General features: G+C 59.8%; 45 protein-coding genes. 22 read left to right on the top strand and 23 right to left on the bottom strand.

The genetic code is table 11. The features are described from left to right. Positions 1–257: 257 nt before the first annotated feature. The gene (locus IEV54_RS07670) at positions 258–932 is read right to left on the bottom strand and encodes an SGNH/GDSL hydrolase family protein (RefSeq protein ID WP_150279366.1); all 675 of its coding nucleotides are present in this window, start codon (positions 930–932) and stop codon (positions 258–260) included. Between the two features lie 447 nt (positions 933–1,379). Continuing rightward, positions 1,380–2,732, bottom strand: a complete 1,353-nt coding sequence (locus tag IEV54_RS07665) for a class II 3-deoxy-7-phosphoheptulonate synthase (protein WP_150279367.1) — start codon at positions 2,730–2,732, stop codon at positions 1,380–1,382. A 58-nt stretch (positions 2,733–2,790) separates the two neighbouring features. Here IEV54_RS07665 and IEV54_RS07660 point away from each other — a divergent pair, with 58 nt between their 5' ends. After that, entirely contained in the window at positions 2,791–3,675 is an 885-nt protein-coding gene (locus IEV54_RS07660; protein ID WP_150279368.1) for a spermidine synthase, read from the top strand. Between the two features lie 12 nt (positions 3,676–3,687). Here the strand turns inward: IEV54_RS07660 and IEV54_RS07655 are convergent, their stop codons facing one another. Next, positions 3,688–4,530 carry a sulfurtransferase gene (locus IEV54_RS07655; RefSeq protein WP_150279369.1) on the bottom strand — a complete coding sequence of 281 codons (843 nt, stop codon included), beginning with the start codon at positions 4,528–4,530 and terminating at the stop codon, positions 3,688–3,690. Positions 4,531–4,628: 98 nt separating this feature from the next. On the opposite strand from IEV54_RS07655, the gene IEV54_RS07650 reads away from it, so the two are divergent. Together IEV54_RS07650 and IEV54_RS07645 are read left to right on the top strand one after the other, a co-directional pair. Continuing rightward, positions 4,629–5,813 carry a CaiB/BaiF CoA transferase family protein gene (locus IEV54_RS07650; protein ID WP_150279370.1) on the top strand — a complete coding sequence of 395 codons (1,185 nt, stop codon included), beginning with the start codon at positions 4,629–4,631 and terminating at the stop codon, positions 5,811–5,813. Positions 5,814–5,879: 66 nt separating this feature from the next. Continuing rightward, on the top strand, positions 5,880–7,034 hold the full coding sequence (locus IEV54_RS07645) for a DUF5610 domain-containing protein (RefSeq protein WP_150279371.1): 1,155 nt from the start codon (positions 5,880–5,882) through the stop codon (positions 7,032–7,034). Positions 7,035–7,048: 14 nt separating this feature from the next. Here the strand turns inward: IEV54_RS07645 and IEV54_RS07640 are convergent, their stop codons facing one another. Continuing rightward, positions 7,049–7,537 (bottom strand): SprT family zinc-dependent metalloprotease, encoded by a 489-nt coding sequence (locus IEV54_RS07640; RefSeq protein ID WP_150279372.1) that lies wholly within the window; start codon positions 7,535–7,537, stop codon positions 7,049–7,051. 122 nt (positions 7,538–7,659) lie between these two features. Between IEV54_RS07640 and IEV54_RS07635 the strand changes: the two genes are divergently transcribed. After that, positions 7,660–8,958 carry an MgtC/SapB family protein gene (locus IEV54_RS07635; RefSeq protein ID WP_150279373.1) on the top strand — a complete coding sequence of 433 codons (1,299 nt, stop codon included), beginning with the start codon at positions 7,660–7,662 and terminating at the stop codon, positions 8,956–8,958. Here IEV54_RS07635 and IEV54_RS07630 read toward each other — a convergent pair whose 3' ends face one another. From IEV54_RS07630 to IEV54_RS07620, 3 genes are all read right to left on the bottom strand, one after another. Further along, the gene (locus tag IEV54_RS07630; protein ID WP_150279374.1) at positions 8,959–9,426 is read right to left on the bottom strand and encodes a flavodoxin family protein; all 468 of its coding nucleotides are present in this window, start codon (positions 9,424–9,426) and stop codon (positions 8,959–8,961) included. It lies immediately after the preceding gene. Between the two features lie 40 nt (positions 9,427–9,466). Continuing rightward, entirely contained in the window at positions 9,467–9,754 is a 288-nt protein-coding gene (locus IEV54_RS07625) for a hypothetical protein (RefSeq protein ID WP_150279375.1), read from the bottom strand. Positions 9,755–9,906: 152 nt separating this feature from the next. Next, positions 9,907–10,932, bottom strand: coding sequence for a hemolysin family protein (locus IEV54_RS07620; RefSeq protein ID WP_150279376.1), 1,026 nt, complete (start codon positions 10,930–10,932; stop codon positions 9,907–9,909). A gap of 285 nt (positions 10,933–11,217) precedes the next feature. On the opposite strand from IEV54_RS07620, the gene IEV54_RS07615 reads away from it, so the two are divergent. Both IEV54_RS07615 and ggpS read left to right on the top strand, forming a co-directional pair. Beyond that, a complete protein-coding gene (locus IEV54_RS07615; RefSeq protein ID WP_150279377.1) occupies positions 11,218–12,552 on the top strand; it encodes an MFS transporter in 1,335 nt (444 codons plus the stop codon). Continuing rightward, positions 12,536–14,800: a glucosylglycerol-phosphate synthase gene (gene ggpS, locus IEV54_RS07610; protein ID WP_150279378.1), complete on the top strand. Its 2,265-nt coding sequence runs from the start codon at positions 12,536–12,538 to the stop codon at positions 14,798–14,800. The genes IEV54_RS07615 and ggpS overlap by 17 nt, the downstream gene beginning before the upstream one ends. 446 nt (positions 14,801–15,246) lie before the next feature. Here ggpS and IEV54_RS07605 read toward each other — a convergent pair whose 3' ends face one another. Further along, a complete protein-coding gene (locus IEV54_RS07605; protein ID WP_150279379.1) occupies positions 15,247–17,112 on the bottom strand; it encodes a choice-of-anchor I family protein in 1,866 nt (621 codons plus the stop codon). Positions 17,113–17,206: 94 nt separating this feature from the next. Between IEV54_RS07605 and IEV54_RS07600 the strand changes: the two genes are divergently transcribed. From IEV54_RS07600 to IEV54_RS07580, 5 genes are all read left to right on the top strand, one after another. Further along, positions 17,207–17,827, top strand: coding sequence for a DNA-J related domain-containing protein (locus IEV54_RS07600; RefSeq protein ID WP_150279380.1), 621 nt, complete (start codon positions 17,207–17,209; stop codon positions 17,825–17,827). 154 nt (positions 17,828–17,981) lie between these two features. Further along, the gene (locus IEV54_RS07595; protein ID WP_150279409.1) at positions 17,982–18,581 is read left to right on the top strand and encodes a Yip1 family protein; all 600 of its coding nucleotides are present in this window, start codon (positions 17,982–17,984) and stop codon (positions 18,579–18,581) included. A gap of 149 nt (positions 18,582–18,730) precedes the next feature. Further along, on the top strand, positions 18,731–19,552 hold the full coding sequence (gene ttcA, locus IEV54_RS07590) for a tRNA 2-thiocytidine(32) synthetase TtcA (protein ID WP_150279381.1): 822 nt from the start codon (positions 18,731–18,733) through the stop codon (positions 19,550–19,552). Positions 19,553–19,581: 29 nt separating this feature from the next. Further along, positions 19,582–20,253 carry a DNA-3-methyladenine glycosylase I gene (locus IEV54_RS07585; RefSeq protein WP_150279382.1) on the top strand — a complete coding sequence of 224 codons (672 nt, stop codon included), beginning with the start codon at positions 19,582–19,584 and terminating at the stop codon, positions 20,251–20,253. Between the two features lie 85 nt (positions 20,254–20,338). After that, positions 20,339–20,863, top strand: coding sequence for a C40 family peptidase (locus IEV54_RS07580; RefSeq protein ID WP_223825561.1), 525 nt, complete (start codon positions 20,339–20,341; stop codon positions 20,861–20,863). On the opposite strand, the gene IEV54_RS07575 is transcribed toward IEV54_RS07580, so the two are convergent. Further along, positions 20,864–21,607 (bottom strand): CPBP family intramembrane glutamic endopeptidase, encoded by a 744-nt coding sequence (locus IEV54_RS07575; RefSeq protein WP_150279383.1) that lies wholly within the window; start codon positions 21,605–21,607, stop codon positions 20,864–20,866. Between the two features lie 15 nt (positions 21,608–21,622). Beyond that, entirely contained in the window at positions 21,623–22,702 is a 1,080-nt protein-coding gene (locus IEV54_RS07570) for a patatin-like phospholipase family protein (RefSeq protein WP_150279384.1), read from the bottom strand. Positions 22,703–22,811: 109 nt separating this feature from the next. Between IEV54_RS07570 and IEV54_RS07565 the strand changes: the two genes are divergently transcribed. Genes IEV54_RS07565 through IEV54_RS07550 form a run of 4 tightly spaced genes read left to right on the top strand, consistent with a single transcriptional unit; the run spans position 22,812 to position 25,477 of the window. Then, positions 22,812–23,117, top strand: coding sequence for a PepSY domain-containing protein (locus IEV54_RS07565; RefSeq protein ID WP_150279385.1), 306 nt, complete (start codon positions 22,812–22,814; stop codon positions 23,115–23,117). Next, complete coding sequence (locus IEV54_RS07560) at positions 23,110–23,454, top strand: PepSY domain-containing protein (RefSeq protein ID WP_150279386.1); 345 nt, start codon at positions 23,110–23,112, stop codon at positions 23,452–23,454. Before IEV54_RS07565 ends, IEV54_RS07560 begins: the two co-directional genes overlap by 8 nt. After that, positions 23,454–24,143 (top strand): response regulator transcription factor, encoded by a 690-nt coding sequence (locus IEV54_RS07555; RefSeq protein ID WP_150279387.1) that lies wholly within the window; start codon positions 23,454–23,456, stop codon positions 24,141–24,143. Before IEV54_RS07560 ends, IEV54_RS07555 begins: the two co-directional genes overlap by 1 nt. Then, entirely contained in the window at positions 24,140–25,477 is a 1,338-nt protein-coding gene (locus tag IEV54_RS07550) for an ATP-binding protein (protein ID WP_150279388.1), read from the top strand. Before IEV54_RS07555 ends, IEV54_RS07550 begins: the two co-directional genes overlap by 4 nt. Here IEV54_RS07550 and IEV54_RS07545 read toward each other — a convergent pair. After that, the gene (locus IEV54_RS07545) at positions 25,466–26,629 is read right to left on the bottom strand and encodes an EAL domain-containing protein (protein ID WP_223825562.1); all 1,164 of its coding nucleotides are present in this window, start codon (positions 26,627–26,629) and stop codon (positions 25,466–25,468) included. The genes IEV54_RS07550 and IEV54_RS07545 overlap by 12 nt on opposite strands. Positions 26,630–27,022: 393 nt before the next feature. Here IEV54_RS07545 and IEV54_RS07540 point away from each other — a divergent pair, with 393 nt between their 5' ends. Continuing rightward, complete coding sequence (locus IEV54_RS07540) at positions 27,023–28,231, top strand: ammonium transporter (RefSeq protein ID WP_150279390.1); 1,209 nt, start codon at positions 27,023–27,025, stop codon at positions 28,229–28,231. 473 nt (positions 28,232–28,704) lie between these two features. Here IEV54_RS07540 and IEV54_RS07535 read toward each other — a convergent pair whose 3' ends face one another. Both IEV54_RS07535 and IEV54_RS07530 read right to left on the bottom strand, forming a co-directional pair. Further along, the gene (locus IEV54_RS07535; RefSeq protein ID WP_150279391.1) at positions 28,705–29,946 is read right to left on the bottom strand and encodes an OprD family porin; all 1,242 of its coding nucleotides are present in this window, start codon (positions 29,944–29,946) and stop codon (positions 28,705–28,707) included. A 269-nt stretch (positions 29,947–30,215) separates the two neighbouring features. Beyond that, positions 30,216–30,812 carry an NADPH-dependent FMN reductase gene (locus tag IEV54_RS07530; RefSeq protein WP_150279392.1) on the bottom strand — a complete coding sequence of 199 codons (597 nt, stop codon included), beginning with the start codon at positions 30,810–30,812 and terminating at the stop codon, positions 30,216–30,218. A 349-nt stretch (positions 30,813–31,161) separates the two neighbouring features. On the opposite strand from IEV54_RS07530, the gene IEV54_RS07525 reads away from it, so the two are divergent. Beyond that, entirely contained in the window at positions 31,162–32,481 is a 1,320-nt protein-coding gene (locus tag IEV54_RS07525; RefSeq protein WP_150279393.1) for a Na+/H+ antiporter family protein, read from the top strand. A gap of 198 nt (positions 32,482–32,679) precedes the next feature. On the opposite strand, the gene IEV54_RS07520 is transcribed toward IEV54_RS07525, so the two are convergent. The 7 genes from IEV54_RS07520 to IEV54_RS07490 form a co-directional block, all read right to left on the bottom strand. After that, positions 32,680–34,332, bottom strand: a complete 1,653-nt coding sequence (locus tag IEV54_RS07520; RefSeq protein ID WP_150279394.1) for a methyl-accepting chemotaxis protein — start codon at positions 34,330–34,332, stop codon at positions 32,680–32,682. 229 nt (positions 34,333–34,561) lie between these two features. Next, positions 34,562–36,538: an acetyl/propionyl/methylcrotonyl-CoA carboxylase subunit alpha gene (locus IEV54_RS07515; RefSeq protein WP_150279395.1), complete on the bottom strand. Its 1,977-nt coding sequence runs from the start codon at positions 36,536–36,538 to the stop codon at positions 34,562–34,564. A gap of 29 nt (positions 36,539–36,567) precedes the next feature. Then, entirely contained in the window at positions 36,568–37,362 is a 795-nt protein-coding gene (locus IEV54_RS07510) for an enoyl-CoA hydratase/isomerase family protein (RefSeq protein ID WP_150279396.1), read from the bottom strand. 3 nt (positions 37,363–37,365) lie between these two features. Beyond that, positions 37,366–38,526 (bottom strand): citronellyl-CoA dehydrogenase, encoded by a 1,161-nt coding sequence (atuD, locus tag IEV54_RS07505; protein ID WP_150279397.1) that lies wholly within the window; start codon positions 38,524–38,526, stop codon positions 37,366–37,368. Between the two features lie 14 nt (positions 38,527–38,540). After that, complete coding sequence (gene atuC / locus IEV54_RS07500) at positions 38,541–40,157, bottom strand: geranyl-CoA carboxylase subunit beta (protein ID WP_150279398.1); 1,617 nt, start codon at positions 40,155–40,157, stop codon at positions 38,541–38,543. A gap of 2 nt (positions 40,158–40,159) precedes the next feature. Next, a complete protein-coding gene (locus IEV54_RS07495; RefSeq protein WP_150279399.1) occupies positions 40,160–41,029 on the bottom strand; it encodes an SDR family oxidoreductase in 870 nt (289 codons plus the stop codon). Further along, on the bottom strand, positions 41,026–42,882 hold the full coding sequence (locus IEV54_RS07490; RefSeq protein ID WP_150279400.1) for an acyclic terpene utilization AtuA family protein: 1,857 nt from the start codon (positions 42,880–42,882) through the stop codon (positions 41,026–41,028). The genes IEV54_RS07495 and IEV54_RS07490 overlap by 4 nt, the downstream gene beginning before the upstream one ends. A 146-nt stretch (positions 42,883–43,028) precedes the next feature. On the opposite strand from IEV54_RS07490, the gene IEV54_RS07485 reads away from it, so the two are divergent. From IEV54_RS07485 to rloA3, 3 genes are all read left to right on the top strand, one after another. Then, positions 43,029–43,658, top strand: coding sequence for a TetR/AcrR family transcriptional regulator (locus IEV54_RS07485; RefSeq protein ID WP_150279401.1), 630 nt, complete (start codon positions 43,029–43,031; stop codon positions 43,656–43,658). A gap of 62 nt (positions 43,659–43,720) precedes the next feature. Next, entirely contained in the window at positions 43,721–44,527 is an 807-nt protein-coding gene (locus tag IEV54_RS07480; protein ID WP_188434360.1) for a substrate-binding periplasmic protein, read from the top strand. Between the two features lie 143 nt (positions 44,528–44,670). Beyond that, on the top strand, positions 44,671–45,342 hold the full coding sequence (rloA3, locus tag IEV54_RS07475; protein WP_150279403.1) for a retropepsin-like aspartic peptidase RloA3: 672 nt from the start codon (positions 44,671–44,673) through the stop codon (positions 45,340–45,342). Between the two features lie 25 nt (positions 45,343–45,367). Here rloA3 and IEV54_RS07470 read toward each other — a convergent pair whose 3' ends face one another. Both IEV54_RS07470 and IEV54_RS07465 read right to left on the bottom strand, forming a co-directional pair. Continuing rightward, positions 45,368–45,898: a DUF2058 domain-containing protein gene (locus IEV54_RS07470; RefSeq protein WP_150279404.1), complete on the bottom strand. Its 531-nt coding sequence runs from the start codon at positions 45,896–45,898 to the stop codon at positions 45,368–45,370. Positions 45,899–45,947: 49 nt separating this feature from the next. Then, a complete protein-coding gene (locus tag IEV54_RS07465) occupies positions 45,948–46,124 on the bottom strand; it encodes a DUF2897 family protein (protein ID WP_150279405.1) in 177 nt (58 codons plus the stop codon). 67 nt (positions 46,125–46,191) lie between these two features. Between IEV54_RS07465 and dsdA the strand changes: the two genes are divergently transcribed. Beyond that, complete coding sequence (gene dsdA, locus IEV54_RS07460; protein ID WP_150279406.1) at positions 46,192–47,448, top strand: D-serine ammonia-lyase; 1,257 nt, start codon at positions 46,192–46,194, stop codon at positions 47,446–47,448. A 15-nt stretch (positions 47,449–47,463) separates the two neighbouring features. Here dsdA and IEV54_RS07455 read toward each other — a convergent pair whose 3' ends face one another. After that, complete coding sequence (locus IEV54_RS07455; protein WP_150279407.1) at positions 47,464–49,161, bottom strand: L,D-transpeptidase family protein; 1,698 nt, start codon at positions 49,159–49,161, stop codon at positions 47,464–47,466. 171 nt (positions 49,162–49,332) lie between these two features. Here IEV54_RS07455 and IEV54_RS07450 point away from each other — a divergent pair, with 171 nt between their 5' ends. After that, positions 49,333–50,055: a murein L,D-transpeptidase catalytic domain family protein gene (locus IEV54_RS07450; protein ID WP_150279408.1), complete on the top strand. Its 723-nt coding sequence runs from the start codon at positions 49,333–49,335 to the stop codon at positions 50,053–50,055. Positions 50,056–50,263: the final 208 nt, after the last annotated feature.

Here is a 50,263-nt window from a genome sequence, read left to right as displayed (position 1 = left end):
CGGGGGGATTGGTCTCAGTCGGCGAGGATGACGTTTGCGGGGGGATTGGTCTCAGTCGGCGAGGATGACGTTTGCGGGGGGAGATTGGTGTTGGTTCGCGAGGATGACGTTTTTAGAGGAGTCGGTGTTGGTTTGCGAGGATGATGGTTTCGGGGAGATTGGTATCAGTCGGCGAGGATGACGTCATTCCCGCGCACGCCCCCTCGTCATTCTCGCGAACGCGGGAATCCATTTTGACCTTGTTGCAGATACCCTCCTTACAACGCCTGCTTGATCAGATCAGCCAGTACTCGCGAGCCTTCGGCGGTGGGGTGGATGCCGTCGTTTAGCAGGTAGCGGGCTTCGTTGCCGTTGAAGGCCTGGCGGACGTCGATGAAGGTGATGCCCAGGCCGGCGTAGGTGGCGGCTTTGCGGTTCATGCTGTAGTTGTTGATTTCGCGCAGTTCCGCGGCGTTGCCGGTGCCGTTGTAGTAGCCCAGGAAGATGATGTTCTCAATGCCGTCGGCGCGCATTTGCTGGGCGAGTTGGGCGATGCGGTCTTCCAGGTCGTTGAGCAGGGGCATGCAGCGGGTTAGGGAGGGGGCGCAGCTGTTGAGCTGGATGTCGTTGCCGCCGCCGTTGAAGATCACTGTCTTGATGCCGCTCTTGTTGGCATTGGCGTATTGGGCCGGGATGGCGTAGCGGCTGCGGCAGATGAAGTTGCCGCCGATCATCTGGCATCCGGAGCGGGCGCTGGTGTTGATGGTTTTGTCGAGGTCATCTTCCAGGTAGCGGTGAATGTCGCCTGACAGGGCGAATACCGAGTCGCCGACGATCAGGGTGTCTACTGGTGCAACCGGTGCGGGGTTGAAGGCCTGGGCGTTGCTGAGGCAGAGCAGTGAGACGAACAGGACGGTGAGGCTCTGGCGCGTCATGCGCAATAGCGTAGTCATTGGATATCCTTTTGTTGGTTTTGTCTGAGAGCCATACTGCTGAAATGGCTCGGAAAGGATACGACTATGGATTTTGGAGTAAAGCACCCAAACAGGTGATTCAGGCTTCGAGGTCGGTCAGGGGGCGGGGATGGCTGAGCGCTTCGCGGCGGGGACGTCGCTGCTGTCGGGGGTTGTAATGCTCAAACCCGCTTTTTTTACACCCCTAAAATGGATCCCCGCGTTCGCGAGGATGACGTTTGCGGGGAGATTGGTGTGGGTTTGGCTGTCATTCTCGCGCACGCGGGAATCCATTTTGATGTTGGGGCAGCATCGAACCCCGCTACATATTGCACAAACCCGCTTTTTTAAACCCTGAAAATGGATCCCCGCGTTCGCGAGGATGACGTTTGCGGGGGGATTGGTCTCAGTCGGCGAGGATGACTTGTGCGCGAGGCCCTCTGTTCTCTATCGCCGGGCTTTTTTCAGGGTTTCGGCGATCATGAACGCCAGTTCCAGGGACTGGTCGGCGTTGAGTCTGGGGTCGCAGTGGGTGTGGTAGCGGTCGGAGAGGCCGGCTTCGGTGACCGGGGTGGCGCCGCCTATGCATTCGGTGACGTTCTGGCCGGTCATTTCAATGTGAATACCACCGGCCCAGGTGCCTTCGGCCTTGTGGACGGCGAAGAACTGTTCGACTTCCGTGAGGATCGCGGCGAAATCGCGGGTCTTGTAGCCACTGGAGGCTTTTATGGTGTTGCCGTGCATGGGGTCGGAGCTCCATAGCACCTGCTTGCCTTCCCGCTCGATAGCGCGCACCAGGGCGGGCATGTGGGCTTCTACCTTGTCGGCTCCCATGCGTACGATGAGATTCAGGCGGCCGGGGTCATTCTCGGGATTCAATACGTCGATCAGGCGCAGTAGCTCGTCCGGGTCGGTGCTGGGGCCGGTCTTGACGCCGATCGGGTTGTTGATGCCGCGCATGAATTCCACGTGAGCGCCGTCGGGCTGGCGGGTGCGGTCGCCGATCCAGAGCATGTGGGCGGAGCAGTCGTACCAGTCGCCGGTGAGGCTGTCGCGGCGGGTGAAGGCCTGTTCGTAGTTCAGCAGCAGGGCTTCGTGGGCGGTGAAGAAGGATGTTTCGCGCAGTTGTGCGCTGCTGTCCAGGTTTACGCCGCAGGCGCGCATGAAACCGAGGCTTTCGTCGATGCGCTCTGCCATGTGTTCAAAGCGGGCGCTGTTGGCGGAGCTGGCGATGAAGTCCAGGTTCCACTGGTGCACCTTGTCCAGACTGGCGAAGCCGCCCTGGGCGAAGGCGCGCAGCAGGTTCAGGGTGGCGGTGGACTGGTGGTAGGCCATCAGCAGGCGCTGGGGATCGGGCGCGCGGCCGGCAGCTTCAAAGCCGATGCTGTTGATGATGTCGCCGCGGTAGGCGGGCAGGGTGATGTCGCCCTGGACTTCATCATTGGCCGAGCGCGGCTTGGCAAACTGCCCGGCCATGCGGCCTACCTTTACCACCGGACAACTGGCGGCAAAGGTCATGACCACGGCCATTTGCAGCAATACCTTGAAAGTGTCGCGGATCTTGGGTGCAGAGAATTCGGCAAAGCTTTCGGCGCAATCGCCGCCCTGCAGCAGAAAGGCGCGGCCCTGGGTGACTTCGGCAAACTGTTTGCGCAGCTCTCGCGCTTCTCCGGCAAACACCAGCGGTGGATAGCCTGCCAGCGTCTGTTCGACCTGGGCGAGTGCGTTGGCGTCGGGATATACCGGTTGCTGAATGATGGGTTTGCTGCGCCAGCTGTCGGGGGTCCAGTTTGCGGTCATGGGGTCTCTGCTGTGGGGTATCGGGTGTAAGTCTTGAGCCACGATGGTAACCTGAGACATGCCATTCAGACACCCTATACCTTTGATCGAGCGGCTTTATCGGCGGCTCGGCGCCTGGTTTGCCGCTGCCCGGGGAGGGCGCACCATGTCCCGCCTTGATGCTCTCGACGACAACCAGCCAGAACAGCTTCTGGCCGAGATCCGTGACGATTTCGGCTCCCTGCGGCTGACCGAGGCGGGCGCTTACCGCTTTCTGTATTTTGGTGAGCAGACCGAGCAGAGTTGCACCTTTACGGCCGATCCGGCGTGGCTGGAATACGATTACACCCGGGCAATGTTGCTGGCGCTGTTCTGGAAGACCCGGCCGCAGCGCGTCACGCTACTGGGGCTGGGCGGTGGTAGCCTGAACAATTGCGTGCTCAGACATTTTGAACCCGAGCAGGTCACGGCGGTTGAGTTGCGGCCTGCCGTGGTCGATGCCGGCTACCGCTGGCTGGGGCTGAGTCAGGATCCGCGCCTGAGGATCAAGATTGGTTGTGCGGAGCAGTACATCAGCGAGTCGCCGGCCAGTTGCGATCTGCTGTTTGTCGACCTGTATATGGAAGGCGGCATTTCCCGTCTGCAATTGCAGGCCGAGTTCTTTTCTCGCTGTCACAAGGCCCTCAGACCAGGCGGTTTGCTGGTCATCAATCAGTGGCAGTTGGGTAATACCGGCCAGCCTTATGCCGGCCGCATGCTGCAACAGCTGTTCGGCGACCACTATCTGCAGGTGCCGGTGGAGGAGGGGAATATCCTGTTGCTGGTGCCCGAATCCGGGGAGCTAGCCCTGGAAAAGTCGCTGATGGACGACTGGGCAGACGACCTGGAGCCGCAGCTGGGGTATTCACTGCGGCCCTACATCCAGGCCCTGCGCCGGGCGTCTGACGGCCCGGCATTCGACTAAGGCCGGCGCGGGTTACTCACCCGTGGCGACGGGTCTGCCCGGATCAGTTATCCAGTGGCTCCAGGAGCCGGCATAGAGCCTTGGCTCAGGTAGCCCTGCCTCGACTGCGGCCAGAATGGTATGGCAGGCGGTGACGCCGGAGCCGCAATAGGCGACCAGTTCAGCATCTCCCTTTGTCCAGGGTTCGAAGCGTTTACCCAGCTGCTCGTTGTCCAGCCAGTTTCCATTGTCATTCACATTGGCGGCGCAGGGCAGATTGGCGGCGCCGGGAATATGGCCGGCCACCGGGTCGATCGGCTCGGCCTCGCCGGTAAAGCGCGCAGGCCCGCGGGCATCCAGCAGTTGCAGCGATGGGTCGTCCAGGCGGCGGTGGATTTCGTCGGCATCTATCAGTTTTCCGTTATCCGCACGGGCGACAAAATTGCCCTCCGCCACGGGGCGCGGTGTTTCCTGGGTGACCGGCAGGCCTGCCTCTTGCCAGGCTTTGAAGCCACCGTCGAGGATTCCTACTCGCCCGTGATCCAGCCAGCGCAGCATCCACCAAAGCCGAGAGGCGAAGAGCCCGGGGCCGTCGTCATAGACGATCACCTGGGTGTGCTGATTGACTCCGGCGCGGCGCAGCAGGGCTTGCATTTGCTCGGGCTCAGGCAGCGGATGCCGACCGGTTTCACCGGGTATAACAGGTGCGGAGAGGTCTTCGTCCAGATGCAGGTAGCGGGCGCCGGGGATATGCGCCGCGGCAAACTCGCTACGGCCCTGGGCCGGTTGATCGAGGGAAAAACGCACGTCAAAAATACGCACGTCGGGTTCTTCCAGCCGCTGGGAGAGGCTGTGCACATCGATACGCTGGGTCATGGGGCGGCACTCCGAAAAAACACTGTCTACAAGCTACAAGCAGGACGGGGTAAGCTACAAGCGACAAATTGTCGCCAAAACAATAAACAGGAGCTGCCATGTCAGGCCCCCTCGCATCCCTGAAGATTCTCGATTTTTCCACCTTGTTGCCAGGCCCCTTTGCCTCCCTGTTATTGGCGGACATGGGCGCCCAGGTGCTGCGGGTAGAATCCCCCGACCGGGTGGATCTGACCCGCGCTCTGCCGCCCCACGTAGACGGCACCTCTGCCAGTCACGCCTATCTGAACCGCAACAAGGACTCCATCGGCCTCAATCTCAAGGCGCCGGAGGCCGTGGATGTGGTGCGCCGGCTGGTGATGGAATACGACGTGGTAATCGAGCAGTTTCGCCCCGGTGTCATGGACAAGCTGGGTGTGGGTTATGCGGCGCTGAAGGAGATCAACCCGCGGCTGATCTACGTGTCGGTGACCGGCTACGGCCAGACCGGGCCCTACCGCAATCGCGCCGGCCACGACATTAATTACCTGGCGCTCTCCGGCCTGGCCAGTTACACCGGCCGGCGCGATAGCGGGCCGGTGCCTCTGGGAATGCAGGTGGCGGATGTGGCCGGCGGCTCGATGCATGCGGTGACCGGTTTGCTGGCGGCGGTGATTCACCGGCAGCAGACCGGGGAAGGGCAGCATGTGGATATCAGCATGACCGATTGTGTGTTCAGCCTGAATGCGATGGCCGGTGCCGCCTGCCTGGCCGCCGATCAGGAGCCGGGGCTGGAATCAACTATGCTCAATGGTGGCAGTTTCTATGATTACTACCAGACCCGCGACGGTCGCTGGATGGCGGTGGGCAGCCTGGAGCCCCAGTTCATGCTGCAGTTGTGCGAGTTATTGGGCTGCCCCGAGCTGGTGGCGAAGGGGCTTTCGCCGTTGCCGCAGGACCGCGAACTGGTCAAGCAGACGCTGCAGGATGCCTTTGCCAGGGAAGATTTTGCCCATTGGCAGGCGCGTTTTGCCGAGATTGATGCCTGCGTGGAGCCGGTGCTGAGCCTGAGTGAGGCCGCCGAGCATCCGCAGCTGCAGGCTCGCGGGCTGGTGCAATCTGTGCCTTTGCCCGGCGGTGAGCGGACCCAGCGACAGATTGCCTGCCCTATCGTGTTTGGTAGTGGCCTGGATGCCCCGCGACATATCGGCAAACAGCTGGGTGAGGACAGCATGCGTGTGTTGCGCGGGCTGGGTCTTACGGTGGAGGAGATCGAAGGTCTGCGGGCTGCCGGAGCCCTGGGGTAAAACGACGGACGGTCATACAGTAAAAGGGCATCTGGCCGATACAGTGGTCAACTGGAGGTGTACCCAATGAGCCAATCCAATTCGATTACCCCAGGTGGCGTGCGGCAGACCGCGCCATCCCAAGCCAATGCCGCACGTCAGATTGACGGGCAGAAGACCCTGGCCAACCGGCTTGCCGAGCAGATGGGCCTCAAGCCAGGCAGTCTTGCCGGCAGCGCCGATAATTTCTCCCCCGGGAAGGTAGCGGAGCGTGTGCTCGGCTTTATCGGCGGGCGGCTGGAAAGCGCCAAGGCCGCCGGCGAAGACACCAGTAAGCTGCAGACCATGTATGACCAGGCTGCCAAGGGCGTGGAGAAGGGCTTCGAGGAGGCGCGCAAGATTCTGGATGGCATGGGTGTGCTCAAGGGCAAGGTGGCTGCGGACATCGACGACACCTGGCAGCGCATCCAGACCGGCATGGCCGAGATTGCCGAGCGGCTGCTGCCAAGTGCCGAGCAGAACGGCCGCGGTGAGGGTGTATCACTCTCTGCCAGTGCCAGCCGTTTCTCTGCACAGGCCCAGACATTTGACCTGGAAGTTACCACGCGTGAGGGCGACCGCCTGCGCATCAGCATCGCCCAGGCATCAGCCAGCCGTTCTGATAGCCAGGTGACCGCGAGTAGCGGACCGCAGGGTAGCCGGGTTGCGTTGAGTAGCCAGAGCAGCCAACTGCAGGTCGGCGCCTGGCAAGTGGAGGTGCAGGGCGACCTGAATGATGCCGAGCGCGAGTCGCTGCAGGATCTGCTGGGCCAGGTGCAGGATCTGGCTGGCGCTTTCTATGCCGGGGATCGCCAGGGTGCCTTTGACCGGGCCCTGGCGCTGGATTTGGATGGCAGCCAGTTGGCTTCCATGTCACTCAATCTGACCCAGACCAGCGTCCGCCAGGTGAGTGAAGCCTATGGCCGGGTATCGGGTCAGGGAGCGCCGGCCAGTGCGGCGAATAATGATCTGCGTGAATACGCCCAGGGGCTGGTCGATGCCTTGCGCACGGCCAGTGAGCTTTCCGAATCCGGCAACGAATTACTGCGTGGCTTGCTAGACGGCGGTTTTGCCATCGATGAACGCTTTGATCAGCCGCGCCTGGAAAAGGCCATGGATCTGAACCAGCGGTTGCTCGAGGGGTTGCAGGCCCTGCAGACAAATCCGCAGTCGCAAGCTGAACCTGAGCAGTCCGCAGAGTAATCGAGGTGTGCTGTTCAGGCTGCGCCCTGGCGACCGGTGAAGTGCAGCATGTCACCACACAGCCGGCATTGGTAACGCCGTCCACGTTTGACCAGCGCGTGACGCTGGGGCGTAAAAGGCACGTGGGCGGGGCAGCCGCAGCGGTATAGATATCGGGTCCCGCGCCGGCGCTGCACCGGGTAATCGTGGCAGCGGGTGGCCGGTAGCTTGAACAGGTCGGTCATCACCGCCTGCCATTCCCGGCCGTGGGGGCGGATGCGGGCCCCGAATACCTCATGGGCGATCAGATGGGCTACCTCATGGGGCACCGTCTGCAGCAGAAAATCCTCGCTGTGATCCCGGTACATCTGCGCGTTGAAGCGCAGCAGATTCCGTCCCAGATAGGCTACCCCGGCCTTTTGACCGCGCAGGTCCAGGTCTACCCGCGGGCGTTCGAACTTGCGCTCGAAACGCTCCTCCGCCAGCCGGTAACATTCTTCGAGACGTGCCATGAGCTTATCCATCCGGCCAGTATAATCGGCCAGCCTGTGATGCAGAAGCACGGAGAGGGCGTCTCTGCTATGTTCAGCAGATTATGTTCAGCAGATTATGCTCAGCACAATGTATAGGGAAGGAAAACACATAGATGATGGAATACGCAGGTGAGATCCCCGGTCTGCTGGTCGCTCTGGCGGTCGGTCTGATCATTGGTTTTGAGCGTGGCTGGCAAACGCAGAACGAGCATGGCGGAGCCGGGAGCCGGCGCGATGCGGATAATGACAACGACGACGCCATGGCCGCCATGGGGATTCGCACCTTTGCCCTGCTGGGTTTGCTGGGAGGCGTTGCCGCCAGGCTGACCGGTGCGACCTCGGTGTGGGTGTTGGCCGCGGTATTGCTAGGCGTAGCTGCGATGCTGGTGGTTGGCTACCTGCAAACGGTGCGAACAACCGGCGACATCGGCGCCACCACTGAGGTAGCAGCGCTGCTCACCTGCGCGCTGGGCGCAATGGCCGTGCTGGACATGCAACTGGAAGCGGTCATCGCCGCGGTGGGTGTGGCGGTATTGCTGGGTTTCAAGCGGGAGATCCACGGCGCGCTGCAGAGTCTGTCCAGACACGAGCTGACAGCCTCCCTGCAGTTGCTGGTGATCATGCTTGTGGTGCTGCCGCTGCTGCCGAATGAGGCGATGGGACCCTGGGACAGCCTCAACCCGCGGGTGATTGGCTGGTTGGTACTGCTGGTCGCGGGCATCGGTTTTGTGGGTTATTTTGCAGTGCGGATTTTGGGTGATCAGGTGGGGCTGACCCTGACTGCCTTTCTCGGTGGTCTGACCTCAAGCACGGCGTTAACGCTGAGTTTTTCGCGAATGTCAGCCACGGATACCCGCCGCCAGGCGCTGCTCGGCGCTGGCATTGCCTTGGCTTGCGGCACCATGGCGCCCCGGGTGCTGGCCGAGGTGGCCATTGTCAACCGTGATCTGTTGATGCCTCTGCTGCCCGGCATGATCCTGCTGGGGATTATTCCCCTGGTGGCCATGGCTGTAGTGCTGTGGCGCTTCAAGGGGGGGGAAGTGGAACACCAACCGGCGATGAGCAATCCCCTTGAACTGAAATCGGCCCTGTTGATTACCGCTGCCCTGGCAGTGGTATTTGTAATGTCGAATGCGGCGCAGGAATGGTTCGGCGACAGGGGTATTTACGCTCTTGCGGTGCTGTCGGGTATTGCCGATGTGGACGCTATTACCGTGGCGCTGGCCAACCAGGCCAACGACGGGCTGTCTGACACCGTTGCAGCGCGGGGTATTTTGCTGGCGTCACTGACCAATACCCTGGTCAAGGCGGCCATCGTTCTCTTTGTCGGGGGCTGGTCCCTGGCGCGCTGGGCCAGCAGCATTCTGGTGCTGGCGGTTGCTGCTGGCGCCACGGGCTGGATCTGGATCTGATCAGATGATGCCGGCGTCCAGTGCGGCGGCCATGAACTTGCCCAGCTCCTCGGTCTGATCAAGAAAGCCGTCATCCCATTGGCCCTTGAGAACCAGTGGGTCCTGCACCCATGACCAGCGCAGGCCGGTGACAATCGATTGTATGGCGCGGCGGGTGCCGGTACCGTCCTGGCCGGCGCGAATGAATGCGGCACAGGGCATGCCCTGCTTTTCCTCGAGCACGGGGTAGTAGCATCGATCAAAGAAATCCTTCAATGCTCCGCTCATGTACGCGAGGTTTTCCGGCGTGCCGAGAATAATGGCGTCGGCCGCCAGAACGTCACCTGGCTTGGCTTCCAGCGGTGGCTTGTAGATTACCTCGACGGTGTCGCCGGACGCCTGGCGTGCGCCGGTAATGACAGATTCAACCAGGCGCCTGGTGTTATCCGAGGGCGCATGGGCGACGATGAGGAGTGTCTTGTCGGTCATATCAGTCTCCTGTTGCTTTGGCTGCGTGCTGCTGCGGCTGTCAGCGGGAGCCCCAGACCCGGGCTACGGCACGTTCGGTGCCGAGCCAGGCGACAATGATGGCAAACAGGCCAACGAGGCCGAATATACCTATGGGCAGCAGTACAGCGGGATCAGTTCCTTCCGGTAGCAATACGGCCAGGCCAGTCGCCAGGGCCAGGAACAACAAACCGGTAACCCAGAGAATCAAACGGGCCTTGGGGGTATAACGATAAGGCTGGTCACCCCCTTCAAGCCGGTCAAGCAGAGGGGCAAAGAGTTTTCTGGCATATGTTCTGGGGGTCGGCATGGAGTGTCCGGTGGGTTTGAAAAAAGTCGTTTAGTGGTGCGTCTGTGAATAAGTGTAGCTGCTAAGGGCGGCCGGATGAAGTTCAGGATTGTTCGCTTTACGGCTACGGAGCTAATAAAAAAGCCAGGCACTGGGCCTGGCTTTGAAGTTGATCAGCTGGTTTTGCTGTCTTTCAACCGATGCTCCCAGCGACGTCTGGCAAAGCGGCGCATGTTGGGAATGTCGTCGGTCTCGTCCATGATCGGTTTGCCGATAATGGCTTCAACGATGTCTTCCAGGGTGACCAGACCCTGCCAGCCGCCAAATTCATCGTAGATCAGGCTCATGTGTTGACGTTCCTGCATGAGCTGGGTCATCAGGTTTTCGGCGTTCATGCTTTCCAGCGTGACCTTGATCGGCTTCATGATGCTGGAAACGGGCTGGGTGTCATCTTCGGCCATCAGGGCGTCATAACGGAACACCACGCCTAGCGGGGATTCGTCCGTGTCGACTACGGGATATCGCGAAAACTGACTTTCCTTGATGCGCAGTTTCAGGTCGGCAATGCTCTCATCGGGCAGTGCCGAGTCGCATACGATCCGCGGCGTCATGATATCCCGGACCTTCACATCATGCAGGTCGAGGATATTGCTGATCACGCGCTGTTCATCATCGTCCAGCTTTTCCAGTTCACGGCCAAGCATGGCCAGGGCTTTGATCTCCTGACGAATGTCATGCTCCGGCGGTTTGCCGCCAAACATTCTCATCACCACATCCGAGAGCATGATGAAGGGCTTGAGAATCAGGATCATCAGGCGCAGCAAGGGTGGCAGAAAGGGCGCTATGGCGCGCCAGTAGCGCGCACCGATGGTCTTGGGCACGATTTCCGAGAGCACCAGAATCAGCAGCGTCATGACCGCCGAGGCGATACCCAGGTAGCCGTCGCCGAAGACCACGGTCACCTGTGCACCTACACCGGTTGCACCCACAGTATGGGCAACGGTATTGAGCGTCAGGATCGCAGCAAGGGGCTGGTCTACGTTGTCTTTGAGATGCTTGAGCCGCTCATAGAGCTTGGGCTTTGTCTGCTTCTGATGGGCTATGTAGCTTGGGGTCAGAGAGAGTAGTGCGGCTTCCAGAATCGAACAGATAAACGAAACCAGAATGGAGAGGACAGCGAAGGCTATCAGGAGAGTCATTGGGTCCTGTTGAGGGTGGCCGGGAAGATTCGCAATCTAGCCGAAGACATTGAAAAAGTCATCAGATATTCGGGTGAAAATACGGTTTTCTTTTCGCAATATCGATTGGTTATTTGCACGCCGTGACGGGCGCCAACGAGCGATGAATCTCTCCAAGTGCTGGTAACCACCCCCTGGCTGGGGTATGGTTTTTAGCACAAAGACATAATTTTCAAGCACTTCGCCATTATTGGCATTTTTGCACTCCCTGCCTGGATCCATTTTGCAATACAGGGATTCAGATTCATGATCAAGATTCTGCTGCCTATCGCAGCCCTGCTTTCCGGTATCGCGCTGCTGCTGCTGGGTACCGGACTGCTCAACACCCTTCTAGCCCTGCGCGGAAGCGGTGAAGGCTTCACTGACCAGACCCTGGGTCTGCTCGGCTCAGCCTATTTTGCCGGCTTTATTCTTGGCACCTGGCTGTGCCCCAGACTGATCCGGCGTATGGGCCATGTGCGCGCATTCGCCTTTCTGGCCGCTGCCGAAGCTGTTTCCGTGCTGGTGCATGCCCTGCTTGTCGATCCGATTACCTGGCTGATTCTGCGGATGATAACCGGTGTCGCGCTGGTGGGTATCTATACGGTGATTGAGAGCTGGCTCAATACCCAGGCACCACCGGAGCGTCGCGGCCAGGTGTTTGCCATCTACATGGCGGTAAACCTGGGATCGCTGGCCCTGGCCCAGCAGCTCTTGCGCCTCGACAGCCCCATGACCTTCACTCTGTTTGCCCTGGCGACAATGCTGATCACTGCAGCGCTGATGCCGGTGGTGGCCACGCGCCTGTCCCAGCCGGCCATTGGCAATACCAAGGGATTGTCATTGCGCCGGCTCTGGGAAGCGGCGCCGGTGGCCTGTAGCGCAGCGCTTTTGTCGGGACTGGCCATGGGCGGGTTCTGGGGGCTGGGCGCGGTGTATGCCGGGCGCATGGGTATGGACACGCCGCAGATCGCGACATTCGTTTCTCTGGTGATTCTTGCGGGCGCCGCATTGCAGTGGCCGCTGGGTATGCTGTCTGACCGCACCGACCGGCGCATGGCCCTGGCGATTATTTCTGCCATTGCGGTTGCCGGTGGTTTGTTGATGGCTCTGCTGGGGCCATTCGGGCAGTGGCTATTGCTGGCCGCAGCAGTGTTCGGCGGAGGCTCCTTTGCCGTTTACCCCGCTGCGGTGGCTCATCTGATCGACCATCTTCACCACGAAGATATTCTCTCTGGCAACGCGTCCCTGCTGATGCTGCACGGGCTGGGGGCGGCGATCGGCCCGGCACTGGCCGGCTGGCTGATGGGCATGACGGCGCCTCTGGCACTGCCATTGTTCTTCGCGGTGATGTTCGGTTTCTGTGGGCTCTATGCGTTGCTTCAGGCGCGGCGCGGGGCCGATCGAATCGTTGACGCACCGGCACACTACATTCCCATGGTGCGCACCTCCAGCGAGGTGCTGGGCATGATGCTCGAGGACGCCGAAACGGATTCGACGCATTCAAACACGACCTCTTCAGAAGCTGCGTCTACAGATACTGCCTCTTCAGAAACTAGCCCTTCAAATATTAGGAGTACCGCCAATGATTCTGGCCACTGATCTTGATGGAACCTTCCTCGGCGGCGACCCGGATAACCGCCAGCGACTGTATCAGCTGATTGATGCTCACCCCGGCATCAAGCTGGTGTTTGTTACCGGGCGCGGTCTGGAGGTGGTGGTACCGCTGCTGTCTGATCCGGCCATACCGCGTCCGGATTACATCATTTGTGATGTGGGTGCCACTGTGGTGGACGGGGAAACTCTGCAGGCTGTGTATCCGCTGCAAAGCGAGATCGAGGCGACCTGGCCCGGCGAGCAGGTGGTGTTGCAGTCGATGGCCGGCTTTCCGGGTCTGGAGCGCCAGAACGTACCGCAGCAACGCCGCTGCTCCTACTTCTGCGAGCCCGGCGCAGTGACCGACGAGATTCATCAGGTGGCCGAAAAGCTGGGCTGCGATGTGCTGTTTTCCGCCGATATGTATCTGGATCTGTTGCCCCGCGGGGTCAACAAGGGCAGCACGCTCAAGCGTCTGATTGCCCATCTGGAGGCCGAGTTTGATGATGTGCTGGTGGCTGGCGATACGCTCAATGACCTGTCCATGTACGAGCAGGGCTTCAAGGGCGTGTGCGTTGGAGAGTCGGAAGCGGGTCTGCTGGAAGCCACCGGTGATCGCGCCAAGGTATTGCATGCCAAGCTCAGCGGCTGTGGTGGCATCCTCGAGGCCTTGGGGCATTTCGGCTTTCTGGGGCCGGTGGGTATCGATTCCGAATTGCCAGGGCTAGGTATCAAGGGCAAGGCAGACCTGGTGATGGTCTACCACCGGCTGCCCTACGAGGAGGTGGTCAAGGATGGCCAGCTTATCCGTCGACCGCCGTCTTCGCCCAACGGCATATTGCCTACACTGCTCAGTTTTTTCGCCCAGGGCCAGCAGGGCTCGTGGGTCGCGTGGTCAGTACATGATCCGCGCAAGGATCGCGCGTTCGAGGTGCACACCACGGTCGACAAGGAGCGTTACGCTAATCTGGTTGCCGCGCGTGTGGCGCTGAGCAAGAACGATGTGGATGTGTTCTACAAGCGCTTCTCCAAGGAAGCTTTCTGGCCGACGCTGCACACTTTCTGGGAACGGGCTATTTTCCGGGAAGAGGACTGGGCGGTATTTCTCAAGGTCAACCAGTTGTTTGCCGAGCGCACGGCAGCCGAAGCCGCCGAGGGTGCTGTGGTCTGGTTGCATGACTATAACCTGTGGATGGTGCCAGCTTATTTGCGCCCGCTGCGGCCGGATCTGACCATTGCCTTCTTCCACCATACCTACTTCCCGTCGGCGGACGTTTTCAACGTCTTGCCCTGGCGGCGGGAGATTATTGGCAGCCTGCTGCAGTGCGACTACATCGGGTTTCATATTCCACGCCAGTCCGAGAATTTTGTGGACGTGATACGCGGGGTGGCGCCGGTCGAGGTGCTGAGCAGTCAGGATTGCGCACCGCGTTTTCTGACCTATGGCTGCGCGGTGGGGCTGGACCGCATGACCCGCAGCGTATCGGTACACGGCCGACATATCGGCCTGGGCGCGCACCCGGTCGGGCTGGATATCGGACGCGTCAAGGAAGTGATCGACCAACCGGATTGCCAGGCCGAGATGGAAAAACTGCGCGAACAGCTCAAGGGGCTGCGTGTGGTGCTCTCGGTTGAGCGCCTGGACTATACCAAGGGAATTCTGGCCAAGATGTTGGCCTTTGAGGCGCTGCTGGAGGCCCATCCGGAGCTTGTCGGCAAGGTGTCGCTGTTGACCATCTGCGTGCCCGCAGCGGCGGAGATGACCATCTATGACACGCTTTTGCAGCAGATCGAGCAAGCGGTAGGACGTATCAATGGCCGGTTCTCCCAGGTGGGTTGGACGCCGGTGCATTTTTTCTACCGCGCCTTCCCGTTCCGCGATCTGATCGCCTATTACCTGATGGCCGATGTGATGTGGATCACGCCGCTGCGCGATGGCCTCAATCTGGTCGCCAAGGAGTATGTGGCTACCCAGGGGCTATGCGAGGGCAGCGGGGTGCTGGTGCTCTCGGAGTTTGCCGGCGCCGCCGCCGAACTCCACGGCGCCCTCCTGACCAACCCCCACGATCCCCATGACCTACGCGATACCCTGTATGTAGGCCTGACCCTCGGACGCGCAGACCGGGAGTCCCGGATTCGCTCGATGTTTGCGATTGTGCAGCACAACGATATCAAGCGCTGGGGAGATGAGTTCCTGGAGTCGGTGCAGGATAGCCGGCGTGAGGGTGTCGAGTATCTGGCCGGGAAGGGCTGAGCCCGGGAAAGTGGAAGGTCAAAACGGATTCCTGCGTGCGCGGGAATGACGAGATCCAGCCTCCGTCATCCCCGCAAACTCACGCCAACCTCCCCACAAACATCATCCCCGTGAACTCACGCCAACTCCCCCCACAAACGTCATCCTCGCGAACGCGGGGATCCATTTTCGGGTTTATAGAAAGCGGGTTTGTGCCTGATGTGACGGGGTTAGGTGCTGGCTGCGTTAAGGTCAAAATGGATTCCCGCCTTCGCGAGAATGACGAGAGAGGTGTGCGCGGGAATGACGAGGGTGGGGCGAGAATGACGAGAGAGGTGTGCGCGGGAATGACGGGGGTGTGAGGGAATGACGAGAGAGGTGTGCGCGGGAATGACGAGGGGGGTGTGGTTGGGTGTGGTGTAAAAATGGAAACCCGTCGGGTGACGGGTTTCCTTTTTTGACTTACTTCAATCCACAGTCTGGTCGATCTGGTACACGGTGGTGGTGCCGCTGACTTCGTGACCTACGATCAGTAGCGCTTCGCCGTTGGGTGAGTCTTCGGCGGAGACGAATACCAGGCCTTCTGGGCCCAGGTCGCCGGCGGCGGCCAGGTTGGTTTCTGGCTCCAGCAGGAAGTTTTCGCGGGTGTTGTAGTAGTCCACGAAGATCGGCGCTGCGGGGTCGGTTATGTCATAGACCATGATGCCGCCCATGCGCTCCAGACCGATGAAGGCAAAGGTCTTCTCGCCCAGGGTGCCCAGTACAACACCTTCCGGCTCGGGGCCCTTGGCGTCGCTGCGGCTGTCGATGGAGTCGCCTTCGTCATGACCGGTGTTGAAGAAATCCTTGCAGGGAATGGAGCGGTCGTTGGCGGCGCGGCACTCTTCACCGGCCAGATACTGCTCGAACTGATCGGCTGAGTCCCATACCAGCTCGCCATCTTCATCCCAGATGGAGAAGGAGCGGGCGCCGTAGGAGTACAGCTTGTCGTACATGAGCAGCGTGCCTGCATCGTTCTGGGTGCCGGTCGCGTCGTACATCAGCGGATCGCCGTTGGCGTCGCGCTTGTAGCCGTCCACCCAGGTGATGTTCAGGCGGCCCAGCTCTTCATCACTGCGGCAGTCGCCAGGATCAACAGCGGTGGCGCCGCAATAGGCGAACACTGCTGGGTCAAGCAGGGCGCCTGTGCCCAGGGCACGCAGTTGCGGTGGCAGGTCATCGCCCAGACGACGGTCAAAACCGCTGGCGTGAACCAGGTGCTTGACGCGGAATTCTTCAACAAAGCCCTTGGTTGCGTCACCGTCCCAGTAGGCCTGATCATCTTCGCCCCAGGCACGTGCATCGCCTTCGTTGGCGGTGACGATGTAGGTCTGACCGTTCACGTTGTAGCTGCTGATGCTGTCAGGGTGGTAGATGCCGAAAACGCCGGGGCGGGTGCGTATTGCTACTACACCGTCGTCGTCACTGGCGTCGATACCGTTGCCCGCAGCGCCGTAGTTCTTGAAGCCCAGGGGCAGAATGTCGGTGATGGTGGCAGTGGCGATGTCCAGCTTGGCCAAGGCATTGTTTTCCTGCAGGGCAATCCAGGCGGTCTGGCTGTCTTCGGATACGGTGATGTACTCCGGCTCCAGATCCTGGGACACGCTGGCGCCGGGACCATAAATACGGACTCCTGCGGCGCGCAGTGCATCGGCCTGGGCATCAAATGTGGTAAAGCCGGCAGTGCTGACCTGCGCCAGGCCCTGGTCGTCCAGGGTTATGACGCTGATCGAGCCAACCGGATCGACACTGTAATCGTCATTGGGCTCGCCCTCGTTGGCGACCAGCAGATACTTGCCGTCCGGGGTGAAGGTCAGCATGTCGGGCTGTGCGCCGACCGGTACTGAGCCTAGGAGCTCCAGGGTGGTGGCATCAAATAACGCGACAAATCCGGGGTCGGTCTTGGTGGCTGCCTCAATTGCTACAGCCAGAAAACCTTCGCGATAGGCAATGCTGTTGACCACTGCGCCCTGTGCGACGCTTTCAACGGTGAGGGTATCTGTCAGCGTGGGGTTGGCTGCGTCGGATGTATCCAGCACGTCAACGGCACCCTTGCGCGCGTTGACCACAAAGATCTGCCGATTGACCGGATCGAAGGCCGGGATTTCTGCGGCGCTCACGTCGAACTCGCCCGACTCGTAGCGGCCCAGCAGGCTCAGCGCTACGCTGTCCGGGGTCACGGCGGCGGGCGGCGTTTCGGGTGCTGCGGCCTGATCGTCATCGCTATCGGAGTTGCAGGCTGCCAGGCTGGCAACCATCGCGGCGGCGCCGGCGGTCATTATCCATCTGTTCATTGTAAGGTGTTCCCTGAAAATTGACGGTGAGTCAGTAATACGCCAATCAGATGACAGACAGGTTGCAATACGTGGTGTTTGCTAGACTGGCCCCATGAACCGACCCAACCCCGATGATCTGCTTCCAGCAGACTTTGATCGTTTTGTGCTTTCCTGCCTGGCTGATGCGCCGGGTGGGATTGACGAGTTTTCGCTGATCAAGGTGCTCGCCGCGCATTTTCCCGATACGCTTTTTGCCGAGCCGGGTGCGCTACGCGATCCCCTGACGCTTTTTCAGACGCATTTTCTGTTGTTTCATGCCCTCTACAGGCTTTCTGACAGACTGACTGAGCAGGGGCTGGAGCTGCAGGTGCATGCATTGAGTATCCGCATGTTGCCCCGTGGGCAGGTAGCAGAGCAGCGCACGCTGTTGCGCGAGGCTGATCCGCTGCGCAGTTACTATCTGGATTGGGAGCAGTGGCTGACCACCCAGGGTGAGGATGTGGAGCGCTTACTCAAGGGCTTCAGCCAGGGTGGCGCGGGAGTAAGTCGGCAGGAAGTCAGCGCCGCACTGGAGGTTTTCGAACTTCGGGAGCCTGTTGATGCGCGGCGGATCAAACAGCGTTACAGGGAGCTAATGAGTCAGCATCATCCTGACAGGGGCGGCAGTACTGATCGGGTTCAGGACGTCAATCAGGCATTGCTAATACTCCAACGCTATTACGGCAAGCCCTGAAGTCGCTAATCACTCTAAGCAGAAAGCGTACTTGGAATGTGTTTTTGACTATAGTCAAGTACAAGGGAATGCGACAAAGCGTCGCGCCCGTACACCCGTTGCCGGCCGTCAGGTCAGGACCACGGGAATGAATAAAAATTCTGGAGACCAGACCATGATCCACCACGTAGTTGGGCTATTTACCCATCCCGACCAGGAATGGCGCGAAATCAAGGGTGAAGAAGAATCCATCGGCCATATGTATCTCACCCATGTACTTCTGCTTGCCGCCATACCTGCGATTTCCGCTTATATTGGTACCACTCAGACCGGCTGGGCCATCGGTAGTGCTGATGCGGTGCGGTTGACCACCACCAGCGCGCTGCAGATGACCGTTCTGTCGTACCTGGCCATGCTTGTAGGTGTGGCCGTAATGGGCGCCTTCATTCACTGGATGGCGCGTACCTATGACTCCAGTCCGTCGCTATCCGATTGCGTCGTCTTCGCTGCCTACACTGCTACGCCTCTGTTCCTGGCCGGTATTGCTGCACTTTATCCAAGTCTGTGGCTGGGGATGTTGGTGGGTACTGCGGCAGTCTGCTACACCGTTTACCTGCTTTATCAGGGCATACCGATCTTCATGGGCATTTCCAGTGAAGAGGGCTTCATGTTTTCCAGTTCCATTCTTGCCGTGGGCCTGGTTGTACTGGTCGCCATGATGGCAACGTCAGTCATTTTCTGGGGTATGGGAGTGGGTCCGGTTTACCTGCGCTAATCCGCAAGCGCGCTAGCCAGGCTTCATCTGGAGCGCGCTTTGCATTCGGGCATTGCCCCTTGTCGGCCAACTGGCCGGCAGGGGGTTTTGTTTTTTCAGGATGCAGTTTGCGGTTACCATAGCGATTTTTCGCATCCGGACTTTCCACCATGAGCCTGAGTGTCAGCCAGAACAAGTTGCAGAAGCGCCTGCGTCGACTTACCGCCGAAGCGGTCACCGAATACGCGATGATAGAGGACGGCGACAAGGTCATGGTCTGCCTTTCAGGAGGAAAAGACAGCTACACGCTGCTGGACATGCTTTTGCACCTGCAACGTGTTGCGCCGATTCGCTTCGAGCTGGTTGCGGTGAATCTTGACCAGAAGCAGCCAGGGTTCCCGGAGGAGGTACTGCCGGCGTATCTGAAAGAGCTTGGTGTTGCCTACCATATCCTCGAACGCGATACCTATTCGATCGTCATGGAGAAAGTGCCGGAGGGCAAGACTACCTGCTCTTTGTGCTCACGCCTGCGTCGCGGCAATCTGTATACCTTTGCCGACGAGATCGGTGCCAATCGCCTGGCGTTGGGGCACCACCGTGATGACATTGTTGAAACCTTCTTTCTGAACATGTTCCATGGCGGCAGCCTCAAGGCGATGCCGCCCAAGCTATTGTCCGATGACGGCCGCAATGTGGTGATACGTCCGCTGGCATTCTGCAGCGAAAAAGACATTGCCGCCTACGCCCGTTTGCAGGACTTTCCGATCATTCCCTGCAATTTGTGCGGTTCCCAGGAGAACCTGCAGCGCAAGGTGATCAAGGAAATGCTGCAGGGCTGGGAGCGCGAGAATCCCGGCCGCATCGAAAGCATTTTCCGCTCCCTGCGCCATGTGCATCCTTCGCAGTTGGCTGATGGCCAGCTGTTCGATTTTGCCAGCCTGAAGATCGATGAACAGGCCACGCCGCGTTTTCTCAATGTGATGAACCTTTGAACGCCTAAACCCATTGTGTGGAGCCTTCAGTGCAACCCTATAGACAGCTCGAAGAATACTGCCTGAACCGGTTCGGTTCGCGGACTGCGCTGGAAGCCAATCTGCCGACACCGCGTGATGCCAAGACCCTGCGCGGTATTGCCGATGACCGCTATCTGTCGACGTTGGCGTTGAGGGTGTTTCGTGCGGGGCTCAAGCACAGCCTGGTGGATGCCAAGTGGCCGGCTTTCGAGCAGGCTTTTTTCGGCTTCGACCCGGACAAGGTAGTGCTGATGGGTGGCGAGCACATTGAACGTCTGATGCAGGACAAGCGATTGATTCGCCACCTGGGCAAATTGCGCAGTGTGCCGCGCAATGCGCAGATGGTCATCGACATGCGCACTGAGTACGGCAGCATGGGCAAACTCATAGCAGACTGGCCAGTGACCGATATTACCGGTCTGTGGCGTCTGCTGCAGCGCCAGGGGAACCAGCTTGGCGGTCTGTCCTCCCCGCGATTTTTGCGCATGATGGGCAAGGATAGCTTCGTGGTTACCGGTGATGTGGCTGCTGCGCTCAAGGCCCGTGGGGTAGTTGACAAGTCGCCGACCAGTCAGCGGGACCTGGCGGCAACACAGGCTTTTTTCAATCAATTGCATGCCGATAGCGGCCGCCCGATGTGCCAGCTTTCCATGATGCTGGCCTACACCGTTAATCACTGAAAGCACCGTCATGCTTGACCTGAGGGCCAACCGCGGGCACTGTTGCGCAATACAGACACTCTAAAGATTCTCACGAGACTGACGCATGCCCTTGAAATTCCTGATCATTCCATGCCTGCTGGCAACCCTCGTCGGGTGTGCCGGCACCCCTGATCAGACCGATGCGGGCTTTGCCGGGATGAATTCCGGTACACAGTCGCTGATAGATTCGGGTACCGCCAGTCCGGTTTCGCCCACCAATAATGAAGTCATCTTCCGCGCCTTCAGTCTGATCGGCACCCCCTATCGCTGGGGCGGCAGCTCACCGGCCACCGGTTTCGACTGCAGCGGTCTGATCAACTACGTGTACCGTGAGGCAGCTGGCGTCAGTTTGCCGCGCACCACAGCGGGTCTGACTGCACTGAAGGACAAGGCACCTGCCCAGGATCTGATTCCCGGTGATCTGGTGCTGTTTGCCATGAGCGGCCGAAGTGTCGATCACGCCGGTATCTACGTGGGCGAGGGGCGTTTTCTGCATGCGCCCAGCAGTGGCGGCAAGGTGCGCATCGATGAATTGCAGGCCAGCTACTGGCAGCGCACCTTCAAGGGCGCGCGGCGCGTATTGCGCTGATCACCCGAGGGCGACCATCAGCAGGGTAAGTCCGTTATAGGCGGCGTGGGCTACCACGCACAGCCAGAGTTGATCGTATTTCCAGCGCAGCCACCCCAGGCCCGCGCCCAGCAGCGCAATAACCACCACGCCACCGGCACTGTAGAAACTGTGCAGTATCGCGAATATCAGCGTGCTGGCCGGCAGTGCCACCCATAGGCCGGGGCGTGTGCGTTGCAAGGCCTTGAATAACCAGCCCCGGAAGATCACTTCCTCAGCCAGCGGGACCCAGAGTATCGCCAGACCCAGGGCGCCCAGCAGTCGCCAGGCCTCGAGATCGAGCAAGGGTGTCAGTGCCTGCGGCTGCGCGGGATCACGGGGCAGCAGGTCCGGCGGCGTCAGCCTGAAATCCAGCCAGTCGGCCAGTGGATTAGCGATCAAGACCATGATGGCGGCCAGCAGAAGCGCCGGAATCAGGCCGGCCGGGCTGAATCCGCGACCCACCAGCCAAGTCAGTGACGCCCGTTGTTGCAGTAGCCAGGCGATTCCTAGGCTGCCGAGCATCAATAAAGCGCTGAACAGGGCGTCGAGCAGCAGAAACTGGGTATCGATGTGCAGATAATGCCCCAGGCGTTGCATGATCTGACCCGCGCCCCAGTGGCTGATGGCAGCCAGGCCTGCGTAAGCGATGGCCAGGCGCAGCAGGATCAGCGCATCGTCCAGGGCATGACGGCTCGGCGCTGGTAGCGCAATAAGCTGGCGCATCAGCGCAGGGGGCCGCTAGAGCGGTTGCAGGCGGTCAATCAGACGTCCTGATTCGGTTAGCTCGAGAAACTCATCACCGAGACGTTCGCTCTCGGCCATTGCCTTGCGCCAGTAGGCTTCCCGCTCTACATCTCTGCCCACAAAGCGTGTGAAATCCTTGCGGTCCGGCAGCTTGCCGTAGGGCAGGCTGGCGAGATAGTCCCGCGAGGGGGCGAGGAGCAGCACGCTTTTCAATTGCTGCAGATCACCCCTTCGCCAGGGCAGGGTCTTGTCGAACCAGCCCGGTACCACCCGATCGACAAAGTGCGGATAGAGCACCACGCCGGGTGCCTGATAGGGCAGGTCGAGATGATAGTCGAGCAGGCCGCCGTCGCGGTACACACCCTCGCTGGCGCCGGGGATGTCGCGCACGGCCTCCATCACCATGGGAATCGAACCGGAGGCAAGCAGGGCTGGGCGCAGGTTTTCCGCGGTAAGGCTGATATGGCTGCTGACAAAATCACTGAAGTCGGCGAGCGGTGGGCGCTGGCGTGGGTCATGCAGGATGACCCGCTCAAAAAACCGCTTCAGATGCCTTCTGCTCAGAAGGTTGGCGCCAATCACCCCTCCCAGGCCGAGGCCCAGACGGGAGCGGGTGTCGTGGCGCATCAGGCCAAGGCTTTTCACCACTACGATATTCAGCTGATACAGCGGGTTGGCGAGAATGCTCTCGGCCTGCTCGCCGAGCAGATCATCAAGCATGATGGCGCAACAGCGGCTGATTTCGCTGACGGTGATGCCCTTGGGAAAGCGCTGAGAGGTATACAGCTCGCCCAGATTGCGCAGCCCGGCCACCGGGTCCGGCAGGCAGGCACTGGCGAAGCGCCAGCTGCCAATCGAGGCCCCGATCAGGCTGCGTGGCTGCTGCGCCCGTGGTAGCCAGTCGCCAAACAGCGCAATGTCCAGACCCTGAATGCCTAACGCCTTGGGCCCGCCAGCCGCACCGGGGATCATGTGTACGTCGGCCGGCTGCAGCCCGTTTTCACGGATATGCTCGAGGGCCTGGCTGCCGGCGCGCAAAGTCAGCGCGGGCCTGGGTATGTGAATTGCGGTCATGCAGTGTCCTTACCGGCAAGCCATTCTATGCGGCTTGGTGCCTTTTTAAGTTTGGCTTCAGTTTGGTGTTCTAGGATACAAGCGTACTCAAACAACGGAGACTTTAAACATGAAAAAACTTGTTGCCCTTACCTGTACTACGATTCTTACCCTTGGCACTGCCAGTGCCTTCGCCGATGATGTGCGTATCGATGAAGCCCAGGCTCTTGTCAGCAAGGGTACCATTCAGTCCTTCGAGAAGCTGAATGAAGCAGCGCTTGCGGCGCGTGCCGGTACCATCACGGGCACGGAGCTGGAAGAAACTGCCGGCAAATATGTGTACGAAGTCGAAATTCGTGATGCCCAGGGCGTTGAGTGGGATATTGACATAGATGCGAGCAATGCCGAAGTGCTCAAGATTGACCAGGATGACTGAATCTCGTTGGTCGGGAGGGAAAGCCGCCTTGCGCGGCTTTCTGCGTTGGTCCCCGATAATCGTCATGCTGGCTTTCACCTCCGGGCTGCAGGCCGGACGTGATATTGATCAGGATGAGGCGCTCCGGCTGGTGGAACAGGAGGTTGTTCTGCCATTGCAACGCTTTATCGATGATGCGCAGGAACGTTTTCCCGGGCGCCTGCTGGAAGTCGAGCTGGAATGGGATGACGGCCGATATGTTTATGAGCTGGAAATAGTCACGCGCAGCGGCATCGTACTGGAGCTGGAATATGATGCGGTCACCGGCAAGTTGCTTGATGTGGAAGAGGACGATTGATGCGCGTGTTGCTGGTGGAGGATTCTGTGGCCCTGGCAGACAGCCTGTGTACGGTGCTCAAGCAGGCGGGCTTCGCCGTCGACTGGCGCGCAGACGGGCGAGATGCGTTGCTGCTGGGGGAGCAGGAACCCTACGATCTTTGCGTACTGGATCTGGGCCTGCCGGGTATGGATGGGCTTGAGGTGTTACGCCGCTGGCGGGCCGCACGGATCAGTTTGCCGGTATTGGTGCTGACTGCGCGGAGCAATTGGAGCGAGCGGGTCGAGGGGCTGCGCGCTGGCGCAGATGACTACCTTACCAAGCCTTTCAACCCCGAGGAGCTGGTGTTGCGCGCGCAGAACCTGCTGCGGCGCAGCCACGGCCATGAGCCCGGTGCCGTAATCCAGGCCAGGGGGCTGGCCCTGGACGAGACGCGCCAGGAAGTCACCTTTATCCATGCCGCCGCACCGGCGGGGTCTGTGTCGATAGAGCTCTCCGCTACGCAATTCAAGCTACTGCGCTACTTCATGCTGCACGCCGGCCAGGTATTATCCAAGGGCCGGCTGGCCGAGCATCTCTACGAATACGAGAGTGAGCGTGATTCCAACGTGATCGAGGTGCAGATCAACCACCTGCGCAGCAAACTGGGCCGCGAGGTTATTGTTACGCGCCGTGGGCAGGGCTATATCTTTGTCGGATTGCAGCCTTGAGCAGTATCGGCCGCCAACTCGGTCTGGGGCTGGTCGCCATTCTTCTGTTGACTGTGGTGCTGGTCGGGCAGGGCAGTGTCTGGTTGTTCGACCAGGCACTGCGGGACTATCTGGCGCGTTCACTGCAGGTTGAAACCGATAGCCTGCTGGCGGCGATCACTCCGGGGCCGGAGGGTCTGTATCTTGATCGCGCGCGGGTCGATCCTGACTACGACCGGCCCTATTCGGGGCGCTATTTCGTTATTGATGCTGGTGAACGCTGGCGCTCACGCTCGCTCTGGGATGCGCGGCTGCCGCTGGATGCGGACGGTCTGCACAATACGCTGGTGGCCGGTCCGGATGATCAGCAATTGCTGGTCTGGTCGGGGCGCTACGAAGTCAGCGGCCAGGCGGTTGATATCAGTGTGGCCACCGATTATCTGCCGCTGCTGCGGGCTTTTGACCAGGCGCGTTGGGCTATATGGGCTCTGGGTCTGCTCACCATAGGTGTGGCGTTGCTGGTGCAGCGCTGGGTGCTGAATCGGGCGTTTCAGCCACTGCGCCGCATCCGCAGGGAGTTGGCCGAGTGGCATGTGGGCAAGCGTCTGGAGTTGGGGTCGGATGTGCCGGAGGAGCTGGAGCCGCTGGTCAGCGAGATCAATCACCTGGGCCGCCAGATAGAGCAGATAATTCAGCGCTCGCGGGGCGGCCAGGCAGATCTTGGACACGCCCTGAAAACCCCCTTGGCGGTTGCCACTGCGCTTTTGCAGCAGGCAACCGCGGACCCTGGGAGCGACACGCTTGCGGGCATTGGTGTACAGCTGACAGCCATCCGCAACCAGATGGATCGAGCTCTTCAGCGCGCGCGCCTGGCGCCCGAAAGCCAGGCAAGCCAGCGTTTCAGTGCTGCGGAGGACCTGCCCTGGCTACTGGATTCGCTGCGCAGCATTCACGGCAATGACCTGCAGCTGGAAACGCGGCTCGGAGAGGCCGCGCAGGCAGAGTGGCCCTTTGAGCGAGAGGATATGCTCGAGCTGCTGGGCAACCTGCTGGACAATGCCTGCAAATGGGCGAGACGCACTGTGGTACTGAGCGCGGATATGAACTCTGAGGGGTTGGTCTTGCGCATTGCCGACGACGGTCCGGGTGTGGCGGAGCATGAGCGTTCTGCCATCCTGCGCCGCGGTCACAGACTGGACCAGAGCGCAGAAGGCGACGGCATCGGCCTGGCCATCGTCACCGATCTGGTTGAGGTCTATCAGGGCCGCCTGGAACTGCAGGAATCGTCCCTGGGCGGCCTTGAGGTCGATGTGTTACTGCCTGTTACGCGGCGCCAGCAGCGTTCAGATGCGTGAGGTATCGATATCCACAAGCAGCAGGTGCCGGCTGTCGTCGATGAACAGACCCGAGGTGATGCAATACTGATTGCTGGTCGCATCTCGGTAGCGGCTGGACAGAATAATGCGACTGCCCTGACCGGCTTCGGAGAGTATCTGGTAGAAATAGGGGCGCCAGGACCAGTTGTGATCCAGAAACCGAGCATCAGGCTGCCAGCGTTTCTCGGTCCATTCATAGTTCGGCGATATCTGGGTGCCATGTGCATCGCAAAGAAAGCAGCGCAGCAGCCAGGGATATTGTGCGGGTGAGGGCAGATCTGCCGGGTCTCCACCCTTGGCCAACCATTGCACGAGCTCGGCGAACAGGTTGCCCAGGGTGCCACGCAGCTCGGCGAGTTTTTCCCGCTCGGCCAGTTTGCTGCGGGCGTAATCGTCACGCATACGCGCGAACTCGGCCTGCACTGCGTCAGCAGGCAGGAAGTTCTCTGCGGGGCGTGCGAACAGGTATCCCTGCACATAACGTGCGCCGCATTCCAGGGCAAAATGCAGTTCCTGCTCTGTCTCCACGCCTTCGGCAATAATCCAGCAGCCGCTTTTCTCGGCCATCAATGCCAGGGCTTTGACAAAATCGCCGCTGTTGCCCTTGCCGCTGGCTGCGCGGCGAAACAATTGTATGTCCAGTTTCAGAATGTCCGGCTCCAGGGCCAGCACTCGATCCAGCATGGAGGAGCCTGCACCAAAGTCGTCAATCGCGATGCGAATGCCGGCTTCCCGGTAGCGTCTTACGGCGTCGCTCAGATCCTGGATATTGCCCTGCAGTTCGGTTATCTCGAACACGACCTGTTCGGGCGGCAGACCAATCTCCTTGAGCAGCTCCAGACTGGGCAGTGGCTCGCCGGGTACCAGCTGGCTGACCCATAGAGGAGAGATGTTGACGCTGATAAACCCGGCCGGGTTGTCGCGGAAGGCCTCGAATGCCTGACGTCGAATGGTGCGATCCAGTTCCAGCAGGTCTACGGGATCAACGCTGGGATCGGTAAACAGCGGACCTGCGCTCACTATCTGCCCCTGGTCATCCTTGAGTCGGGCCAGTGCTTCGTACCCGGCTATTCGCCCGGTGGCGGTATCGATCAGTGGCTGAAAGAAAGGCAGTGGTTGACCATTGAACACAGGAAACTCCATTAACAGGGATAAGCGGCAACCCAGTATGCAAGATTATAGCCAGAGACTGGTTTTGCTGCTGGGCAGGTGATATTTCCGGTTGTGCCGGCCCCTTTTTGGGCACGTCTGTTGTTGCTGAAAGGTGCATTCTACTGCGTTCTGGTACGTCAATTGCACTGCTGTGGTGAGCCCGGGCACGGGTTTCGCACTCCATTGGTGCCGAAGTGCCAGAGCCCGGACTTACACCCTTTTCAACTAACTGAATAAAAAGAGAAAAATGCAGCAGATAGAAATTTCGCCAGATCGCCTTGTTTTGAACTCGTGTGCAATTTGCACCAATGATGATCATTTCATGTGTTCTGTGCGTTTATCTGGTGCGTTTCTCGAAAAGAGGCTCAGATAATGGAAAACCTGCACAGCGCGGTGGAAACACTGATGCACGGCGCAAACACGATGTTTCTTCTGATGGGTGCGGTCATGGTTCTGGCCATGCATGCCGGCTTCGCGTTTCTGGAAGTGGGTACGGTACGGCAGAAGAATCAGGTAAACGCGTTATCCAAGATTATCAGCGACTTCGCGATTTCGGGTATTGCCTATTTCTTTATAGGCTATTGGATCGCTTACGGTGTGACTTTCTTCCACGGTGCCGAGGCACTCACGGAGCAGAATGGTTACTCGTTGGTGAAGTTTTTCTTTCTGATGACTTTTGCTGCGGCTATCCCGGCGATCATTTCTGGCGGTATCGCCGAGCGTGCCCGCTTTGCTCCGCAACTCGTGGCTTCGCTGTTGATTGTTGGCCTGATCTACCCTTTCTTCGAGGGTCTGGTCTGGAACGGCAACTACGGTGTGCAAGACTGGATGGAGGGGGCTTTTGGCGCGCCTTTCCATGATTTTGCCGGTTCAGTTGTAGTGCATGCGGTGGGTGGCTGGCTGGCGTTGGGCGCTGTGCTGATGCTGGGTGCACGCCGTGGTCGTTATCGCGATGGCCATGTGATTGCGATGCCGCCATCGAACATTCCGTTCCTGGCCCTGGGCGCCTGGATTCTGACCATTGGGTGGTTCGGTTTCAACGTGATGTCGGCCCAGACGCTGGATGGCATAAGTGGTCTGGTGGCGGTCAATTCCTTGATGGCGATGGTTGGCGGTACGTTGGCGGCGCTGGCGGTGGGTCGTTTTGACCCGGGCTTTTTGCACAACGGTCCTCTGGCCGGTCTGGTTGCGGTCTGTGCGGGCTCCGATCTGATGCACCCGATTGGTGCTCTTGCTACTGGTGCGGTTGCCGGTGGTTTATTTGTGTGGGCATTTATTCTGACCCAAAATCATCTGAAGATTGACGATGTGTTGGGTGTATGGCCTCTGCACGGTCTATGTGGGGTCTGGGGTGGTATTGCGGCGGGCATTTTTGGTGCGCAGGCGCTGGGCGGTCTGGGTGGTGTCAGTCTGATGTCGCAGGTTGTCGGTTCTCTGGCAGGTGCTGTTTTTGCTCTGGCTGGTGGTGTGCTGGTTTACGGTGTGATCAAGGCGATCACGGGTATTCGGCTGAGTGAGGAGGACGAGTTCATGGGTGCTGACTTGGCTATTCACAAGATTGGGGCTACTGCGGAAGACTGATCTGTTTTATAGCCTGTGTATGGGTGCCGATGATCGTGCCTGATTTCAAACCCGGTCCTGGTAGTGGGTGCATGGGTGCCGGTGGCGGTTGACCTATGCCCGACACGCTACAAGCCGTCCCTGGAAGCTCGACGTTGCACATCCCTGTGCGCCGACGGTCGTGCATAGGTCAACCGCCGCCGACACCCGGATGGCGTGGAGTACGCTGCAGTAAAAAGAGTTCTTGGATGCGCTCAATTGCTCAAGCACTCTCATTCAGGCGGCACGGAGTTTGTTTGTCGATTTTGACCTGGCCCGTTCCAGGACCGTCAGAGCACAGGGATGTGCGATGACGAGCCCCAGGGATGGCTAGTAGCGTGTCCTGGAACGGGGCAGGTCGGAATCGGCACCACACCGATCCAATGCCAAGCAACCAACCAGGACAAACAAAAAGCCCGAACATCAGCTCGGGCTCCACCAATACGATCAACCAATTACATCAAAGGAATGGTGTAATTCACGATCAGGCGGTTTTCGTCGATGTCGCCTGCCACGTCGGAACGGACCATCGCGTTACGCCATTGCAGGGCTACGTTCTTGAAGGGGCCGGACTGGATGGTGTAGACGAAGTCGATGTCGCGCTCCCACTCTTCGCCAGTCCCGGCTGCACCCAGGTCGATGTTGTCGCCACTGACGTAGCGCACCAGGCCTTTGAGGCCGGGGATGCCGTAGGCTGCAAAATCCAGGTCGTAACGGGCCTGCCAGGACTTTTCGTCGGCCCGGGCGAAGTCCAGGATCTGGATGTAGTTGGCGATGTAGGGGTTGTTTTCGGCCAGGTAGGGGAAGGCCGTGTCGCCGTCGCTGTGCTGATAGCCCAGGCGGAATGTGTGTGGGCCGGTGCCTGCTGAGAGGAGCAGGGATTTCATGTTGTGATCGATGTTCAGTGGCTGATTGCCGCTGTCACTGGTGTCGAAATAGGCCAGGTTGGCGCCAAGCTTCCAGTCACCGACTGTGAGGCCCTGGAGTACGTTGATCATGTTCTGTTCGTATACGTCATCCAGCTCGCCACGCCACAGGCCCAGGGAGGTATCGCTCTGGGTGAACTTGTAGGTGCCGCCGATGAAGTTGAACTGGTCGGAGGTGCCGCCTACGGTTGCGCCGATATCTTCACGGTTGGTACTGCCGCGGTAATTGACCTCACGCAGCTGACCCAGTTGCACGTTCAGGTTGTCTATTTCGTCGATGCTCAGTGCGCCGCCGGTATAGGTTTGCGGTAACAGGCGAATGTCGCTGGCCTGGGCGATCGGGATGGCGGGCACCAGATTGCCAAGGCGTAGTACGGTATTGGAGATTTTGGCCTTGGCCGTAGCTGAAGCATGGCCGTAGCTGTCGGGGCCTTCATCGCCGAAGGCGTTGGGCAGCAAGCCGGTGCCTGCTGTGTCGTCTTCAGAGTAGAGCTTTACGCCGGTGGCGGCGTATACGTCCAGACCGAAACCCACTGCGCCGGGGGTGTATCCCGAAGCTGCGCGGAAGATGAAGCCCTGCGCCCACTCTTCAGCCTTGGACCGGCCGCCTGGGGGAGTGGAGCGAAAATCGCGGTTGAAGTAGAAGTTGCGCAGTTGCAGGGACGCCGTGGCATCGTCGGTGAAGCCAGCAGCATTTGCGGTGCCGGCCAGTGGCGCAATAAGGGCAAGGGCCACAGCTGCGGCCAGGGTGTTGGTTTTCACATGCGTCATTATTATTCTCCTGGTGTGATCATTTGCAGGCCGGTGCTTGCCGGGCGCGGATCAAATAAAGCACTTAAGCAGGAGGGACTCTGTAAGACATTCGTCGAACTGTCATATGACGGACATGTTCGAGGGAGTTGGCGCTTTTCAGCGGGATGGTAAAAGGCTTGATCTTGACGCCTCGGCCATGCGCAGGCGGCAATCCGGTGACCCGGCTAGCGGCCATTAGACCTTAGTAAGGGGTGGCCCGTTCGTGGGTCGCACGGACCTGATGCGGGTTACATACCGTTGGCGAAGTCGGCATTGGTCATATCTATCTCGCCGCGCACGGGCTTCAGGGCCTGGGCGTAGCGCAGCAGAATATCCAGGTTGTATTGCATGCGATCGCGTATCTTGCGGTCGTCTTCCGAGACTGGCTCGGGCATGTTCATGACCTTTTCCACGTTACGCACTATCAGGTGCTCGGGTATGTAGCACAAACGGCAATTCTTGTAGCTGGAGGCGCGCAGTTCGCTGATCGGATAAGCGCCGCCTATGCCTGCCGAGATACCGCCGAGCATGGCCGGTTTGTGTGCCAATTGGGCCTTGGTCGCGAACAGAAAGAAGTTCTTGATCGCCGGGCAGGCCATGCCGTGCCACTCGGGGGCGAGGATCACCAGGGCGTCGGCCTTGGACAGTTGCTTCTCGAACATGCCCCAGGGGCCTTCGTCCTCCGCAGGCCACATTGGCAGGGGATAGGATCCCAGGTCTATGACCGATACGGCGGCCGCATCGAGTCCGTGCTGGTTGATCAGACTTTGGCGCATGAAGCGCGCGACCTTGGATGTCTGACTGTTACTGCGGCTGCTGCCGGCGACGATGGCGATGTTGAGCATGGGGCCTCTCCTTGATTGCATGTGCCAGCATGCTAACCGTCGGCCGCGCGGACCAACAGCGCAAAATCGTAAACGCAAGCTGCAAGCTGCAAGCTGCAAAGAGCAGCCTCAAGCTTCAAGCCGCAAGCGTAAAGCTAAACCCAGATGAAGTGCGGGGATGTGTACCTGGAACTACGTCTGGGAATAACGGTGGCGCTGCAGTGCGCACGTCCAGCTTGCAGCTTGCGGCTTGAAGCTTGTAGCTGCAGTTCTGGCTTGCGGCCTGCGGCGCTATGCGGCAGAGTACGCGGCCTTTGGCAGGCCGGTCTGGCTTGTTTGACACCTTTTGGTTCGACTGGGGAGTTTGACAATGAATGCAGTAGTGGCCGCTGTGGCGGTGATGCTGATCCTGAGCTTGTGCCGTGTACACGTGGTGGTGGCGCTGATTATCGGGGCTGTGGTGGGTGGTCTGCTTGGTGGTTTGGGTCTGGAGGCGACTCTGGATGCATTTCAGGGTGGGCTGGGCAAGGGCGCGAATGTTGCCCTGAGCTATGCCTTGCTGGGTGCCTTCGCCGTGGCGATCGCCAAGTCGGGTCTGGCCCATGCGCTTGCGGATCGGGCGCTGGGGCTGGTCAACAGCCGGCGTGAGGGTGGCACGGGGATGCTGACAATGATGTTGTTGCTGGTGTTGTTGGCCGTGGCCATCTCGTCACAAAACATACTGCCCATACACATCGCCTTTATTCCGCTACTGGTGCCGCCACTACTGTATGTGATGGCGAAGCTGCGGTTGGATCGCCGTCTGGTGGCCTGCGTACTGACCTTCGGTCTGATCACGCCCTACATGTTTTTACCGGTCGGTTTTGGCGGCATTTTCCTCAATGACATTCTGCTGGCCAATGTGGCTGAAAGTGGTGGCGACGTCGAGGGCGTCAATGTCATGAAGGCCATGGCTCTGCCGGCCCTGGGTATGCTGTTGGGCCTGCTGTTTGCGATCTTCGTCAGTTACCGTGCCCCGCGCGATTACGACGTGGAGGAGGTCGCAGCAGTTGAGCGTCTGGAGAAGGGGTATAACGGGCGGTCGCTGCTGGTCGCCCTGGCCGCTGTAGTCGCGGCCTTCGTGGTGCAGCTGTGGCTGGACTCGATGATCATTGGTGCGCTGACCGGTTTCGTGATTTTCTCGCTTTCGGGTGTGGTGCGCTGGCGGGAAGCGGACGACGTATTCACCGAAGGCATGAAGATGATGGCGATGATCGGCTTTATCATGATCGCCGCCGCCGGCTTTGCCGAAGTGATGCGCGCAACAGGCTCGATTCAGACCCTGGTCGACAGTTCGGCGGGAATGATCGGTGACAACCGTGCCCTGGCTGCGTTATTGATGTTGCTGGTTGGGCTGCTGATCACCATGGGTATTGGCTCGTCGTTCTCGACTATTCCGATCATTGCTGCCATCTACGTACCCCTGGCACTGCAACTGGGTTTCAGCCCGCTGGCAATCGTTGCGCTGGTAGGCACCGCTGCCGCATTGGGCGATGCCGGCTCACCAGCCTCGGATTCCACCCTGGGTCCCACCGCAGGCCTCAACGTGGACGGCCAACACAACCATATCTGGGATACGGTGGTCCCGACCTTCCTCCACTACAACCTGCCGCTGATCGCCTTTGGGTGGTTGGGGGTGATGGTTTTGTAGACACGTAGCTGCAAGCCGCAAGCTACAAGCTACAAGCTACAAGCTAAACCCTACTTGGAATGGAGTCTCTGTACTGACGACTGCGTCTCAGAAAGACGCAGTCCGTACAGTACGCATGGACAGCTTGCCGCTTGTAGCTTGTAGCTTGAGGCTGCCCTTTTCAGCTTGTAGCTTGCAGCTTGAGGCTTGCCGCTGCCCTTATACCCTAAAGCGCGCTACCAGTCCGTCGATCTGTTTGCCAAGTTGAGTGAGGTGTTCGCTGGCTTGGGCGGTTTGTTGGGCGCCGTCGGTGGTTTCGCGGGCCAGTTCCGCGGCTTCGGTGACGCTGCGGTTGACGTCTTCCACGACTGTGGATTGCTGAGTGGTGGCGCTGGCGATGGAGGCGTTCAGGGCTACCATTTGCTGCATCGACTCGGTGATCTGGTCAAGGGCTGCGCCTGCGGCTGTGGCCTGCTGCACGCTGAGCTCCGAGTAGCGGTCACTCTCGTTGATCACCTCCACCACGGTCTGAGTGTTGGTCTGCAGCTTGTTGATCATATTGTGAATTTCTTCGGTGGACTTCTGGGTGCGTTGCGCCAGATTACGCACCTCGTCGGCTACCACGGCAAAACCGCGGCCCATTTCCCCGGCGCGGGCTGCCTCGATTGCGGCGTTCAGGGCCAGCAGATTGGTCTGCTCGGCGATATTGCGTATCACATCGAGTACCGAGGTGATTTCATGGGCATCGCTGGAGAGGCTTTCCATGTGCGTGACGGCGGTCTTTACGCTGTCTGACAGGTGGGTGATCTGCTCGATGGTCCTGGTGACCTGAACACGGCCATTGTTGGCGCCCTCGTTGGCGTTTTCGACTTCCTGGGCTGCCGCGTTGGCGTTTTGCGCCACGTCCTGCACGCCGTAGGTAATCTCATTGACCGCTGTGGCCATCAATTCCATTTTCTCGGATTGTTGAGTCATGCCGCGCAGGCTGTTGTTGCTTATCTGGCTCAGCTGTTGGCCAGCGCTGGTCAACTGGTTGGCGCTGTCACCCAGCTGGTGAACTATGCCGCGCAGGTTTGCGGTGAAGTTGTTGAAGTGGCTGGCGATCAGAGACAGCTCGTCCTGGGCGTTGTCGTCCAGCTTGCGCGTCAGGTCGGCTTCGCCGCTGGCGATATCGCGCATGGCTTCAACCACACTGTTCAAAGGTCGGGAAATGCTGCGGCCGATGATATACAGAATGAGGACCATGAGCAGGGTGAGGAGGGTCACGAAGATCATTACCTTGACGGCCTCGGCGATGAACTTGGCTTCCATGTCGGCAATAAAGATGCCTGTGCCGATCATGTAATCCCAGGGCTCGAAGTGCGTGAAGGCGGCGATTTTCTGGTGCGCTTCACCTTCACCCGGGTTCTGTCCAGGGCGTGACCAGCTATATTCGATAAAGGCGGTACCCTGGTCGCGCGCCAGTTTGACCATTTCGGTAATGACGTTGGGGCGGCCGTCGCTATTGGTAATGGTGGTCAGGTCTACACCCTCGGTCTGGGGCGCCATGGGGTGCATGACCATGACGTTGTCCATGTCGTTGACCCAGAAGTACTCGGTGCCGCCGCCGTAGCGCATGGTACGCAGTGCTTCGAGTGCAGCGGTACGGGCCTGCTCGCCGGTAAGTTCGCCGGAGACTTCGCGGGAGTGGTAGTAGCCCATCAGGGTATGGGCAGACTCGACCAGGTGGGTTGCCTTGGTAACTTCGGCCTGTTTGTACTCCGACCGCAGAGTGGCCAGAGCGGCCACAGCGAGTACCGTCATGCTGACCAGTGCGACTATCAGGATTAACCAGATACGCTGGCTGATTTTTATTTTGCGCAATACGTTCATCTACAACCTCTCCCCCGGGACCGTTACCAGCCAGGCGCACAATGGCATCTGGTGGCCAGACACATCTTTTTATTTTATCGACCAACGCCCAGAAAACCTGAGTGTTATTTTGTTGGCAGTCATGATGTCAATTTGACGTTATTCGCCGTCAGATACAATAGCGCTACAGGTAAATAACCCGTTCATATCAACATGTATTGGCAAAACCCCAGTGGTGGTTTGTGGCCGCTCAGTTGAACTCGACCAACAGTTGCCGCGCTTTAACCTGCTGGCCTTCGCTGGCGAGTAGCTGGCTTATGGTGCCGTTTATCTGGGCCTTGAGTGTGTGCTCCATTTTCATTGCTTCCATGCGCAGCAAAGCCTGGCCCTTGCTGACCTGTTCGCCCACCTTTGCCATGACTTCGGTAACGGCCCCATCCATGGGTGCCAGCAGCCGGTTTGATGTGACGTCGGCAGCAGCTGCCGGTGGCCGGTGGGATACATCCTCTAACTGCAGATTGCCCTGCTCACAGTAAAGGGCTATCCGCTTACCGTTGATCAGGCAGGGGCGGCGATAACGAATGCCATCCAATTCGCACACCATGACCGAACCTGTCTGCTCGATTATCCGCAGATGCAGGCAGCGGCCTGAGACGCTGATATTCAGGCTGCCGGCAACCTCGCCTGAGCAGGTGGATATCTGAACGGCATGTACCTCGCCGTCATTGAGCAGCAGGAAACGGCTGGGGATGGGTGCGGTGTTACTCCAGCCCTGTAATGCGGGCGGCAGCTTGCAGCGCCTGGCAGAGGCCTGATAAAGAAGCGCTGCCGCCATCGCCAGATCCTCGGCGGCCACGGGCTGGGGCGTCAGGCTGGGATCGCTGTGAAATTGCTCGGTTATGAAAGCGGTGCTGGTGTGACCCGCCGCAAATTGCGGGTGGGCCAGCAGATTGATCAGAAACCGCTGATTGGCATTCACGCCCAGCAGCACCGAGTGTTCCAGTGCGTTGATCAGGCGAGTGCGCGCTTGTTCGCGGGTAGTGCCATGGGCAATGATCTTGGCCAGCATGGGGTCGTAAAAAGCGGTTATTGCCTGACCCTCGCGCAGACCGTGGTCGATGCGTACTCCTTCGATATTCGCTGGCTGCCAGAGGTCGACGCGTCCGGTCTGGGGCACGAAATCCCGGCGGCTGTCTTCGGCGTACAGGCGTACCTCGATGGCGTGGCCCTGCAGTGCTATCTGCTCCTGGCGCAGAGGGAGCGGCAGGCCTGAGGCGACCTCGAGTTGCCAGGCTACCAGATCCAGCCCGGTGACCAGTTCAGTGACTGGGTGCTCGACCTGCAGGCGCGTGTTCATTTCCAGAAAGTAGTAGTTGCCGTCGGCATCCAGCATGAACTCCACGGTGCCTGCGCCACTGTAGTTGACACTGGCGGCGGCCTTGACCGCTTCTGCGCCCATTGCGGCGCGCAGTTCGGGCGTCACGACCGGGCAGGGTGCTTCCTCGATAACCTTCTGATGGCGGCGCTGCACCGAGCAGTCCCGCTCGCCCAGGTGCACGAGGTTGCCGTGGTTGTCACCGAAGATCTGGATTTCCACGTGCCTTGGGCGGATTAACGCCCGTTCCAGTATCAGCTCGGCGCTGCCGAAAGCGCTTTGGGCTTCTGCCCGCGCGCTGCGTAGCTGGCCAGACAGTTGCGCCGGGTCCTGCACCAGGCGCATGCCGCGCCCACCCCCGCCGGCACTGGCCTTGATCATCAGGGGAAAGCCGATTGCCGCAGCTTCCCGCGTCAGGGTTGCATCATCCTGGGCACTGCCCTGATAACCGGGAATGCAGGGTACGCCAGCTTCGAGCATGGCCAGCTTGGATTGGCGTTTGCTGCCCATCAGGCGGATGGCCTCGGGGGACGGGCCGATAAAGATCAGCCCGGCATCCATGCAGGCCTGGGCGAAATCGGCGTTCTCTGACAGGAATCCGTAGCCTGGGTGAATAGCTTCAGCGCCGCTGCGCTGCGCCGCTTCAATGATTGCCGGTATGTTCAGGTACGACTGCGCCGCCGGTGCCGGCCCTATGCAGACGGCCTGGTCGGCGATCTGCACATGGCGGCTGTCGGCGTCGGCCTGAGAATAGACCGCCACGGTGCGGTAACCCAGGGCGCTGGCTGTGCGCATGATGCGGCAGGCAATTTCACCTCGGTTGGCGATCAGCAAGGTTGTAATGCGTGGCATGGGTGTAGGTCCTTTTAGGGGGCAGCTGGTTATGGAGCCCAGCCCGGTTTGCGTTTCTGTACAAACGCCAGCGTGCCTTCCGCTGCTTCCTTGCCGGTTACCGCTTCGGCAAACAGGTCGGCGGCCTGATCCAGGACGTCTTCGAGGGGCTGCTCACTGCTGGCCAGAAGCAGTGCCTTGGTGCGCCTGTTGGCTTGCGGCGCACAGCGCAGAACCTGCCCGATGCTGGAGGCCAGCCTCTGCTCCAACGCCGGGACGTCCGGTTCGCTGAAGTGCACCAGCCCGAGGTGCAGGGCTTCGATTCCGTCAAAACGCGCTGCAGTCAGGGCCAGCCGGCGGGTATGAGTCAGTCCGATACGGCGGACCACGAAGGGGGCTATCTGGGCGGGTATGACCCCGAGACTGGTTTCCGGCAGGCCAAAGCGGCAGTTGGCCAGGCAGATGCCGATATCCGAGACCGAGGCCAGCCCCAGGCCGCCGCCGAGTACCGCACCTTCCAGCACGCTGATCAGCACCTGCGGCTGGGCTGCGGCTTCTTCAAGCAAACGGCCGAAGCTGCGATTGATACGTGCCTGGCCGGCCTGGTCGTCCCGGCGGGCAGTGGCCATGTCCTTGATGTCGCCCCCGGCGCAGAAATGCCCGCCGGCGCCACGCAGTACTATCGCGCGCAGGCTCCGATCCTTGCCTGCTGCAGCGAGGAGGGCGCGCAGCTCCTCGAGCATGATCAGATTCATGGCATTACGGCTTTCGGGCCGGTTCAGCGTGATGTGCAGTACGTCATCGTTACGCTCGAGCAGCAGGGTGGTGGCGTCTGGCAGTTTCATGGGTCAGCCCTTGCTTTTGCCGGGCAGGGTGCCCATGAGCTTGCAGATAATACCGAGCATGATTTCGTCGGCGCCGCCGCCGATAGACACCAGGCGCACGTCCCGGTAGGCGCGGGCGACGGGGTTGTCCCACATATAGCCCATGCCACCCCAGTATTGCAGACAGGCATCGGTCACTTCGCGGCCCAGGCGGCCGGCCTTGAGCTTGGCCATCGAGGCCAGTTTGGTCACATCCTTGCCCGCGACATACTGCTCGGTGGCGTTGTAAACCAATGCGCGAAGACACTCGATCTCGGTCTGCAGTTCGGCCAGGCGGAAGTGGATGACCTGATTGTTGATCAGTGGCTGGCCGAAGGTCTGGCGCTCGCGGCAGTACTCGATGGTGTTGTTCACGCAGGACTCCAGCCCCTTGAGAATGTTGGCCGCGCCGAACAGGCGTTCCTCCTGGAATTGCACCATCTGCATCATGAAACCGGCACCTTCCTGGCCAAGCAGGTTGCGCTGGGGTACGCGCACGTCATCGAAGAACACCTGGGCGGTTTCCGAGCTGCGCATGCCGAGTTTGTCCAGATGGGTACTCAGGGTGATGCCGGGCGTGTTCATTGGCACCATGATCAGCGACTTGTTGCTGTGCGGCTTGCCCTCGGAGGTATTGGCCAGCAGGCAGATAAAGTCCGCCGAAGGCGAGTTGGTGATCCACATCTTGCTGCCGTTGATCACGTAGTCATCGCCGTCCTTGCGCGCGTTGGTCTTGATGCTGGCTACATCCGAGCCGCCGCCGACTTCAGAAACGCCGATGCAGCCGACCATTTCGCCGGAAATGGCCGGACGCAGAAACTCTTCACGTAGTGAATCCGAGCCAAAGCGCGCCAGGGCAGGGGTGCACATGTCGGTCTGTACGCCGATGGCCATGGGTATGCCCCCGCAGTTGATGGTGCCGAACTCCTCTGCGGCGACCACCGAGAAGCTGTAGTCCAGACCCATGCCGCCATAGGCTTCGGGTTTGGATATGCCCAGCAGGCCCAGGTCACCGGCCTTGCGGAAGATGTCGTGAATCGGAAAATGCCCGGCTTCCTCCCACTCATCCACATTGGGATTGATTTCCTTGTCGATGAATTGGCGGACGGTGCGGCGCAGCGCTTCGTGTTCCTGGGTCAGCAACATGTCTGTTTCTCCGTTTACAGGCGGGCTACGCCAAAGGTATTGGGGTTCAGTGGCCGCAGCTCGGCATCAAGGCAGATGTCCAGCAACAGGCCGAGCAGGCGGCGGGTATCGCGGGGATCGATCAGGCCGTCATCCCACAGGCTGGCTGTGCCGTAGAGGGCCGTGGACTGACTGTCGAGTTTTTGTGTTGTGGCCTGCTCGAGCATGTCGAGCATTTGCGGGTCGGCGGTCTTGCCTTCCCGGGCGTGCTTGGCTTCGGTGACAATGCGCAGCACCTTGCCAGCCTGGGCCCCGCCCATCACGGCGGTACGGCTATTGGGCCAGGCGAAGATGAAACGCGGGTCCAGGCCGCGGCCGCACATCGCGTAGTTGCCGGCACCGTAGGAGCCGCCGACTACCAGGGTGAGCTTGGGCACACGGGCATTGGCTACCGCCTGGATCATCTTGGAGCCATGCTTGATCACGCCTTGCTGCTCGGCCTCGGTGCCGACCATGAATCCGGTGGTGTTGTGCAGAAACAGCAGGGGTGTGTTGCTCTGATCGCATAGCTGGATGAACTGCGCAGCCTTGGCGGCGCCCTGGGGGGTGATCGGGCCGTTGTTGCCGATCAGGCCGCAGCGCCGGCCGTGAATGCTCAGGTGGCCGCAGACGGTCTGTTGATCGTATGCCTGCTTGAAGTCCAGAAAGCGCGAGCCGTCGGCGATGCGGGCGATGATTTCATGCACGTCGTAGGGTGTTTTCGGATCAGCCGGGACAATACCAAGCAGCTCTTCGATGGGGTAGAGCGGGTCGTCCCATTCAGGTGCGGTTGTTACCGGTAAGCGGTCATTCCAGGGCAGGCTGGCGACGATGTCGCGGGCCTGTCGTACGGCATCGGCATCATCCTCGGCAAGGTATTCGGCGGTGCCGGCCGTTTGCGCATGCATTTCGGCGCCGCCCAGTTCTTCCTCGGTGGCAATTTCGCCAGTAGCGGCCTTGAGCAGGGGCGGGCCGGCGAGGAACATCTTGGCCTTGCCGCGCACTACCACAACATAATCCGACAGGCCGGGCTGATAGGCGCCCCCTGCGGTACTGGAGCCATGCACCACGGTAATCTGCGGAATACCCGCGGCCGAGAGCCGGGCCTGGTTGGCAAAGGTGCGCGCCCCTTCGATGAATATGTCGGCAGCGTAGGCAAGGTTGGCGCCGCCACTTTCCGCCAGGGTGATGACCGGCAGCTTGTTCTCGGCGGCAATCTGCTGCAGACGCAGGGATTTTTTCAGGCCGCTGGGCGAAATGGTACCGCCCTTGATCGCGCTGTTGTTGGCGATGACCAGGCAGCGCACGCTGCTGACATAGCCGATGCCGGCGATCAGGCCGCCACCGGCCTGGGTGCCGTCCTTGTCGTCATGCAGCTTGTAGCCGGCCAGCGGGCACAGCTCCAGGAACGGGGCTCCAGCATCCAGCAGCAGACCGAGTCGTTCGCGGGGCAGGAGCTGGCCACGCTTTTCGAATCTGGCCTTGGCTTCGGCTGCCTTGGCGAGGACGCCGCGCTCGACCGACCGGAAGCTTTCGATTGCTCTCAGCATTGCCTCGCGGTTGGCTGCGAAGTCGTCATCACTGGGGTTGAGCAGGGATTCGATGGCAGCCATGGTCAGTCCTTCGCCTTGAGAATCTCGGGCGTCACCGCGCGGTGAAACCCCTCGAAGGCGGCGTTGTTTTTCGCCGGCGGCAACGGCCAGGCACCACTGCCCAGACTCGCGCCACCATCAATGCGCAAACTCGCGCCGTTGATGAACGCAGCCGCGGGGGAGAGCAGAAACACAATTGCCGCCGACACTTCCGCCTCGCTGCCCAGGCGTTTGAGCGGCACGCTGTCCTTGAGGCGGGGAATAATGGCTTGCATTGCCCCGTCATAGGTATCCATGCCGCTGGAGGCAATCCAGCCGGGGGCGACGGCGTTGACCGTGACCCCGGCGTGGGCCCATTCAAAGGCGGCGGTCTTGGTGAAGTTGTCCATGCCGGCACGGGCGGCGCCCGAGTGCCCCATGCCGGGCATGCCGCCCCACATGTCGGCCAGCATATTGACGATGCGCCCACCGGTGCGGTTCATGCTCTGGTTGAACACTTCGCGGGCCACCAGAAAGCCGCCGACCAGGTTGGTGCGTACCACGGTTTCAAAGCCCTTCTGGTTGATCCCTGCCAGGGGCGAGGGATACTGGCCGCCAGCGTTGTTGACCAGGCCGTGAATCGGTCCGCACTCAGCTATCACCTCGGCAACCATTGCCCGTACCTTGTCCTCGTCGCGGATATCACAGGTGCGCCAGATGACTTGTCCGCCGTCGGCGCTTATCTCATCTGCGGTTGCCTGCAACTTTTCCGGGTTGCGCCCAACCAGCACCACTCGGGCGCCCAGGGCTGCGAGCTCATGGGCGGTGCAGCGTCCGATGCCGCTGCCGCCACCGGTGACGATAATGGTCTGGCCGCTGAACAGGTCGGATCTGAAAATGCTGTGATAGGTCATTGATGAGTATCCAGTTTGGCGAGAATAGAGGCGGGAACCGCGACCGGCATCTGCAGCACCTGCTGGGCAAAGGCCTTGCCCTGGGGGTCGATACGCAGACTGGCCACACCGCCGCCGCCCAGGCTGTTCTCCAGCAGAAAGTTGAGGCTGTGGCTGCCCGGCAGATACCAGCGGGTGACTCTGCCCCGGTCGGCGTCCAGCACGTGGGACATCCACTGGGCTACCGCTGCTTCGCTCAGGCTGGCGGCGATCCAGGGCAGAAATTCAGGATCGCGGGCCATGACGCCGATATTGCTGTGGTTGCCCTTGTCGCCCGAACGTGCCACGGCCAGACGGATCAGCGGAACCTCAGTGTCTGTATTGCCGGAGGGCGTGGGCGCGGGCGGCTCTGTTGAGGTGTGCTTGGTCGAATGCGGGGCGTTGGCCTCCGGGTGGGAGCGACGGCCCCGTCGCGAAAGCGGACCGGGATCAGGCAGAGTTACCGGCACATTGCGGCCATCGATGTTCACCGCAAGCTCGCAAACGGTTTTTTCGACCAGAAATGAGAACAGCCGGATCATCGGATATACCGTAGGGCGTCCGCCCACAATGCCGGTAAGCCCCGGCGCCATGCCGGTGGCAGCCTGGGCTATTTCGCGGGAGAACAACACCAGTGCTTCCTTGCGGGGATGACAGACGGCGATCTTGATGACGACTTCGCGTGTGTCGGCGCGCTGGCCATGGGGCCCGTAAGTTGCCTCGCTGCCGAGGAGCTCCACGCTGGTATCGCGATAGTCTTCCCAGCCCCGCTGGGCGAACATCTCACGGGTTCTGGACACAATCGCCTGGCTGACCCGTTGGGCCTTGGCAACCGCATCAATGCCGGCCATCAGGCAACTGGCTGTGCATTTGAAGCCGTCAGGCCAGGTGGCGCTGACCTTGTACTGACTGGTGGGGGCGCTGCCCCGGGCGCCGCGGACACTGACCTGGTCAGGTGATTGCTGGTGCAGGGTGACCGCGGAGAAATCACATACGACATCCGGTAGCAGGTATTCACAGGGATTACCGATTTCGTACAGCATCTGCTCGCCTACGCTCAAAGGCGTTATAAGGCCCCCGGTACCCTCGTGTTTGGTAATGACAATACTGCCGGCGATGTCGATCTCGGCGATGGGAAAACCGATGTGTGCATAATCGGGTACGCTCTCCCAGTCGGTAAAGTTGCCGCCGGTACACTGGGCTCCGCACTCGATGAGGTGCCCTGCCAGAGCTGCCTGGGCGAGAAGGTCATAGTCATCCCAGGCCCAGCCGAATTCGTGCACCAGGGGTGCGCTGACCAGTGCACTGTCAACAATACGTCCGGTTATCACGATATCTGCGCCACCGGCCAGCGCTGCCACTATTCCCGGCGCCCCGAGATAGGCGTTGGCGGATACACAGAGCGGGGGCAGTGGCGCTCCGCTGAACATGTCCTGAACGCCTTCTTTGCCCAGCTTCCTGAGCTGTGGGCGCAGATCGTCGCCTTGCAGAACGGCGATTTGCAGATTGACCCCGGCCCGCTGACAGGCGGCCTCAAGTGCGGTTGCGCAGGCTTGCGGGTTGATACCGCCGGCATTGCTGATGACCTTGATGCCCTGATGGGCGAGCGTTGGCAGCAGCGGCTCAAGTACCTCGACGAAGTCAGTCGCGAAACCGGCATCGGGGTTTTTCATCTGCGCGCCAGCCATGATCGACATGGTGATTTCGGCCAGATAGTCGAATACCAGATAATCAAGCCGGCTTTCCGGGCTTGCCAGGTTGACCAGTTGCGCGGCTGCGCTGCTGGTGTCACCCCAGAAGGCGCTGGCGCAGCCGATACGGATGGTTTTATTCATATGCCTCTCCGTGTACGATCAGGCCACCTTACCAAGCAAGCGCTTGGTTTGAGAAGGGCTCGACAACGGGCGCCGTTTGCGGCACTGACGTTTGGCGTAAATGCCCTGTTATTTCTGAGCAATATTTCCGACCAATAAGGTTCAGTATGCCGTCTCACTCAGCATTATCCGGCGCGGACATTCGTGAGTTGATCAATGGGGGGCTTATTTCCGACCCGGCAACGCCCCGCGGAAAGCTGTTGCAGGCTGCCGCCCACCTGTTCAGCACACGCGGTTTTGATCGCACCACCGTCAGGGATCTTGCCGCCAGGGTAGGCATACAATCTGGCAGCCTTTTTCATCACTTCAGGAGTAAGGACGACATCCTGCGTGCCGTGATGGAGGAAACCATCCACTACAATCTAGCGCTGATGCGTGGGGCCTTGATGGGGCTGGAGGATCCGCGGCAGCGTTTGAAGGCCTTGATCAGGTGTGAGCTGCAGGCGGTCAATGGGGTCAGTGGGGAAGCCATGTCGGTGCTGGTGTACGAGTGGCGATCGCTGTCGAAGGATGGCCAGCAATTGATTCTGGGACTGCGGCAGGTTTACGAATCGCTTTGGCTGGAGGTTCTTGATGACGCATTTGCTGCAGGGGTTATACGGGTGCAGCCGCCCATTCTGCGCCGACTGCTGACCGGCGCCCTGTCCTGGACCATAACCTGGTACAACCCCCAGGGCGCAATGACCCTGGACGAATTGGCCGAACAGACACTAAAAATGGTAACCACGCAAGGGTAAACCTGTCTAATACAAGGTAAACTATTGTTAAGGGCCATTGGCCATCAAACGAAATAATGAATATGCGGGCATTACTCAAGGCTCTCCGTCTGTGCTGGATCATGGTGGGAACGCTCGCAGTTAGCGGGGTGGGCGTTCTAGGTGCATCCCCGGTTCAGGCCGAGCCGCGGGAAGTCCGGGTGGGCGGGTACATTTTTCCACCGTTCGCCGAACAGAGCATCGAGGGTGAGTGGTCGGGCGTGACTATCGATCTGATTGCGCAACTCAATATGGTGCAGCAGGACTATCGTTTTGCTTTTCTGCCAACCTCGGCCACTCGGCGATACCATGACTTTGATAATGAGCGCTTTGACTTGATGTTCTTTGAAAGCCCGCAGTGGGGGTGGCAAGACAGGGACGTGGTCAGTTTGCGTGGACCCGCCGTTGGCGGTGAGGTGTTTGTCGCCGCAGCCAAGCCGGGACGCGATCAGGCGTATTTTGCCGATCGCAGCGGCAAGCGTGTTGCCTTGTTCAGTGGCTATAACTATGCATTTGCAGGCTATAACCCTGATAAGGGATACCTGCGCCGCAAGCATAATGCGATCATTACATTTTCCCACGATAGCAGCCTGCAGATGCTGCTCAGGGGCAGGGTTGATCTGGCGGTTATTCCCCAGGGGTACCTGGAGCGGTATCTGGACCAAAATCAACAGTATCGGTCACAGCTGCTGATTGCTTCCGAGCCGGACCAGTACTACCGGCATATATTGATCAAGCGTGAGGCTAGCGAGCCGCCGTTGGCGTATATGGAGCAGTTGCTTGCCAGGCTTGAGGAGGAGGGCACCATGCAGATGCTGCTTTCGCGCTACGATCTGCCAGGCTCGAACTAGACCTCACGTCGGCGCACTTGAAGGTGCCTCTTGGTTTCCGATGTAGATAGGCTAGAATACGGCGCGTCTATTGGTCGTCACTCTGCGTGCTCAGGCACGCTACCTTAATTGCTGCTCTTTCCGTTCCGTTCAAAGGATCCCCAATGCTGTCAGTTTTCAAACATACCTGTCTTGCTGCGCTACTGGTTGCCTGTGTGCCTTTTTCTGGCCAGGTTCTGGCAGGCGGATTGTCCGATGATGAGAAGCAACCCCGGATTACCAAGGTCAACTCGAAAGTGGTAGTAGGCTGGATTGAAAAAGGGTTGATTCTGCCGGAACAGACAACCGTCAAGATCAAGGTTGATTCAGGCGCGCTGACTTCTTCCATGCACGCAGTCAACATTGATTTTTTCGAGCACAAGGGCAAGTCCTGGGTACGTTACGACGTGCCCGTCAAGGATGCCGATACCGGTAAGCGGGTGACGATGAAGTTCGAGCGGCCAGTGTATCGCCGCATACTGGTGCGTGGCGCAGGGGGGGAGGATCGTCGCCCAGTGGTCAAGATGAGCATGTGCATCGGCGATCAGATCTACGAGGAGCAGTTTTCATTGCGCGACCGGGGTGACATGACTTATCCGGTACTGATTGGTCGCCGCACCATCGAGCATATCGGTCTGATCGACGTTTCTCGGACTTTCATGGTCAAGCTCGACTGCCCTCTGACCGCCGAGGACGACGAGCGGGTCAAGCAGAAGCGCATGCGTGATGACGAGACCATGGTTGACGATAGCGAAATGGATAACCCCGAGCAGGTTGAGGAAGAGCACGAAGAGTAATCTTCCTCATAATGACCTGATGTGACTACCACATCAGGTCGTCGGGTACCTGGAAGGCTGCGTAGGGATCATCCTCGGCCGGTTCCTGACTTTCTACTTTGGCAATGTGCACCGGCCACTGGGGGGCACGCTCGCTGACCTTGGCCGCAACATCCACGGGTATCAATTCAAATGTCCCGGACAGGCGCACGACCCCAAGCTGGCCGCGGCTGAGTTTGCCGAACTGTTCTTCTGTCACGTAGATCTTCTTGATCTTGTTCTTGTTGGCAAACTGGTAGGGCGTCTCGCCCCCGGTGCGGTCCAGCTTGTTCTGGTCTATCAGTTGCCGGGCCTGTGCCTCGCCTTCCTTGCGCGCTGCCTCAACTTTTCGCTGCTGATTCAACTGACGGTCGCGTTCGGTCTTTTCCATGCGGGCCTTTTCAATGGCCGCCGCTGCTTCGTTAACCTTCTCAGGCTCGGTTTTGGCAGATTTCTTCTTGGCACGTTGTGCCTGCTTGAGTTTTTTCTCGTCGACCAGTCCAGACTTGAGCAGTTGGGCTTGCAGTGAATTGACCATGCTTGGGACTACCTTTGAACGGGCGGAAAATGAGCGAGATATTTTAGCGCTATTTGTTGTCTTTTTCCTGTCTTTCCTGCTCTTCAAGCTCCGCCTTTCGGGCCTTGATCAGACGCATTTTTTCTTCGCTGATGGGCATTTTGTAAGCAGTTATGTAAACTTTGTATAGTGTGCCTAGGATCGTTATCGCGGCCAAGGCTATGAAAATCCAGCCTATTGTGGGCATCAGAAGTGTCCTTGAGAGAAGGTGGGCGTGCATCCATCATGCGTAACAGATCAACACAAGGCAACCTATGCTGGCAACGGACCTAGTCACCAACCTGCAATCGCGGCTTCCCGTGCTCTGGCTCAACCCGGGCCTGCGTACCCGGGATGATCCCTTCGATCCCGAGCTGGTAGAAGATGCCCGACGCCGGATGTTGCGGGCCGGGCCGCTGCTTGCGCGGGTTATACCCGAGTTGGCAGGTACAGATGGTCTGATCGATTCGCCGTTGCTGGACGCATCCAGTCTGCGCGATTCCCTGGGCGGTCAGTCAACCTGGCTGTTCAAGGCTGATAATCGACTGCCCCTGGCAGGTTCGGTGAAGGCCCGTGGTGGTGTGCATGAGGTGCTGGAGTTTGCCGAAGCGACCGCACTCGCCCATGGGTGGCCCGGCGATGATTTTGTCGAGCTGGCTTCGCCCCGGTGGCGTGACATCTTCGCGGCCTATCGGCTGGTGGTTGGCAGTACCGGGAATCTGGCAATCAGCATCGGATTGATGTCGCGGGCGCTGGGCTTTCAGGCTCAGGTGCATATGTCCAGTGACGCGGCCGAATGGAAAAAGACCCTGTTGCGCGATCAGGGTGTGGAGGTTATCGAACACGAGGGTGATTATGCCACGGCGGTGGCCGCAGGCAGAGCCAGCGCACAAGGGGATCTCCAGGCCCATTTTGTCGACGATGAGCAGTCGGTATCGCTTTTTTGTGGCTATGCAACTGCTGCACAAAGGCTAGCGGAGCAGTTGCAGGAGGCTGGTGTTGAGGTCTCCCAAGAGCGACCCCTTATGGTCTACCTGCCATGCGGCGTGGGTGGCGCTCCGGGCGGTATCACTTACGGTCTCAAGCAGGTGTTCGGTGATGCGGTGCATTGCTGGTTTGCCGAGCCGTTGGCCTCGCCAAGCGTGCTGCTGCAGATGGCATCGGGCGTGGGCAACAAATTCTCGGTCTACGATCTGGGGCTGGACAACAAGACCTTTGCCGACGGTCTGGCAGTGGGGCAGGCGTCGATGCTCGCGGTGACCTGCATGCAGGATCGTCTTGCCGGCGTATTTACCGTAGGCGATTCAGCCCTGATCTATTACCTCAGGGCTGCCTGGGAAATGCTCGGCGAAAAGATCGAACCCTCGGCTGCCGCCAGTTTTGCCGGGCCAGGCTGGCTCAATGGTTCTGCCACTGGGGTGGCCTGGTGCGACCGTCATCAGGTTGATCCGAATACCGCGACGCATCTGCTCTGGAGTACCGGCGGCAATCTGGTGCCCAAAGAGCAGTTTGAACGTTGGCTCGCCAGCTGAGCCGTCATGGCTGCGCTAGCCTCTGGCAAGGGCTGTTATGAGAGCGAGATCCTTGCCATAGGGATCCGGGCTCAGCAGTAGCCGTCCGTCCTGGTCTGCCTCGGCTGTCCAATAACTCAACACGACCTGAGGCCCGTTGTCGATTCCTACCTGATGGGTCTTGCTACTCGCTTGCAGGCGTCCGACCTGGGCGCGTCTGCTGTCGCTAAGGCGCCTGAAAAGCATGTCTGCCAGGGCGTCGGCGCCTTCCACACGTACGCATCCCGAGCTGAGGTTGCGCTGCACGCGGGAGAACAGGTGCCGGTTCGGTGTGTCGTGCAGATAGATGGCATGGGGGTTGTCAAAGCGAAATACGACCTGTCCCAGGGGGTTGTCCGGGCCTGGTGGCTGGCGCAGCATGAGGCCGCGAGGGTCGTACCAGTCGATGCTTTGCGGGTCCAGACGATTGCCCTGATAGTCGATCACAATCAGGTTCTTGCGCTCGAGATAGCCGAGATCCTTGCGGATTTCCGGGATCATGTCCTGCTTGCGGATTGTCGGTGGTACCGTCCAGTCGGGGTTCAAGGTGATGCGATTCACCTGGGAAACCATGGACGGTGTCTCGCGGCCAGGTCGTCCGGTGATGACCGTGGTCTGCCATGAAACCTTGCCCTGCTGGTAGTGACGAAGCTCGTTGCGCGCGCTATTGACCAGTAATACGTCATCCTGCAGGAGGGCGTTGATCCATCGCAGGCGCTCCAGATTGATTCTGGCAATATCCAGGCGCTCGCGGGTTGTCATGTTCAGGGCGGTGAGGGTGTTGGGCCCCAGTACGCCGTCTGCCTTGAGACCGTGATCGCTCTGAAAATGCTTCAGCGCCTGTTCCAGCGCTGTGTTTAGCGTCTGATCAGCGGTTGCTGGCTGGTTCTGCTGTGTTTCCGGCCCGGTATCGCCCAGTGGCGTCGGGTCGACTGGTTCAGGCTCCTCCAGGTAATCAGCAGCTCTCAGGCGTTCTGCCAGCAAGGGTACACGCGGATCCTGTCCGCCGGGTCTTATCAGTTCGCCGGTGGGTATTCTGGCGTATTCGGGACTTTCGTCACGCAGCCGGATATAGGCGCTGCGCAGGTTTAGGTACAGATCAAGATCGGGACGGGCCTGATCAAAGGCTGCCGTGACGTCGGACAGACCATCGCGAGTCCAGCGGATAATGGCAGGTGTTTCCTCTTCGATATTCGTCCGTCGCCACATCGGTTCGTGTGTCTGTTGGTCAAGGCGACCGGTGCCAAGGTGTTCGAGGGCCAGCAGATATTCACTGCTCAGGCGTAATTCCGCACAGGTGTCCAGTGGGCTGGTGACCTGGCGATGGAAGGGATAGTCGTCGGCCGTCAGACCGTCATCGGCGAGCTTTTCCAGCTCTTGATGCAGTATTGCGAGCTGGCTTTGATCCTCCCACAGGGGAGCAAAATCGTTGTGCTGATACAGATGCGCGAGTCCGGTGGCGATGTCCGCGGTGCGCAGGTGCGCGAGATGTGGGCAGGTGTCAGACAATGCCCGGGCCGGTGGCTGCACTTCAGGTTCGGCGGGGTGCGCAGCAGGGTTGTCGACGGAGTTGCCGCTTTGCTCAATGCTGATATGTCGGCTTAACAATCGGGCTATGTCGTCCTGGCTTGCCGCTACAGCCGAGGTTGCCGGACCCAAAGAAGCGACGAACAGTACTGTACAAATCTTGAGCAAAAGGTACCCTCCTGATAGCTGACCGGGAAACAGGTCATGAGAAGGTGGATGTGCACACGTTGCTCATAACGTCCATTTCTACAGACTAACAGACCATGGACAGGGTCAATTGTTCTGTTTTTTGAATTTTTTGCCGACTCGCGTCCCCAGCGGGTCGAGGGGGAACAACTGATGCTTACCACATTGCGCCGTGCTGGCGCCCTGGCAGCTATATGCCTGATTATCGGTTCGGGCTCTGCTCAGGCAATGCCCAGCTCAGCCGCTACTGCCGCGCCACTTGCCGCCCAGTTGGCCAAGGTCGCGCCGGACCTGAATGCCGCTGTACTGAAAAAAGCCGTTTCAGCCATGCAATGTGCTGTGGCCAGTGGTGCTGATCCAGCCGCTCGCCTGGCTGTAATCGATTTTTCACTACCTTCTGCGCAGCAACGACTGTGGATCTTTGATCTGCAACGCAAGAGTCTGCTGTTGCAGGATCTGGTCGCCCACGGTTCCGGTTCGGGCGATAACTATGCTGCTGCATTCTCGAATATCGAGGGCAGCCATCAGTCGAGTATTGGCCTGTTCCGCACGTCGGAAAGCTATACTGGGCGCCACGGTTATTCCCTGCGCATGGATGGCCTGGAGGCGGGCATCAATGACCTGGCGCGGCAGCGTGCCATCGTGATCCATCCGGCCGATTATGTGGATCCGGCCTGGGTAGAGCGCTATGGCCGGATCGGGCGCAGCCAGGGCTGCCCCGCAGTGCGGCCTGAGGTGTCACAGATGGTGGTGGATAACCTCAAGGGCGGCCAGTTCATGTTTTCCTATTATCCGGACGAGCATTGGTTGGCGACCTCGGAATTCCTCAATTGCCCACAGCGCGGCACGCGTTTGGTTGCAGCCAGAAGCGAGTAACCATCCCGGGGGCCATCTCCGGGAGGGCTGAGTTCCATCTCGGCTGATGTTCTGGGAGTTGTCGAGTTCCACCTCGGCTGTGGGTGTTTCTGGCTGGCACTTTGTCGAGGTGGAACTCGACGTTCCCAGGGGTGCGCGTCCGGGAGTTGCCGAGTTCCATCTCGGCTGTGGGTGTTTCTGGCTGGCACTTTGTCGAGGTGGAACTCGA

It is taken from the genome of Halopseudomonas salina (assembly GCF_014637955.1).
Lineage (GTDB): Bacteria > Pseudomonadota > Gammaproteobacteria > Pseudomonadales > Pseudomonadaceae > Halopseudomonas > Halopseudomonas salina.
This window is presented reverse-complemented; position numbering and strand designations above follow the sequence as displayed.

Excerpts from the sequence above, each read along its gene's own strand:
- IEV54_RS07670 (WP_150279366.1), bottom strand. The coding sequence starts at position 932 with ATGACTACGCTATTGCGCATGACGCGCCAGAGCCTCACCGTCCTGTTC.
- IEV54_RS07665 (WP_150279367.1), bottom strand. The coding sequence starts at position 2,732 with ATGACCGCAAACTGGACCCCCGACAGCTGGCGCAGCAAACCCATCATT.
- IEV54_RS07660 (WP_150279368.1), top strand. The coding sequence starts at position 2,791 with ATGCCATTCAGACACCCTATACCTTTGATCGAGCGGCTTTATCGGCGG.
- IEV54_RS07655 (WP_150279369.1), bottom strand. The coding sequence starts at position 4,530 with ATGACCCAGCGTATCGATGTGCACAGCCTCTCCCAGCGGCTGGAAGAA.
- IEV54_RS07650 (WP_150279370.1), top strand. The coding sequence starts at position 4,629 with ATGTCAGGCCCCCTCGCATCCCTGAAGATTCTCGATTTTTCCACCTTG.
- IEV54_RS07645 (WP_150279371.1), top strand. The coding sequence starts at position 5,880 with ATGAGCCAATCCAATTCGATTACCCCAGGTGGCGTGCGGCAGACCGCG.
- IEV54_RS07640 (WP_150279372.1), bottom strand. The coding sequence starts at position 7,537 with ATGGATAAGCTCATGGCACGTCTCGAAGAATGTTACCGGCTGGCGGAG.
- IEV54_RS07635 (WP_150279373.1), top strand. The coding sequence starts at position 7,660 with ATGATGGAATACGCAGGTGAGATCCCCGGTCTGCTGGTCGCTCTGGCG.
- IEV54_RS07630 (WP_150279374.1), bottom strand. The coding sequence starts at position 9,426 with ATGACCGACAAGACACTCCTCATCGTCGCCCATGCGCCCTCGGATAAC.
- IEV54_RS07625 (WP_150279375.1), bottom strand. The coding sequence starts at position 9,754 with ATGCCGACCCCCAGAACATATGCCAGAAAACTCTTTGCCCCTCTGCTT.
- IEV54_RS07620 (WP_150279376.1), bottom strand. The coding sequence starts at position 10,932 with ATGACTCTCCTGATAGCCTTCGCTGTCCTCTCCATTCTGGTTTCGTTT.
- IEV54_RS07615 (WP_150279377.1), top strand. The coding sequence starts at position 11,218 with ATGATCAAGATTCTGCTGCCTATCGCAGCCCTGCTTTCCGGTATCGCG.
- ggpS (WP_150279378.1), top strand. The coding sequence starts at position 12,536 with ATGATTCTGGCCACTGATCTTGATGGAACCTTCCTCGGCGGCGACCCG.
- IEV54_RS07605 (WP_150279379.1), bottom strand. The coding sequence starts at position 17,112 with ATGAACAGATGGATAATGACCGCCGGCGCCGCCGCGATGGTTGCCAGC.
- IEV54_RS07600 (WP_150279380.1), top strand. The coding sequence starts at position 17,207 with ATGAACCGACCCAACCCCGATGATCTGCTTCCAGCAGACTTTGATCGT.
- IEV54_RS07595 (WP_150279409.1), top strand. The coding sequence starts at position 17,982 with ATGATCCACCACGTAGTTGGGCTATTTACCCATCCCGACCAGGAATGG.
- ttcA (WP_150279381.1), top strand. The coding sequence starts at position 18,731 with ATGAGCCTGAGTGTCAGCCAGAACAAGTTGCAGAAGCGCCTGCGTCGA.
- IEV54_RS07580 (WP_223825561.1), top strand. The coding sequence starts at position 20,339 with ATGCCCTTGAAATTCCTGATCATTCCATGCCTGCTGGCAACCCTCGTC.
- IEV54_RS07575 (WP_150279383.1), bottom strand. The coding sequence starts at position 21,607 with ATGCGCCAGCTTATTGCGCTACCAGCGCCGAGCCGTCATGCCCTGGAC.
- IEV54_RS07570 (WP_150279384.1), bottom strand. The coding sequence starts at position 22,702 with ATGACCGCAATTCACATACCCAGGCCCGCGCTGACTTTGCGCGCCGGC.
- IEV54_RS07565 (WP_150279385.1), top strand. The coding sequence starts at position 22,812 with ATGAAAAAACTTGTTGCCCTTACCTGTACTACGATTCTTACCCTTGGC.
- IEV54_RS07560 (WP_150279386.1), top strand. The coding sequence starts at position 23,110 with ATGACTGAATCTCGTTGGTCGGGAGGGAAAGCCGCCTTGCGCGGCTTT.
- IEV54_RS07555 (WP_150279387.1), top strand. The coding sequence starts at position 23,454 with ATGCGCGTGTTGCTGGTGGAGGATTCTGTGGCCCTGGCAGACAGCCTG.
- IEV54_RS07540 (WP_150279390.1), top strand. The coding sequence starts at position 27,023 with ATGGAAAACCTGCACAGCGCGGTGGAAACACTGATGCACGGCGCAAAC.
- IEV54_RS07535 (WP_150279391.1), bottom strand. The coding sequence starts at position 29,946 with ATGACGCATGTGAAAACCAACACCCTGGCCGCAGCTGTGGCCCTTGCC.
- IEV54_RS07530 (WP_150279392.1), bottom strand. The coding sequence starts at position 30,812 with ATGCTCAACATCGCCATCGTCGCCGGCAGCAGCCGCAGTAACAGTCAG.
- IEV54_RS07525 (WP_150279393.1), top strand. The coding sequence starts at position 31,162 with ATGAATGCAGTAGTGGCCGCTGTGGCGGTGATGCTGATCCTGAGCTTG.
- IEV54_RS07520 (WP_150279394.1), bottom strand. The coding sequence starts at position 34,332 with ATGAACGTATTGCGCAAAATAAAAATCAGCCAGCGTATCTGGTTAATC.
- IEV54_RS07515 (WP_150279395.1), bottom strand. The coding sequence starts at position 36,538 with ATGCCACGCATTACAACCTTGCTGATCGCCAACCGAGGTGAAATTGCC.
- IEV54_RS07510 (WP_150279396.1), bottom strand. The coding sequence starts at position 37,362 with ATGAAACTGCCAGACGCCACCACCCTGCTGCTCGAGCGTAACGATGAC.
- atuD (WP_150279397.1), bottom strand. The coding sequence starts at position 38,526 with ATGTTGCTGACCCAGGAACACGAAGCGCTGCGCCGCACCGTCCGCCAA.
- atuC (WP_150279398.1), bottom strand. The coding sequence starts at position 40,157 with ATGGCTGCCATCGAATCCCTGCTCAACCCCAGTGATGACGACTTCGCA.
- IEV54_RS07495 (WP_150279399.1), bottom strand. The coding sequence starts at position 41,029 with ATGACCTATCACAGCATTTTCAGATCCGACCTGTTCAGCGGCCAGACC.
- IEV54_RS07490 (WP_150279400.1), bottom strand. The coding sequence starts at position 42,882 with ATGAATAAAACCATCCGTATCGGCTGCGCCAGCGCCTTCTGGGGTGAC.
- IEV54_RS07485 (WP_150279401.1), top strand. The coding sequence starts at position 43,029 with ATGCCGTCTCACTCAGCATTATCCGGCGCGGACATTCGTGAGTTGATC.
- IEV54_RS07480 (WP_188434360.1), top strand. The coding sequence starts at position 43,721 with ATGCGGGCATTACTCAAGGCTCTCCGTCTGTGCTGGATCATGGTGGGA.
- rloA3 (WP_150279403.1), top strand. The coding sequence starts at position 44,671 with ATGCTGTCAGTTTTCAAACATACCTGTCTTGCTGCGCTACTGGTTGCC.
- IEV54_RS07470 (WP_150279404.1), bottom strand. The coding sequence starts at position 45,898 with ATGGTCAATTCACTGCAAGCCCAACTGCTCAAGTCTGGACTGGTCGAC.
- IEV54_RS07465 (WP_150279405.1), bottom strand. The coding sequence starts at position 46,124 with ATGCCCACAATAGGCTGGATTTTCATAGCCTTGGCCGCGATAACGATC.
- dsdA (WP_150279406.1), top strand. The coding sequence starts at position 46,192 with ATGCTGGCAACGGACCTAGTCACCAACCTGCAATCGCGGCTTCCCGTG.
- IEV54_RS07450 (WP_150279408.1), top strand. The coding sequence starts at position 49,333 with ATGCTTACCACATTGCGCCGTGCTGGCGCCCTGGCAGCTATATGCCTG.